The organism is Thiospirochaeta perfilievii (assembly GCF_008329945.1).
GTDB classification, from domain to species: domain Bacteria; phylum Spirochaetota; class Spirochaetia; order DSM-2461; family DSM-2461; genus Thiospirochaeta; species Thiospirochaeta perfilievii.
Window position 1 is genome coordinate 2,594,697 of the sequence record NZ_CP035807.1, and the last position, 57,671, is coordinate 2,652,367.

Below are 57,671 nucleotides of genomic sequence, written 5' to 3' on the forward strand. Positions count from 1 at the left end.
GCCTACAACTTAAAACCTGCCAATCTAAGAGGGGTTAAAAGTCAAGGTATGTTATTAGCCGCTGAGGATAAGGATAAAAATGTTGAGGTTATTTTCTTAGATGATGCTAAACCTGGGGAGAGAGTTGTTCTTGATGGAGAAAACTTTGATGTTTATCCATACCCTAAAAGAATAAAAATAGATACATTTTTTGATATACCTTTAAAGGTTGTAGATAATATTGTAATGGTTGGAGATACAAAGTTAGTTTGTAATGGTAATCCTGTACTTACTAAGGTTGTCAAAAATGGAGATGTAGGTTAATTGTTTACTATAACCAGATATAAAAGAGAGGAGCTTGGGGAACAACAAGCTCTTTTTTCCGGTTCTAACTTTATGCAAACTCTAGAATGGGCTGATCTAAAGGCTTTGTATGGTTTTAAACCTAATATTTTTGTAATAGATAATAATGGTGTAAAAGAGGGCCTTATTGTTCTACTTAGAACAATTTTTAAGGGCTTGTCCCTTGCTTATATACCCCATGGACCATCTAACAAACTCTGTAATGAGTACGGATTACATCGTATATCTAAGGTTTTAAAACACTATATGCCTAAGGGAACTCTTTTTATTAGGTACGACCTTTTATTGGATAAAAACAGTAATAATGAAGAAACACTAAAAGGTCTTTCAAAATCACCAGTTACAATACAGGTCCCAGATACTACTATTCTAGATATAACAAGTGATGAAGATGTTATTCTTTCCGCTATGCATAAAAAGACCCGTTACAATATAAAGCTTGCAGCAAAAAAAGGTGTTGTTATTAGAGAAGTTCCAATTAGTGAACTTGACAGATGGTATAATATGTATGAGGTAACAGCAAAAAGAGACTCTATAGCTATACATTCAAAGGAGTATTATAAGTCTGTTTATGATAAAACAAATATGAAACTTCTATTTGCAGAACACGATGGAGAGCTATTAGCAGGTATCTTTTTATTAATTCAGAATGATATAGCGACGTATCTATATGGGGCATCTTCGAATAGTAAAAGAAACCTGATGCCATCTTATCTTCTACAGTGGGAGGCTATAAAGTTAGCCAAAGAACTGGGTGCTAAATCCTATGATTTTTTTGGTATACCTCCAACAGATGACAAAAATCACCCTATGTTTGGTCTTTACAGGTTTAAAGTAGGTTTCTCAGGACAGATTATTAATAGGGTAGGTTGTTATGACTACTATCTCTCCCCTATAGCTCCTATTTTTACACTAATAGAACGCTTAAGAAGTTTTTATTATAAAAGATTAAGAAAGATATAAAAAAGTCTCTATAGAGACTTTTTTATTCTAATTTAAATGAGTTTACTAATTCTAAAGTCTCTTTATTTGTCTCATCAGTTTTAACAGATAGTTGATTTAAATCCTCCATAGCTTGGGTAACCTGTTCATTGTACTCTTTTATATCCAATGCATTTTTCATAGACTTCCTTGAAGACTCCTCTAATTGCTCTAAAAAGTCTAACATCTCTTGTCCCTGGGTTGTTAATTTAGATGAGAGATCGTTTAGTTTTAATGCTAAATCATTGGTACTTGTTAACTGTTGTAATACCTCATTATTCGCCTTGTCATGCTCTTCCATAGCTTCAGCAATTGAGTAGGTCTCATTTTCCACTACTGTTAGACTTGATTTCATCTTTTCAAATGTTTTACCTGTATCCATTGCAATTGTTACAGAGGTATTTATCTCCTCAAGTACCTTATTTAAATTCTCTGTACTGGTTTTGGTCTGTAAAGCAGTGCTTTCTGCTAGGTTTCTAATCTCAGATGCTACAACACTAAAACCTCGGCCAGCATCACCTGCGTGGGCAGCTTCAATAGCGGCATTCATAGCTAGTAAATTTGTCCTTGCAGCAATACCAGAAATAATTTTATTGATATCCAATAGTGATTTAGAAAGGGTAACAACACTATTTACAGAGTTTATAGTAGCCTGAATTTTGTTTTGTCCCTCCTGGAAATCTAGGGTTAACTCATTTGTTCTCTCTTTTACAATCCCAGTTCTTTTGGTAACCTCTTTAACCGATGCTATCATCTCTTCAACAGCAGCTGAGGATTCGGTTACATTTGACGTCTGTACATCAACCTGTACGGCTACATCAGAACTACTTTGAATTAACTCCCTACCAGTAGATAGAGTAAGATTTACAATTTTATCATTCTCTTTAACTAGGTTTATATTTTCATCTATTTTAGCATCAATTTCGTGAACATTCTCTGTTGATGCAACAATACTTTGGGATAGTTCTTCTTGATGGCGATTTTGTACTGCAAACATCTTTTTAGTCTCAACCATATGTTCAGCAATTATATCTGAGAATCTATTTACTCTATGACTAATTAGACCAAGTTCATCAACAGATGATATTGTTATTCTTGTTGTTAGATCCTTATCATCGGATATCATTTTATTTAGTCTACCATTTATATTGTTAAATAGTGATTCGGTGGATGTGGACCAAAGTACTATTAATGCAGTTATAAATATAAATATTATTATAAGTGGGGGAAGGGTTGCCTTAACAACAAAACCTATAACATTTATTGTCCCAATTGGAAGGTTTGTTAAAGCGATATATAGTATAAAGAATGTTGATAATATGGACATTATTGAGATAAAAACTGGAATTATTATACTTTTAGATTGTTGCCTATTTGATTTTAAACCCGCAGGATAGTCATTTACTCCATTAGTATATAAACAGAGGGAAACTAATTTATCAAATAACACATATATAAATGAAGATGAGACCATCCCAATTGCTATCATTAAACCTGCGTAGGCATCCGCTGTAGTTTTATCTAGACCTCTGCCTTGTAGAGATGTAGAGTTGTAAATAATTATACCAATAGTTAAAAATAAAAAAACTGCTAAAGATCTTAATGGTACAGCTCCAAGTTTATCAATATACTTTTTATATTCATCAATATTGTTTTTAAGTTCTGGAATATTAGTTTTAAATGATTTAATTAATGGATTAAGTATTATATTTGATGCTAGGAATAAAATTACTAAATTAATTAAATTACTATTTATTAAACCATCAAGGATCTCTTTTCTAGGGTGAACAACTCCTACAAAAATAACAGTATTAGCTAGAATAAATATTATTGATGATATTGATACGATTAAGTGTGCTTTTATTTGGACTTTCAACTTTAAACCTCATTTTTTTATATAATCTAAATAATATCATAAACATCTAAAAAAACCAGTTTATTATTGATTATATTATTATAAAAATATAAAATTAATAGTAATTATTACTATATGGAGTCTTTATGACAGAAGAAGAAATTAAGGATAGATACAAAAAAGTATGTATATGCAGATCTGTTTCAAAGGGCACTATAAAACAAGCTATTAAAGATGGTGCTAAAAATGTAGCAGATGTTAGAAGAAGAACCGGAGCAACAAGTGGTGCTTGTAAGGGTAGCAGATGTACTGCTACTATTAACGATATAATTAAAGAGGTTATAGGAAACTAAAAAGGTATGCAATTGCATACCTTTTTTTATACCTATAGATTAACTTTTAATACTTCCTTTGGACCTATTGTATATTTTTTATTATTAATGAATATATCTCTCTCTAATTCAGCATCTATTGTCACATGTTTCTTGTTTACATGAACTGATATTGGGGAGTTTTTATCTATAATTTTAAAATTATATGAGTCCCAGGCATTAGGAATTGTAGGGGATAGGAACATCTCTCCCTCTTTATATCTAAGACCTCCAAATCCATGAACTATAGACATCCATGTCCCTGCCATACTTGTAATGTGGCAACCATCTTCGGTATCGTTATTATAGTTATCCAGGTCTAATCTAGCAGTTCTAAGGTACATTTCATAAGCTTTGTCTGCTAATCCAAGTTTTGATGCAAGGATCCCATGAACACATGGAGATAGGGAACTTTCATGTACTGTAAGTGGTTCATAAAATTTAAAGTTCTTTAAATGCTCTTCTGTAGTAAATTGATCTTCAAAAAAGTACATACCTTGTAATACATCAGCCTGTTTTATACAGGAAGATCTAAGTATTCTATCCCATGACCAATTTTGGTTTATAGGTCTATCCTCTGGTTTTAGATCATCTACATTAACTATATCTTTATCTAAAAAACCATCCTGTTGAAGAAATATTCCATCTTTTTCTGGGAAATACATATTATTTGCAACTTCAGTAAACTTTTTTACTTCATCACTTGTAAAGTTAATCTTGCTAATAATCTCTTGATATCGATTTTTATGATTGTTCTTTACCCACTTTATAGATTCGAGTGTATATTTTAGTGACCACTGGGCTATTTTATTTGTATACCAGTTATTATTAACATTGTTTTCATACTCGTTAGGCCCTGTTACACCAAGCATAACGTACTGTTTTTTCTCATTAGAGTAGTTAACTCTTTGAGCCCAAAAACGAGAAACTGCAATGAGTACTTCTAAACCATACTGTGCAAGATAATCTTTATCCATAGTTTTTTGAATATATGTATATATACCGTAAAGAATAGCTCCATTTCTATGAATCTCTTCAAAGGTTATCTCCCACTCATTATGACACTCTTCTCCGTTCATTGTAACCATTGGGAAAAGAGCTGCTCCACCTGTAAACCCAAGTTTCTCAGCGTTTTCAATAGCCTTATCTAACTGTTTATATCTGTAAATTAGAAGATTTTTTGATATATCCTCAGCAGATGTACTTAAATAAAAGGGAATACAATAGGCTTCTGTATCCCAATAGGTACTTCCACCATACTTCTCTCCAGTAAACCCCTTAGGTCCTATGTTAAGCCTGCTATCAACCCCTGTATAGGTTTGCATCATATTGAATATATTAAATCTAATTGCCTGCTGAGCTGATTCTGAACCCTCGATTTGAACATCAGATGTTTCCCAAATATGTTCCCATCTGTTTTTATGTTCGTTTTCTAGAATTGTATAACCACTCTTCTCAGCTTCTTCTAAGTTTTTATTTGATACCTTAGTTAAGTCAGTTATTTCATGGTCCCTTGAAGTTACGCATGATACATATTTTACAACTTTTAAACTCTGGTTCTGTTTTACTTCACTCTCTACTGTTTGGGATATAAATCCACCTTTCTGATTATTCTCTCTAGGTAGTTCTAAAGGAGAATCATCCATATAAATATGGAAACTCATTCCTGTATTTGTATAAAACTCTGTTTTTTTAGTTTTAAGGTTAACAAATGATCTATCATTTATACTGTTTTCACCCTCATGTACCCAGAAGTATTCGTCGTAGTTCGAATCTTCATTATGTACATTCCCATCAAGATAAGGAGTTACTGTAACTTTTCCATCCCCATTTAATATAGATATTTCATAGCTTATTACACCTAATTCATTTCGTTCCATGCTTACAAAACGTGAGGCATTTACTTTTATCTCTTTTTTATTAGGCATAACAACAATAAATGTTCTATATAAAATTCCACATTTCATATCTAGTTCACGTTTAAACTCTTTTATTTCGCAGTCATTTAAATCTAGAGTATCACCATCAACCTTAATCTCTATACCGAGCCAGTTTGTAGAGTTTAAAACCTTAGCAAAATACTCCGGGTAGCCGTTTTTCCACCAACCAACCCTTGTTTTATCTGGGTAATAGACTCCTGCAAGATAGGTTCCATTCATTTTATCACCTGAGTAATTCTCTTCAAAATTACCCCGTAACCCCATAAAACCATTTCCTAAACTAAATATACTCTCAGAGAACCTATTTTTAGTTTTATCAAAACCCTCTTCTACAATTTTCCATGGTTGTTCTATTAAATATTTTTCCATTTAGGCCTCCAAGACATCTAAAGATAAATTTTCGAAAGTTGATATAACATGGTCAGCATTAGAGAGTACGTCTGCCTCTCCAACACCGATAACCCTCATGGAAGCGTTTTTCCCAGCTTCAACACCTGCTACTGCATCTTCAAATACAACACACTCCTTAGGATCAATCCCAAGGTTTTTAGCCGCTGTTAAAAATACTTCTGGATCTGGTTTTGCCTTACTTACATGGGTACCATCTACTATAGAATCAAAATATGGTGTTAACTCTAGGTGCTTTAATATAAAAACTGCATTTTTACTAGCGGAACCAAGGGAAATTAAGTAACCACTCTTTTTTAATCTAGTTATGAAATCCTTTACCCCTGGGAGTATATCCTCTGGAGTTAGTTCGCTAATAAGTTTCACATATTCATCATTCTTTTTTGCAGCATACTTATCAAAATCTTCCTGAGAAAGGGTTATATTCCCAATTTCCAATAAAATTTCTAATGACCTAACCCTGGAAACACCCTTTAAAAGTTCATTATCCTGTTCTGTAAAAGTAAAACCCAACTCATTTGCTAAGTTACTCCATGCAAGATAGTGATACTTAGCCGTATCAACTATTACTCCATCTAAATCAAAAATTACTGCTTTCATATAAAAGCTCCTGTTTTTTATTTTATATTACTGTGCAACCGCTTGCACATACTACTTATACAATGAAATTGAACTGGCGTCAATTACTAGTTCTAATTATAACATATATTTTCCTATTTATTGCAATGATTTTCAATGTATGACAATATTTACCTATGCGTGTTACTATAAAAGAAGTAGCTAAAGAGGCTAATGTCTCTCTATCTACAGTTTCTAGAGTTTTACATAATAGCTCTAAAATTACAGATGAGACAAAAAAGAGGGTCAATGATGCCATAAAAAAGCTTGGTTATCATCCAAACTATATCGCAAGCTCCTTGGCAGGAAAACCTACAAAAACAATAGGGATTGTTCTACCAAATGACTCTGATGAGCTTTTCAAAAATACGTTCTTTATTAATGCCATGAGGGGTATTAGTATATATGCCCAGAAAAGAGGTTACTTTCTTATGTACTCATTCTCTAAGGATGATGAAGAAGAGGTTAAATTTATTGAGAAGTATATTAGGAGTGGCTGGGTATCAGGAGTGGTTCTACTTAACTCCTTTGAAAATGATAAATGTATTGAATACCTAGAAGAACACAGTTTCCCATTTGTTATTATAGGTACGCCTAATAGACCAAAATCTATTAACTGGGTTGATAATGATAACAGACAGGCTATGAAAGATGTCGTCCTATCCTTAGTAAAAAAAGGTAAAAAGAGTATCGCATTTATTGGTGGGCATAAGAAGATGAAGGTAACAAAGGACCGATATTTAGGTTATCAAGAGGCCCTAGAGGAGAGTGGGCTTAAAATTAAAAAAAATAGTAACTTCTTTTTTGATAGTTTTACAGAAGAAAATGGAAAAAAAGCAATGAGAAATCTCCTCTCTACTAATGATGTAGACGCTGTAGTTACTACAGATGACCTATTTTCATTTGGCGTTCTTGATGTACTAAAAGAGAATAAAAGGTTGGATATTATGGTAACCGGTTTTAATAACACTCCTAGATCTACCTTTATTTCACCTACACTTACAACTGTAGAGATAAATGCTGATGAACTAGGTGAGAAAGCAGCACGTCTTTTAATTGAAAATTTAGAAAATAAGGATCTAGAAAAACAAGGTCTACTTGTTAGTAGTAGTTTAATTGAGAGGGAGTCTACAAAAAATGAATTATAATAGACCAAACCAGATAATAAATATTGTTAAAGAAGGTGCTATTGATAAAGCCTCGAAATCATATAGGCAACTTGTAGTCTTAGCTATTTTAGGTGGATCATATATCGCTTTAGGCTCTATTTTTGCCATTATTGTAGCTGGTGGTATGATTCAAACTTCTATATTAAATCCTGGTCTAGTTAAACTTGTTTTTGGTCTTACATTCCCCCTTGGTTTTGTTCTTGTAACCCTTGCAGGGGCTGAACTTTTTACTTCAACTACAGCAATTATGTCAGTAGGTGTTTATAGTAGAGCTATTAAACTTAATGAACTCCTAAGGGTATGGTTAATATCTTATCTTGGTAATTTTTTAGGGGCTATAATAGTTGTCTATTTTTTTGCCTATAGTACTCATATATTTTCCACAGATTATTATAGAGATTTTATTTTCTCTATTGCAGATAAAAAATTATCCAACAACTTTTATACAACATTTATTAAGGGAGTAGGGGCTAACTGGTTAGTATGCCTTGCAGCTTTTTTAACATACTCTTCTAAGGATGTTATTGGAAAGATTTTTGCTCTTTGGGCCCCAGTTACAGCCTTTGTAGCTATGGGTTTTGAACACTCTATTGCAAACATGTTTTTTATTCCCCTTGCTAAAGTGTTAGGAGCTAATATCAATTTTTTTGATTTTATCATTAAAAATTTACTACCTGTAACCCTAGGAAATATATTTGGAGGAGTAGTCTTTGTTGGATTAGCTTACTCCTTTGTATACTCTGAAAGAAAATAGTTTAGCTTAATGTGTTATCCTTAATACCCCTTATCTTATCATGATTTTTTAAGAATATATCAACTAATACTGGATCAAAATGCTTTCCTCTCTCCTCTTCTATATATTGGACTGCTTTTTCATGGCTCCACTTCTCTCTATACTGTTTTTTTGTTGTTAAAGCATCATAAACATCTGCAATAGCAACAATTCTACCATAGATATGTATCTGCTCTCCCTTTAATCCCCTAGGATAACCTGTTCCATCCCATTTTTCGTGGTGCTGATAAGAGATATTTTTTGCAGTAATCATAACTGGATCCTGGGAATCCTTAAATATTTCATACCCTTTAACTGTGTGCAATTTCATTATTTCATACTCTTCCTCTGTTAATTTGCCAGGTTTTTTTAGGATCTCTTGGGATATGGATATCTGCCCAATATCATGCATGGGTGCAGCCATTTTTATATGATATATCTCTTCTTCTGGTATTTCTAACTCCTCTGCTATAAAACATGAAATATCTGTTACATTAGTTACATGGTTTGTATTGTCCCTGGATATCTCATCAATCAATTGACTAAGAGTTGTTATTATTTTTCTTTGAGACTCGGCTAAATCATTATTTCGAGAAATATTTTCAAAGGCTGCAGCAACATTTAGAGCATAAACTCTAATAAGTTCCTTATCCATAGCTGTTAAAGGTCTCTGCCACTGTAAAAATAGAAGGGTATGTTCCCCTTTTTTGGTTTCAAAATAACCTGTATAGGTATTGTCATTAAATATACTCTCCTGCTTATTTGCAGCATTTAGTAATTTTTTATATACACTCTCTGAAACCACGTTATTTATCCCTTCTCTCTCGTGGCCTGCATAGTTTCCTGTACCAGCTAATATGCTATAGTTAGGAGTCCCTGGCTCTTTAAAAGCACTTAAACTAGAACTATTTATATATAGGGAGTCGTCATCTAAGCTTAGTATTGAGGTTAATTGTTTTAAAATCCCCTTGGCAAATAGACTAAAGGATTGCAATTCAAATAAAAAACTTGAGGCAGATATTATAGTCTCTAGACCTATTTTATTCTGGTTGATAGTTTGAATATATTGATAGGATCTTAAAGATGCTGTTATCGCTGTAAATAGTTTTGATGCTGTTAACTCAGTTTTTGCCTTATAATCATTTATATCATAGTTTACAATAACTTGCTGTTCAGGGGCCTGTCCTGGTTGGCCTGTTCTTAAAATTATTCTACTCTCGTGGTTCTTTAAGTCTTCTCTTATACTTTTTACACATCTTAAACCTGCATCTTCTGTCTCCATAACAACATCTAGTAAGATTATTGCAATATCACTCTCTTTTTTTAAATACTCTATAGCTTCAACACCAGAGTAGACACTAGTTATATCTAAGGGTCTATTTTCAAATGAGTATCCTGTTAGAACCATTTTAGTAAGGGAATGAACATCTGCTTCGTCATCAACAATCAATATTTTCCATGGTTTTATATTACTAGTTTCATCTTTTTTTTCTTCTTCGTCCTTGAAAAAAATAAGTTCGTCATCATTTGTCACTATATCCTCCAGCTTTCTATTCTATTATTAAGGGCAGTCTTATCTTAAATGTAGTCCCCTGTCCTAGTTCACTTTCGCATATAATGCTTCCTTTTAAGGTCTGAGTAACCAGGTTGTATACTATATTCATCCCAAGGCCACTACCACCCTGGCCACGTTTAGTAGTAAAGAAAGGATCGAAAATTCTTTTTTGAATCTCCTTATCTATTCCAATACCAGTATCACTATATATTATCTCTGAATATTCACCATTTTTTAAAATATTTATAGTTATAGATCCCTTCTCCATATTCTCAAAACCGTGTTGAAGAGAGTTCATAACTAGGTTTGTGACTATTTGGGATAGTGCACCAGGGTAGCTATCCATTATAACTTCCTCTAGGGACTCAACGCTAATATTTACATTAGTATGTTTAAACTTAGAGTGAATACTTAGTAAAATCTCATCTATATACTCTTTTAGGTTAAAACTTCTCTTCTCCTCACTTGACTGGTCAACAGCAACTTTTTTAAAGCTCTTAATAAGGTTTGCAGCCCGAAGAAGGTTTGATAGGATCATCCTCGAACTCTCACTAGCTAAGTCAACGTAGGACTCAAACATACTCTTAGACATCTCTCCAGATTTATATTTTTTTGAAAACCTTGCAGTCTCATTTTCAAGATGAGAGGCTGCTGTTACACCTATACCAATAGGTGTATTTATCTCATGAGCTACTCCAGCTACCAAGTCCCCAAGGGATGCCATCTTTTCAGACTGTACAAGCTGATCCTTTGTTTTCCCTAAACGATCTAGGGACTCTTGCAACTCCGATGTCCTCTGTTGAACTAGCTCTTCTAAATGAATCCTATGGGCTTTAAGCTCACGATTGGCATTGGCAAGCTCATCTGTCTTGTAAGTTAAAGCAATTTCAGCCCGTTTTCTCTCTTCATTTTCAATATATAGAGACTGGATCTTCTCCTTTATAGAGTCTCTCATCTTCATAAAACTTCTTGAAAGTGTACCTATCTCATCTCTACTATGAATGTGTATCTCTTTATCAAGATTACCATTACTAATCTCAAATGATAAATCTGTTAATTCAATTATTGGTCTTATTATTTGACGAATTATTATTAGAAGTATTATTGATAATAGTAATGTACCAGCTACTAACGAGAAGAGTATTGTCTTTATAAAATTCGCAATCTTACTATTGATAATATCCTTAGAGTATATGGTCACTATCCTACCAATTTTATCTCCTCCATAATATACGTCAGTACCTACTTCAATAACCTCATCACTACTAATATCTTTATTTTCATAAAAAAGGTCTATCTCTCCACTAGACTCTATAACTCTAATAGATTTTATCTCAGGATCCTTTAAAAATGATAAGATGTTTGTCTCAATTAAACTGGTATCATAATAGAACATTGGCCCTGAGTTTATTTTACTTAATAAGTTATTTGTTTTTTCTATTTTTGAAGAAAGCTCTAAAAGTGAATCTCTTTTCTGTATTCTAATAAAATTATATTGAAATAAGAAGTTAACAGTTATAGTTATAATTATTACAGTCAAAATAATTTTAGCTTGAAGCTTCAAATACAATTACCTCATTTTTATTTTTCTAATATATACTATTGTAAGTAATAATTGCTGTTCTTACCACTTTTTTATTAATAATTTTTTATGTTAGGGATACTCCAATTAGGGGGTATTGTTGCTGTAAACTCCTTTATATCACCATTCATTAATGTAAGGGTTGTTTTCCAGCTATGCAGGGCTTGATTTTCAAGTTTTAATCTACACCACTCCTCTTTAGTTAGTTCATCATTTATAAATTTAAAAAAGTAGTCTTCATTTACTCCATATATTTTATCACCGACAACAGGGTATCCCAGACTGCTAATAGTGGCCCTAATTTGGTGTGTTCTTCCTGTTAAGATTTTGCATTTAAGTAGAGTTAAATTATCAAAAGTCACTAGAGGTTCAAACTCTGTATGGGAGAACTGTCTATTTGGATCACCTTCTCCATCTGGTTGTTTAGCACTTGGGTCATATATAAAATCTCTTTTTTTTCTAATTTTACTGTTTATTGCTGGGACAAGATAACCTCTTCCACTTAATTTATCCTTTACTTCACCATGTACTAATACTAAATATATCTTCTCTATTTTTCTATCCATCATCTGGTTAAAATAGAATTTAGCACTCTCCTTGTTTTTTGCAATTAACATAACTCCTGAAGTCTCCCTATCTAACCTGTTTATTAGGGATATATACTCATATTTCTCCTTTAAAATATACCAAAGAGTATTCTCAAAATATATTCCTCCTGGATGACAGGGGATATCACTTGGTTTATTAATTACTAGTAGATTCTCATCTTCATAAACTGTTATGTAATTCCTGTTTATAGGTGGCTCAATAATAGGTTCTGGATAGTATATAACCTTATCACTGTTCTTAATAATATAATCTGGGGATACGTCTAGCTCATTTATCTTTATCATTCCCCTGTTAATGTACTCAATCCACTTCTCCAATGGGTGATAGGTATATCTTTTTGTTAGCCAATTATCAACTCTTTGACCCTCTTCATTTTTTTGAACAATTATTTCCCTTTTTCTTTTCATCTATTTAGAAATATCTCCTTGTTTAATGTGTTAAAGGGTGTAAATCCCCGTCTTCTAGAGATGGTTAATGAGAGGATTATACTAAAATACTTTGCTGAAAAAATCGCTAACATTATTGCAATCTGATATTTAATTGCAGTAATAGGTAGAGCTCCTGCAAGAATTTGACCTGTCATCATACCTGGAAGTGATACTAGGCCTATGGTAGCCATTGAGGCTAGGGTGGGATTAATAGCCCTTTTGATACTCTTTCTAAGGTAGGGGAGTAGGGCTTGGTTATGACTTGCACCTAAAACAATGGTGTAGTTATATCTTTTTTCATCGTCCTTTATCCCTTCATAAAAGCTATTTAAGGCAATTATATTTCCATTTAAACAGTTTCCTAATAACATTCCTCCCACTGGAATTATAAACTTAGCTTCAAAGAGGTTGTCAACTCCTGCAATTAATAGATTAAATATTATCAAGATTATTAGCTGAGGAAGTGCAACAGATATAAGTATAGGTAAAAATAGAGGTCTTAATTTTAAACTACTTGATTTTATTGAGTGCATTGAAGCTATTATAATCATTACAAGTAGGTATAATAAATTAATAAAAGGGTGATTTAGTGTAAATATAAACTGTAGATAAACTCCTACAAAAATTAGTTGTAATATCATTCTTACTGTTGAAACCATTAGTTCCTTATTTATTTTAAGTTGTATTACAGTATTAATGGCTATTATAGGTAGAAGCAGTAGTAACATTAGCAGAAGTGCGGATATCTCAATCTCAGGATTCATCTATTCCCTCCCAACTCTTTTGTTTCTAATCTACTCCAGCAACTATCATGGGAAACAACAATTGCAGTTATATTTAAGGATAAAATTTTATTAACAACCAACTCTTTCAATTCCTTATCTAGGGCTGATGTTGGCTCATCTAATAACCAGATAGGTCTCTCTAACAGTAGCCCTATAATAAGTCCTATCCTCTGTCTCTCTCCCCCAGAGAGTTCTTTTATATTTTTATCAACTATTGATTCTGATAAGGAGAATTCTATTAGAAGTGTTTTAAGTTTGTCCCTATCTAGGATCTTTTTCCTGTTCTCCTTATATGAAAAAATCTCATTTAGAAGAGTATTAACATCTAGTTCAGGTAGATTAACATCTTGATCTAAATAGAATATATCCCTTCTTATCTGGTTTATATTACTACTTAGCACTTTTCTGTTATTTATAAAAATAAGCCCTGAATCCAATGTTATCAGACCCAGAGCTGTTTTTAAAAGTGTGGTTTTCCCACTTCCTGATTTGTTATTTATTAAAATTTTATCACCAGGATTTACATCAAAGTTTAAGTTATCAAAAACTTTTTTATTATCAAAGCTTAAATTAGCCATTTCCCATCTTATCATACTAATAAGTATAACGATTTTTATTTACTTTAAAACCCTCATTGCTCCTTTATCTGCAGAGGCTGCTAACATTCCATAAACTTTTAAGGCATCAGATACAACTCTATCCCTATCCCTTGGTGTAAATGCTTTTTCTCCAAAGGCTTCTTCTTCAAGTCGTCTCTTTGTTAGCTCCTCATCGGATATTATTAGGTTTATAGATCTATTAGGAATACTTATCTCTATTATGTCTCCATCTCTAACTAGCCCTATATTTCCGCCTGCAGCAGCTTCTGGGGATGCATGACCTATAGAGAGACCTGAGGTTCCTCCACTAAATCTACCATCAGTTAATAGGGCACACTTTGTCCCTAGGTGCTTAGATTTTAGGTATGATGTAGGATATAACATTTCCTGCATTCCAGGGCCTCCCTTAGGTCCTTCATAGGTGATAATTACAATGTCTCCCTCAACAATCTCATCGGCTAAAATTGCATCAACAGCCGCATCCTGGGAGTGATAAACCTTGGCGTTGCCCTTAAAGTTGTAAATGGATTCATCTACACCTGCAGTTTTTACTATACAACCATCTAGTGCTATGTTTCCAAATAATACTGCTAATCCACCCTCGGTATCAAAACAGTTTTCTATATCCCTTGTACAACCATTCTCCCTATCTGTATCAAGTTCTTTAAATTTAACATCTTGGCTTCCCATAACAATGGATCTTACACAACCTGGGGCTGATTTATATATTTCTATAGCATCATCACAAACAGTCTGTCTTTTAATGTCATACTTATTTATAGCTTCCCCTAGGGTTAAACCATCAGCTCTATAAGCTGTTGTATCTAGTAGTCCACCTCTTTCCAGTTCTCCTAAAATACCTAAAATACCTCCAGCTCTATTACAATCTTCTATATGGAAAACTCTACCATCAGGTACTTTGTTAGGGGCTACCTTTGATAGTATAGGTATTTTTCTTGATAATTTATCCATGTCATCCATTGTAAAATCAACTTTTGCAGATGCAGCAATTGCTAATAGGTGAAGTACAGTATTTGTAGAACCTCCCATAGCGATATCTAAGCTCATTGCATTTTTAAAGGCCTCTCTAGTGGCAATTGATCTTGGTAGTACTTTTACATTTCCTTCTATATAATACTCTTTTGTCATCTCTACAATTCGTTTTGCAGCCTTAATAAAGAGTTCCTTTCTATTTTTATGGGTAGCTACTATGGTTCCATTTCCTGGTAGAGAAAGTCCTAAAGCTTCTGTTAAGCAGTTCATGGAGTTTGCTGTAAACATCCCCGAACATGAGCCACAGGTTGGGCAGGCTGAACGCTCTACTTTATCGACTGTTTCATCACTAACACTGTCATCTGCACCCATTACCATTGCATCTACTAGGTCTAGTTTCATCGTATCAACTTTTCCCGCTTCCATTGGTCCACCAGATACAAAAATAGTAGGAATATTTAGCCTCATTGCGGCAATTGCCATTCCAGGTGTTATTTTATCACAGTTGGAGATACAAACTAGTGCATCCACTTTATGGGCATTACACATATACTCTACAGTATCTGCAATTAACTCCCTTGAGGGTAAGGAGTATAACATCCCATCGTGGCCCATGGCTATTCCATCACAAATTGCCATAGTATTAAACTCTGCAGCAAATGCGCCGCTCTCTTCTATTATATTTTTAATATCCTGTCCTACCTGATGTAGGTGTACATGTCCAGGAACAAATTGGGTAAATGAGTTTGCAATAGCAATAACAGGTTTATCCATCTGATTTTCTGTCATACCTGATGCTCTCCAGAGACTTCGTGCTCCTGCCATTCTTCTTCCATTTTTTGTTGTGGAACTTCTGTATTCGAATTTCATATAAAATCTCCTAATAAGTTTATATTATAGTTCCTTTTTTTTATTTCTCAATATGTTTTATAGTGAAATGATAACTATATAGTATTGCGCCAAATGCAATGGCATTTTTTTCAAATATAGTCATTAATTAAACTAATAGGAGGCTAAATGTTTAAAGCTGTAATTTTCGATTTTGATGGAACATTAGTTGATAGTGAGTGGGCGTATGCATTGGCAGATATTGAGTTTGTTAAAGCTATAGGTGGAGATGTATCAAATATTGATCATGCAGAGTTCGTTGGTGGAGGCGTGCGATACTTTGTAGAGTACTATATGAGTAAATATGAAATTACCGATAGGTCAGCAGAGGAATTAATTCAGTTAAATGATAAAATTTTTCTAGACATAGCAGATAATGAGATAACAGTTTTCCCTAAGATGTTATCATTAATAAAAGATCTACATAAGAGAGGTTTTCCTATGGCTATCGCTTCTGGAAGTAGCCAGTGGATTCTAGATACTATATCTGAAAAAACAGGTGTAGATAGATATATTGATAAAATATACTCTTCAGAGTTAGTTGAGTATGATAAACCAGAGCCAGATGTATATCTTCATGCAGCTAAAAAGTTAGGTGTAAAGCCTGAGGAGTGTTTAGTTTTTGAAGACTCTGCAACAGGATTTCGATCTGCAATTAGAGCAGGGATGAAGTGTATTTGGTTTGATTCCCTAGGAAATAAAAATAAGGATTTAGAAGCTAAAGCTTTTAAGTACTACCCGGATGGACAGGAAAGTTTCGATTTTAAGGATATTGTAAATTTATTAAAATAAATTATAAACAAAAAAGGGAAGTTTTAACTTCCCTTTTTTTACCATTGGTAGAAAGTAAACTCTCTTCCCAATAAGAAATTAACATATAGTTAATAGAAACTCTATTTAGAGTAGAACTCAACAACAACCTGCTCATTAGCTATTGTATCGATATCTGTTCTAAATGGAACTCTTTCAATTTTAGCTTTTAATGTATCAGCTTCAAGAGATAACCATGCAGGAACTGGTCTACCGGATTTAGAGATATTCTCTCTAACCATTTTAACCGAGTTGTCATTCTCTTTTATAGAGATAACATCACCCTCTTTAACAATTGCAGAAGGAACATTTAATCTTCTACCATTAAAAACGATGTGACCATGACTTACCATCTGTCTAGCTTGGCTTCTAGTTGTAGCCATACCTAGTCTGAAAATAACATTGTCTAATCTTCTTTCTAATAAGATCATCATGTTATCACCAGTTAAACCTGGCATCGCTTTAGCTTTTAAAAATGAGTTGTAGAATTGCTTTTCAGACATACCGTATGCAAATCTAATTTTTTGTTTCTCATTCTGTTGCTTACCAAAGTCACTAACTTTAGCTCTTGATCTAGCACCTCTTTCCTTTCCAGGACCCTGAGGTTTTTTCTTAAGTAATTTATCGTATTTACTATTACCGTAAATGTTGACGCCTAATCGACGGACAATTTTACCTTTTGCTTTGGAATTTCTTGCCATTACTTTCCTCTCTTATAATTTATTTACACACCAAAGTGCATAGTTCTAGAATAATATATATCTACTAAATTAAAGTCAAGGAAACTTGAGACTTTTAAAGTTATATTATACTATAAGAGTATATTTAAAAAAAATATTGAGGAATAATATGGAAATTATGAATATAAGTGCATTCTTAGAAGAGATGGATAACGATTATGATGATGTTAATATGATTGTTACAGAGTTCTCTGAATCTATTAAGATACAATTACAAAATATGCTTGAGCAGTTAGGGAGAGGTGACTTTACCACTTTAAGTAGGGAAGCACACTCTATAAAAGGTGGTGCAAGAAATGTTATGGCACCTAGATTAGAGAGTGCAGCAGAGAACCTTGAGTTTGCAGCAAAGGATTTTAACCAGAATAATATTAAAAAATCTTTAAATAATTTAAGTGAAGAGTTTCTTGTATTTAATAAGTTTATTACTGAGAATCTCTATATAAATCATTAGATTAACTAATAGATATTACCATAAATAGTGAGAATATAAGAAGAATAATTAAACCCATCCACTCTAATAAATTACTTATAAGGTTAAATCTATTTTTATTAGACCCACTTACTATTTTTTTACCCTTAATAGTAAAAATAGATATTAAGCTTAAAGTCAAACCTATTCCTAAAGACATTGCTAATACTGTAAGAATTCCAACGTTAATAATGCCAATAGTTAGGGATACAAGCATTATTGTAATTGCTCCTGGACAAGGTACTAAACTAGAGAGAATTATTAGGGATAAGGCTACAGGTTTACTCTCCTTATTATCTTTTTGAGGAATCAGCTTTATTATAATTAATACAATAGCTAGTAATAAAACACCTATATAACTTACTTTTTCTATATAGTTTGTAACATTATCTATAAATGATGGTTTTATTTTATTAAATATAAGGTTTAGAAGAAGTATTGATATAACCCCAGAACCTGAGTGTATTAAGGCTGAAGTTAGACTGATACCTATAGCTTTTAAATAGGATATCTTTTTTCTAGAGAGTATATAGGTTGATATAACTATTTTCCTATGTCCAGGACCTAAGGCGTGAACCACCCCATATAAAAGTGATAAAAACAGAATGTAAAATAGAGTTTTTAAAGATTTCATCTTCTGTAGTTCTAATATCTTATTTGATAATTTTAAGTAGATAGAACGTTGAACCTGGGTAACTTTCTCCTTAAATCCTATCTTGTAATCACCAAATGAGTCTAATATAGGTTCACTACTAATAAAAACCTCAGTAGGGTAGGCAACCAACCAGCCTTTTTGGGGTTTACTTGTATCTAATATTTCTGTTCTGTTTGCATTTGGGTCATAATAAAAAGGCTTATTGCTATTTTTTAAAACAGCAGAGTAGATATTTTCACCAAGTATAATGTCATTTCTATCCGGTTCACTAAAAGCAATAAAATATGACGTATCAAAGTGGGAAATAGCTATTCTTTTATCACTACCTAAATCGGGAAGCTCTATAGAGAAATTAAATGTTAATCTACTATCCTTTTCAATTGTGACATTAAAGTCTAAAACATTATCAATTCTATAATTCTTATTATCCTTTGATACGGATATAAAGTAGCTAAAATCCTTTAAACTTTTAAAACCTTCATTATATAGGTTCTCTATCTCACCCTTATTTAATAATCCATCCCCATCATCATCAAAAAAATATAGTTTGTTTTGCGACTCTATAGGGTCAAATGTCCATGAAATATTAGCTCGATCTAATCTCTCTACCCTTATCCCTATATCTATAAAAACATGGGGATGGGAGTAGATATTTATTGATGAAAAAATAATTAAAAGAGTAAGTAGAGTTCTCCTCATTTAGTCTATCTGTTTCCTCCTAATAGGTGTGGGGCTTTCTTCCTTATGATGTAACCCTCTTTTATAGGTTTAGATGTCTTAATAAATGATGTTTTACAGTGATCTGTTTTATCTACTGGATTTTTATTTTTATCAAAAAGTTTAAAGTCACTCTCTTTTAAGTAGAGCATATCTGGACCAATAAACTCGATATCATCACCCTCTGTAATCTGGTTTTTCACATCTAAAAGGTATAAGCCGTCTTCTTGTTCCCTTCCAACAGCTCCTAGAAATACAAACTCCCTAGAGTAGGACTCTTTACTAGATCTTGAAATATCTGCATTGTCGTAATAAAACCCGGTGGAGAACTCTCTATGACTTACCTTAGATATCTCATCCTGATAACCTGCTAGATTAGGAATATCTTGTCCAGAAAGTGAGTCTAATGTTTTTCTATACGCTCTTGTAACTACTGCAGTGTAGTAGATAGACTTCATTCTTCCCTCTATTTTAAGACTGTCAACTCCCGCATCCTTCATATCCTGTAGGTGGTTTATCATATTAATATCCTTTGATGACATTATAGATACACCTCTATCATTCTCATAAATAGGGTAGTACTCTCCTGGTCTTTTCCCCTCTTCTAAAACTTTATAATCCCATCTGCATGAGTGGGAACAACCACCTTGATTAGCAGATCTATCAGTCATCCAACTACTTAAAAAACATCTACCTGAGTAGGCTAAGCACATAGCTCCATGCACAAAGGCTTCAATCTCTAGTTTAGGTAGAGCTGTTTTTATCTCGGATATATCCTTTAATGACATCTCCCTAGCTGGTACAATTCTGGTAAAACCAAGATCATAATATAGTTTTGCAGCTTCAATATTTGTACAGTTTGCCTGGGTACTTAGGTGTAACTCCTTATCAGGAAAGTGCTTTTTCATTAAATTAAGAAGCCCTAAATCACTAATAATAAAACCATCAAAGGGGTACTGTTTAAAATATTCCAGCTCCTCTTCTAATTTTTTTATATCTTCATTCATAAAGTATATGTTTAAAGCACAGTATAGTTTTTTATTGCCCTTAATTCTCTTAATTTCTTCATGCTCATTCTCTTGGAAGTTATCTGCCTTTGCTCTAAGGCTAAAATTACGTATTCCTATATATGCTGCATCCGCTCCATACTCATAAGCGTATTTTAATTTCTCAATATTACCTGCTGGTGCTAGTAGTTCCATTTATCCTCCGGCTTTATAAGGATTAGACTATTACGACCTCAAATTTTAGTCAATTGAAGCTGAATACATTTTTGATAATCTTTCCTATTTAAGCCCTAGTCTATAACGAACATTTTAACTTCAGTTATCAGTTTTTCTGACTCACCACTTAATTCTGATGCTAACTCAGATACCTCTTTGTGTATTGAAGTATTCATAGCTAATTGATTTGATTTCTAACAAGTATTGAACTAACTTTTAATTATGAGAAGAACTACTAAATTATATCTAATAATCTCTTATTTAATTTTTCCCATTATATTTAGCTTTTCATTAGATAATGATATTACTGTGGTTACAAATCATTGGTACCCATATAGTAATGAATCTTCCCCAAGAGAGGGGTTATCAATAGAAATTATAATAGAAGCATTTAAAACCCAAAATTATACAGTAACTGTTATTATTACACCATGGGCTAGAGCAATTAGGGAAGTTTTAAACAGTGAATACGATATACTTGCTAATGTTTGGTTTTCAAAGGAAAGGGCAGAAGAGTTCTTATATAGTGATTACTATTATACTAATACAATTACGTTTATTTCAAACATAGATGACCCCTTTGAATATACCAATTTAGAAAGTTTAAGTGGTAAAACAATTGGGACTATAAGGGATTTTTATTATAATGAATTATTTATGAATAGCGAAAAGTTTATTAGAGAGCCAGCAAATGACTTATTACAGAATATTCTTAAAGTTGTATATGGACGAATAGACTTAACACTATCTGATGAAGTAGTAGCAAAATCGAATATAAGAGATACTCGTATGGACCTTTATAGTAAAATATACTTTAGTAAGAAACCTCTTATTGAAAACAAATTATATATAACCTGTTCCTATAAAAATAGTAGAAATAAGGAGCTTATAGAAGCATTTAATAGGGGGTTAGAAGTTATAATTAAAAATGGTGAATATAAAAGAATCATAAATAAGTATATAAAGTAGTGCATTATTCCTAATTTTAATAATCTTTTAATAAACTGTTAATCAAAATATATTTGCTTATTACCTAATAAATGGTTACATTTTTAATAGTTAATAAGGAGTTAAACATATGGCTATAGTAGAACTTAAAAATGTTCACAAAAAATATCCCCTAGGTAAAACAGAAGTACACGCAGTACAGGGCATCTCATTTGATATAAACAGAGGTGATTTTGTTTCTATTGCAGGTCCCTCAGGATCTGGAAAATCAACAACACTGAATATGATTGGATGTATAGATACAGCAACAGAGGGTGATGTATTGATAAACGGAATAAATACTCGAGGATTGAAGGATCGAGTTATTACAAACCTTAGACACGATACGTTAGGATTTATTTTCCAATCCTTTAACCTTATTCCTGTTTTAAATGTCTACGAAAATATTGAGTTTCCACTTCTGCTAGGTGGTGGTAAAAGACGTAATAGAGGTGAAGAGAGGGAGTGGATTGATCACTTAATTGAAGAAGTTGGTCTAGCTGATAGGATAAAAAATAGGGCAAATGAATTATCTGGAGGCCAGAGACAAAGAGTTGCAATTGCAAGAGCTCTTGTAACAAAACCTGAGATCGTTTTAGCTGATGAACCTACAGCAAACCTTGATTCAAAAACCGGTGAGGATATTCTTAATTTAATGAAAAGAATAAATAGAGAGCAAAATACTACATTTATTTTCTCTACCCACGATGCAACAATTGTAGATATGGCTGACCATATAATTCGTCTAAAAGATGGCCAAGTTATTAAAAATGAAAGAATAAGTAGGTAGTTATGGGAACTATTGAAAAAATTGCATTTAGAAACCTTAAGGAACATAAGGCTAAATCCCTAATTGTAGGAATATTAATAGCCGTAGGTATAATGGTCCTTATTTTAAGTAACTCTATACTTGATTCAGCTGAGGAGGGTAGTAAGAAAGTTTTTATTGAGAACTATACTGGACACCTTCTTGTCGCAAAAAAACTTGAAGAGGGTACAGTTACCGCCTTTGGGTATGAATCTAATAGTATGAGTGGCCCTGGTGGTCAAAATGATAACCCTACAATTCCTAGATATAGCGAGGTTTATGAATATTTATCATCCCTAGATGATGTTACAGCGGTAAATTCAGAGACAGCAGGATTAGGAACTATGATAAAGTTCTCAGAAAGTATGGATGAAGGTGCTTTTAGTATGTTCTGGGGTATAGATCCTGATTCGTATATAAAGATGTTTCCTAATAACATTGAAATACTTGAAGGTGAGTTTTTAAAAAGTAATGAACAGGGTGTTATGCTTAACGAAAAAGTTATTAATGACATCAAAAAAGAGCTGGATAGGGATGTTAAAGTAGGGGATATGATAACTCTACAATCATTCGCTGGTGGAATGAAGATACATGAAGTTCCTCTAAAGGGTATCTATAGGTACAAAAATGGTAGTGCTACTGTAATGCAGATGAACTTAATAGATATTGAGTCCTATCGAATTTTAGCAAAAATGATTGTAGGAACTACAGATGTTATCGATGTGGATGATGAAGATTTAGAACTATTAAGTGATGATTTTGATTTTGATACCATGTTCTCTGATGAAGTTGCTGTTAGTACAAATGATGATTCCTTTGATTTTGACGAAGTTCTAGGGGATTTAAGCCAGAGAGAAGCATTAACAAAACCTAGTACAGGGACATGGACTTTTATTCTTCTAATGCTAGATGACATCTCTAAAGTTGATAGGGTTAAGACGCAGATTGATAACTGGGCAGATGAAAATGATATTCCCCTAGAAGTTAAGACATGGCAAACATCCGCTGGTAGAACTGGAGATACAATTAAGTATGCGAAGATAATAATAAATGTCTTTATTATAATAGTAAGTATCGTGACCATAATTATTATTATGAATACCCTAGTAGTATCAATTATAGAGAGAACTTCGGAGATTGGAACCATGAGGGCAATAGGTGCTAACAAATCTTTTGTTAGAAGAATGTTTATTGCTGAGACCCTTACAATATCCATGGTCTTTGGTGCAATAGGTATTGTTATAGGATTAATTATACTATTTATTCTAAATAAAGTTGGAATCTCATTTAATGGAAACCTTCTCTTAGAAGCTGTTTTTGCCGGAGATAGACTTTATCCTGTTACTAGCTTAAAAACAATATTAAACGGTTTTGTTATAAGCTTTTTTATTGGAATAATCTCAAGTCTATATCCTGTATCAGTTGCTCTTAGAATAGACCCAATTAAAGCGATTCAGAGTTAGGAGGGATTGTGAAATATATTAAAATAGCACTTAGAAATCTAAGTAGAGAAAAAAAGAGATCCTTTCTTTTAGGTGGAGCAATCGCCTTTGGACTCTTAATTATAACTGTTGTTAATTGTGCTTCAGCTGGAGCTGTAAAAGCCATTAGTGAGAATATTACTAAAATTGCTGATGGTCATATTTTTATTCAAGGTGAACAGAGATTAGAAAGTGACAAGGTTGTATCTAATTTAGCAGATAAAGATGGGCTTTTAAGAGTAATCGATGAGTCTGGTATTAACGTTATTAAAATGAATATGAGGTCGGAGGTTAGGGCTGAACTAATTTTTGGTGATGATAGCTCAAGGACTGCAGTCTCTGGTATGAACTGGGACAGAGAAGTGGATGTTAAGAATGGCTTTCGATTTAAAGAGGGCTCAATAGACTCTATAAATAATAAATACAACATCATAATTAATGAAAAACTAGCAGAATCATTAAATGTGGAGCTAGGTGATAGTGTTATTGCTAAGGTGATGACTGTAACTGGTCAGACAAATGTTGGGGATTTTGTTGTAGGAGGGATTTTAGAGGGAACTGATATTCTATCTTCAATGTCTTCCTATGCAAATATGGACTATATAAATGAGCTAATTGGGTTAGAAAAAGATGACTACCAAACAATCTATATTAGACTTGAGTCTATTGATGTAGTAGATGCAGCTGCAGAAAAGCTTTTTACTGCTTTAGGTCAAGAGTATCAAATGAAGGCGAGAAATGACAATTCAGATATTGATCTATTCTCCCTAGCTTTTAAAAATGAGGATGTTGAGTGGGATGGACAGAGGTACTCTTTAACAGCTGTAACTGAGATGGTAGGTATATTAGACCAGTTTGTAGGGGTTGTTAATGCTATTAGCTTTGGTGTTCTACTACTACTATTCTTAATAATTATTGTAGGTGTAGCAAATACTTTTAGAATGATTATGTATGATAGAGTTAAAGAGATCGGTTCCATGAGGGCTATGGGAATGCAAAAGGGTGGAATTAGATCTATCTTCCTATTTGAAGGCTTCTTTTTAGCCCTTGCAGGTGCATTCTCTGGAATAATTCTTGCAGGAATCCTAATGTTTGGTCTCTCATTTATAGACCTGGGAACAGACCATGCAGGAGCGTTCTTTTTAAACAATGGTCATCTATTATTTGTTCCAGTTTTAGGGCCAATACTACTAAATATTTTAACAGTTGGGTTATTAACGGTTTTAGCAGTACTATTCCCAGCTAATAAAGCAGCTAACCTAGATCCAGCTAAGGCAATAGCCGCAATGTATTAGCATTTATGCTAAATAATTAAAGGAGATAATATGAAAAGAATATTTTTAATTTTCAGTTTTGCACTTATAGGAGTTCTTTCTATAACTGCCCAGGATTATACACAGGTTTTGAAAGGTTTGGACAATTTACAGGATTTTGAAGGTGTAGACCTATCAATGGTATGGACTATAGTATCCCAAAAACCTGGAGAGGAAAAAAGTGTAACTAAAATTCAGATTTTTAGGCGTGACTCTGAAGATAATGCACTATATCTATTTTTAAAACCAGAGGTAGATAAGGGACAGGGGTTTTTAATGTCCGGTGATAATGCATGGATGTATGACCCTAGTAGTAGGAAGTTTTCCCACTTCTCATTAAAAGAGAATATTGGTGATTCGGATGCACAAAATCAGGACGTAAAAGCAACTTCCTATGCTGAGGATTATAATATAGTAAAAGCAGAGGAGGGTAAGTTAGGTAAAATTGATACCTACATTATAACATTAGAGGCTAAAACTAATGAGATAACTACTCCTAAAATGAAAATATGGGTAAGAAAGGATAAAAACCTTCTTTTAAAGCAAGAAGATTACTCTCTATCTGATAGATTAGTAAGAACTATAATAATTCCAAAATGGACAACTGTTGGTGGTAAATATATTTCTGCTCAAACCCTCATTCAAGATAATCTAAAGGAGGGGGAAAAGACACAGATAACCGCATCTAGTATCTCAAATGCCCAGATTCCTGATGATGTTTTTACTAAGGCGTATCTAGAAAGAATAAATAATAAGTAGGTGTAGATGATGAAAAAAATATTAACAATTTTATTACTAACTAGTTCTTTTTTTCTATTCTCCCAGGAAGATGATTTTTTCTCTGATGATGTTGATTTTGAAGATATGAACTTTGATGATATGTTTGGAGAAGAGGGTGATGATACATTTTTAGAGGTTGTGGAAGATCAATCCGATGAGGTTGCTGCCCCATCTTCTGAACTTTTAACAACTAATGGTGTTGAATTTGGTGGAACATTTTCATCCTCAATTTCAGCTGGTGTAACATATTCAGATTTTCCAGGAGTTTCAGATATTTTTAAAGATTATGATGATACTTTTACTCCAAGCCTCTCTGCAACTCTATATTTTAATGCAAGACCAACAGAGGATACTAGATTTTTTGGAAAGGTTTCTACAGATATCCCATTTTATAAGTCTGCAAAGGTTTTATTAGCTAATGAGGATTATGTACCCGGTGCAGTTTATGTTGCAGAAGACCCTACAAAAACTAATTATAGAGAGGGAACTCCTGCAACAGTATCTATCCCAGAAATAAAGATAGAGGAGCTTTTTACTGACTTTAACTATAAAAACAGGGTCTTTTTTAGGGTCGGTAAACAGAATGCTAAGTGGGGTGTTGGTTACTTCTTTAGCCCAGCAGACTTCTTAAGTCTTGAGTCCATAGACCCTGAGAACCCAACTGCAGATAGGGAGGGACCTATAGCTATTAAAGTTAGTGCACCCTTTGGTTTAAATAACTTATACACCTATATTACAGTTCCAAACTCAGTTTTTGAAACAGGAGATGCCAGTGTAACTGATTTAATTATTGCACCAATGTTTCAGGTTCTATTAGGGGATACAGAAGTTAGTTCCGGGATCTACTACCAAAAAGATAGCGCCCCAAGAGCTATGTTAAGTGCTACCTATGGTACAAATACAAACTACGGTCAGTTCTCTTTCTTTGGAGAGGCTGTAGGTCTATATGGGTCCGATAAAACCTTTATTAAAGAGGATTACACAACAGTTACCTACGACGATAAACTATTTTTTAACGGTACAGCTGGTTTTATGTGGAGTAAGGAGATAGCTAATAATAATTTTAGTCTAGTTGGACAGTACTACTATAATGGGGAGGGGTATGAAAAAAACTCTAATATTATTAAAAATGTGATGGCCCCTATATCAGGTGTAACACCAGATGTCCCAGTTACATATTCAGGTAGTTATACTACTTTATTAACAGACTTTTTAGCTGGAGATAGTGATCTTACATTTTCTGATGTTGCAAATAGAAGTAGACACTACCTAGGGGCTAGTTTTGGTATATCAAATCTATTTGATAATGAGGATTTATCACTGTCAGCATATACAATGATGAATTTAGCCGATATTTCTGGTTTTGTTAAATCGTCAATTAGTTATACATTTTTTGATGGTTTAAGTGCCTCTCTTGGAACAACTATTAACTTTAGTGATAGGGGAGATGAGTACTTTGGAGACAAATTTGCTATAGATTTAACATTTAATTTAGGCGGAGGAAGTTTCTAATAAAATAAATATTTAAAGCCACCTGAAAGGGTGGTTTTTTTTATTGGAATTATATTTCTATCATTGTATACTAGCTCTATAATGGATTTAAAAATAAACAAACAATTAAAAATAGTAGTTCTTGGGTTATTTTTAATGCTTCTATCTGCATGTTATGGAGAGATGATGCCTTTTTCAGCAACTCTTAAAGTTAAAAATTGTAACAATTCAGGTATCCCAGGTTTAAAAATATCATATAAAAACTCTTCTGATGATAGTGTTTGGGTAGACTTAGGTTTTTCAGATATAAACGGAGAGTATAGGTTTAGTACATTGAATTACAATAATGAGAAGTATCAGTTCCTTATAGAGGATACTGATGCTTGTGAAAATATCGGTTATTATAAAACAAAAAGTGTAAATTTAGAGGATGATCTAGAGAATATTATCTTATTAGAAAAGCCATAGAGAGAACAAAGTAAATTGACCTCCCTAGGTAGATATTCTAACTTAGAGTACCTCTGTTAACACTCTCCTTAAGCCAATTAATCATTAAGTAGACAGCAGGACATATTTTACTGTTTTCCATAGTCTCCCTTAAATAATTTCTTAATCTTGTTTTATCTGTATATGGATAGTCCCGACAAAATTTAGGTTTGTCTTCATAATATATGCAGTAGTTATCCTCGGCTATAAATGGACAAGGAACAGTTTTTGCTATTCGATCATTATCCTCATCTACATCAGTATACTCTTTTTCCCAAACTATAGGTCTACAGTGAAACCTCTTTGCTAGTTTAGTAATATCCTTCTGTTGGTAAATAGGTCTAACAGTTCTACAACAGTTTCCACACTTAAGACAGTCAATCTCTTCAAAGGCTTTATCGTGTAGCATATTAAACTCTCTATCTAAGGATTTAGCTCTGATCTTTTTTAGTACCATAATGAATTTTTTATTATCTTCATAATCTAATTCAGCCTGTTTTAATAATTTAGCGTACTCTTCATCAATCATGATGCCCTCCCTAATAGTGATCCATATTTTAATGTTAGCCTAATATAATGTCAATTCAAACAGGGGGAAATAGGCGAAGTAAAAGCATATAAGAGGTTGTCCCTCCAAATATACTTATTAGAGGATGTTTAAATAGTAGATGTAGGAGTACAACAATCCCAGCTCCAATCCATTTTAAAGTAGACTGATCACTACTTATATTAAGGGGTAGGGATGTTAAAACCAGGGTCAACATTACAGCTCCTGGAATTAGTTTTGCTCCACTTAATAACCACTTAGGTGGCTCTTTTTTACTAAAAATAATAAAAGGAAAAAATCTAGTTATTGATGTAGCAATACCCATTGCTAAGATTGCCAGTATTATTTTCACTCTTTACCTCCAATTAAAAAACAACCTATTGAGCTAAGTAGTATGGCTAGTATTAAAGAGTCCTCTTTAATTCCTAAAATATTTAATAAAATAATGGATACTATTGGAATAAGAAAAGGTCCAACTCTCTTTATAACCTTAATCTGTTCAATGGTTAAAACTATAAAAAGGGCTGTTAATGCAAATTCTAAACCCGGTGCATCAAAAGTTACAACACTACCTAATAGAGCACCTAATGTACTCCCTATAGTCCAATAGCTTTGATTAAAAGCTGTTATCCAAAAATCAAAATGTTCTGGGTTGCTATCCTTAGGTGGTGGAAGGGTCGTTAATAGAGCATAGGTTTCATCTGTTAAACCAAAGATTAGATATTTTTTAAACTTTTTAAAGGGTTTAAAACGTTCTAAAAGAGATAGACCATAAACAATATGTCTTGCGTTAATTAGTAAGACTGCTAATCCAATTTCTAATGGACCCTTACCACTTAATAATAAGCCTATAGACATAAATTGGGCAGCACCTGCATATATTATTATGCACATTAATGGGGCTAGATACCAGGGGAAGCCAGATTTAACTAATAGAAATCCAAAGGCAAAACCTATGGATATATAACCAAAAAAACAGGGGATGATGCTTTTAAAGAAGCTGTTAGAGTAGCCTTATGAATAGTCATAAGGCTAGTATATATAATTTACATTATTGTTAGAAGTTAAACCGTAACTTCTTCTCTAACTAATTTTTCAACACTTCTAAAATCTACTTTACCACTTCCCATTTTAGGTAGGTCTTCAAGAAAAATATACTTTTTAGGTATAGCTATTTGTGGAAGGTTTTGTCCAAGACTCTTAATTAGTTCATCTTTGTCTATCTCTTTTGTTAAAACAGCAACTAAGGATGAACCTTTAATTTCGTCGGGAACATCTACAACACAACAATCAATTGATTTATCAACTATGTTAGATATTACACTCTCTGTATTCACAAGGGAGACCATCTCACCACCAATTTTAACAAATCGTTTTAGTCGACCCCGGTGCCATAAAAAACCATCTTCATCTAAAATCCCTATATCTCCTGTATCATACCAACCATTAACAATAACTTCCTTGGTTTTTATATCGTCCATATAACCCTTCATAACAAGGTCACCCTTTACTAATATCTTTCCTTCAACTCCTGGGGGGAGGGGCTCTCCAGTATCTATATTAGTAATTTTAACCTTGGCATTAGGAACAACAAGTCCAATACTTCCAGGTTTGTTATTGTCTCTATGATTAACTGATACAACAGGGCTAGTCTCTGTGGCACCATAGCCTTCTACTATCTCTATATTATGTTTTTCTTTATATTCATCCCTTAACCACTGGGGAGTTTTATCCGCACCTGCAACTATTAATTCTAGGGAGGCAAAATCTCCAGGTTTTGATGATCGAAGGTAACCAGAAAGGAAAATTGGAGTTGCTGCAATTAGAGTACACCTCTCCTCTCTTATTATTTTAGGGATATTTTTATAATCTAATGGATTTGCATAGGTAACCACAGTCATTCCAAGAGTTAGTGGCATCCAAAAATTGGTCTGTATACCAAAAACATGAAATAGGGGTAAAATAGAGAATATCGTATCCTTCTTTGTCAATTTTAATACATCAATTACATCTTCAACGTTAGACCCAAGGTTTTTATGTGAAAGTTGAACCGCCTTAGGTTCTTTTTCACTTCCACTTGTAAAAAGTATACAGGCTGTATCATCAATACTACTCTTAGGTAAGATAGCTTTAATTATAGCCTTAGGAAGCTTAGATTTAATTGCTGAAAATAACTTATCTAATCCAGTTACCGTTGTAATTAAATCTTCAATACATACCATACCATCAATTAGGGGACAATTCTGTTTTTCAAGGAGAGCCCTGGATGTTATTATAGTCTTAAAGTTACACTTATTCTGGGCCATTAAGCAGTTCTCTCCAGCACCTGTAGAGTAGTTTATCATTACAGGGATCTTTCCACTCATAAGTGTTGCTATTGTTGTTAACATAGCCCCAGCTGAGTTTGGTATCATAATACCAATGTATCTTTCGTCATACTTCTTCAGCTTATTTTGTAGCACTAGGGAACCAATTAGTGCCTTACTATATGTAGCTTTAGTTCCAACCATTTTATCTATAATGGCTAGTTTATTACCGTTTTTCTTTGCTGTATCTATAAATTTATGGTGCAGAATCAAATATTACTCCTTACAGTTGTAACATTTTTACCCTTATTTTTACGTTTTGTCAAATCTGTAAATATAAAAAATGTAATATTTGTTGAATTTATATGATTTGATTCTCTGTAAAGCTAAAATAACTCCTGTGGGAGAAAATAATATGATCCAATATTTTTATACCTAAGATATCCCCTGCACTTATTAATCTTTTAGTCACCTCCTTATCCTCATTACTTGGTTCTAAGTTCCCACTTGGGTGGTTATGGGCAAGAACTAGGGATGCGGCCCTATCTTTTAGTGCATCTGAAAAGACCTCCCTGGGATGGATTAGAGTTTTATTTAATATTCCAATACTAATAACTCTTGTCTTTATTATTTCGTGGGCTCCATTTAGGGTTATTACAATAAAATACTCCTGGGGTCTTGTAACAAAGTGCCTAACAGCAGGAAGAATATCCGTAGGATAGGATATTTTTTGTATTGAGGGAGTAAGACGTCGTCTTGAAAACTCCATAGAAGCTCCAATCATAGAAGCTTTTGCAACACCTATTCCATTAATTTTCTCTAACTCTTCAGTAGATAGCTCACTATTTGATGTATCAATTAACTCTAGAATTTTATTGGATAATTTATCTATAGGGTTACTTTTTGTGCCAGAACCCAGGAGGATAGAGATTAGCTCCTTATCACTTAAATTTTTCATACCATATTTTTTTGCCTTTTCCCTTGGTTGTAACGAAGAAGCTTTATTTTTATATCTATACATAGTTACCTCACCTGTTTATAGGATAAAAGCATAAAAGGAATTCATATATTTGAAGTTATAAATTAATAGTGTATATTAGAAAGATGATACTAATTTTTAAATTAACATTTCTATTTATGTGCGGTACAGTTAGTGGTTGGATTATTGAATTAATATGGAGAAGATATTTTGGCTTAGCACGAAGATGGCTTAACCCGGGTTTTTTAAATGGACCATGGCTCCCAATATATGGATTTGGAACAATATTTTTATACTATTTATCTATAAATATTCTTCCTATATACCTTTTAATTCCTCTCTTCTTTTTTTCCATGACTCTACTAGAGTTTGTTGCCGGTATTTTTTTTATAAATGTATATAAAATAAGGTTGTGGGATTATAGGGGGAATAGACTCAATATAATGGGGATAATCTGTCCATTCTACAGCTTTTTATGGACAATTCTTGGTCTTGTTTTCTATTATTATATTCATCCTATACTCTATAAGTATATATTAATAATTTTAAGTAGATATGAACTTACATTTTTTCTTGGAATATATGTTGGAGTTCTTTTTGTTGATATAGTTATATCATTTAATTTGGCAAATAGAATTAAGAATGTTGTACGAAATAGTGGACAAAAATGGCATGTTGAGTACGAAGGGTTTAAAATTGAGTTAAGGGACCGCTTTGAAAAAGGTGTGAAAAATAGAACACATTTTATGTTACCATTTAATGGAGAGAGCGGCTTGTTACTAAAAAATAGATTATTGGAACATAAAGATAAAATAATTAGACCAATTAAGACATTAAAAAATAGAGTAAAACATTAAACTTGAAGTATAGGATATTTAGCCTTAAAATTGAGATAGGGTAGGGTAGATGCGATTACAAAAAAAAATTCTATATACAGTTCTAATAAGTACAATTTTTTTTACTTTTATAAGAGAAATTGTAAGTTTTTTTGACGCAAAAAATATAGCTGAGAGAGGGCTTGAACAAAAAATTGTTGTTACTGGGAAGCTTATGCAAGGTGTTTTAGCAAATCCCCTATACAATCTAAACTACAATCTATTAGAGGAGAGTCTTTTACACTTTTATGAGGATCCTGACATTATATCAATAAAACTTGTTGAGAGTGGGGGCATCTTAGAGATTAATAAACAAAAAGATACTTCTACTAATCAATATACAATTAAGCAGCATATAAAAATTGTCTACAGAGAAGTCTATTTAGGTGATGTTGAAGTAGTCTATTCAGAGATAAATATAATAGAAAAGTTAAGGGACAAGGTCTTTAAAAGTATTTTATCTATTTCACTTTTAATTGGTATAATAACACTTTTTCTCCTATTCTCCATACAAAAGATAATTAAGCCTGTTAAAGAGTTAACAGATCTCTCTGTTGAAATAAGTAACGGAAATCTTGAGAAAAGCATAGATATTTATAGTAGTGATGAGATAGGCATATTAGCCAAAAGTTTTATTGTTATGAAAGATTCGATTAAAAGTCAGTTAGAACAGATACAAAATGAGGTTGCTCAGAAGGATATTGCTGAAAAAACACTGCAAGAACTTAATAATAACCTAGAGGAAAAGGTTAATGAGAGAACTAGGGAGTTAGAGGAAGCTTTAGAAAACATTAAAAATACCCAAAAAAAATTAATTGAATCTGAAAAAATGGCCTCATTGGGAATCCTAGTGGCAGGTGTAGCCCATGAGATAAATACACCTATAGGGATTGCTGTTACAGCTGCATCCCACTTACAAGATGAAGTTAAAGTATTCTCTTCCAAATATATGGATAATCAAATTACACGTAGTGGTATGGAGGGGTTTTTAAAAGTTTGTGATGAAATCACTGAAATTATTCTATCTAACATGTACAAGGGTAGAACTTTAGTTCGAAGTTTTAAAAACATAGCTGTAGATCAAACTTCAGAGCAGATGAGGGAGTTTGAATTAAAGAGTTATTTAGAAGAGATTTTACTAAGCACCCATTCAAAGTTTAAAAGAACAGGAATTAAAATAAATGTAATATGTGATGAAGGTATAAAACTACACAGTTACCCTGGGGCACTCTCCCAGGTGATTACTAATCTTCTATTAAACTCCCTATATCACGGGTTTGAGAATATTTCCCAGGGAGAGATTATAATTCTTGTAAGTGAAAATGATCAAAATATTATAATAAACTATAGTGATACTGGTAGTGGAATTCCTAAAGAGTTTGTATCCAAGGTTTTTAATCCTTTTTTTACTACAAAGAGAGGAAAGGGTGGAAGTGGCCTAGGACTAAGTATTGTATATAACCTTGTAACAAGTGTACTAAATGGGGATATTGAGTGTAGTAGTATTGAAGGTAGTGGTGTAACATTTATTATAACTATACCTACAGTAGCTAAAAAAATCGAAGATAGTTAAAGGACAGTTATTTATGATTTCAGCAATAGGGAAAAAAATATTTTTTATTAATCCACCAGACTCATTAAAAAATTGTTATCTAGATACAATTTTTAAAAAAGAATTTGAGATTTATCTACTTCACTCTGTAGATAATATGGAGAGATTATTAGAAATATTTAAAGATGTAATAGTATTTATAAATATTGATGAAGTATTAGATCGGAACCAGTGGCTGGATTACATCTCAGCCTTAAAAAAAAATCACAGGCATGTAATAGTAGGGGTTTTTACAAAAAATCCAAGCTCATCACTGCAAAAATCTTATCTAATGGATATTGGAATCCTAGGAGGTTTTATTCACCTACAGGAGGATAACTGGAAAACTATAAATCTTATTCTAAAAGTATTAGAGGCCAATGAGGCAAGGGGACGAAGAAAGACCGTTCGTCTTGACTTTAACAGTAATGATGCTAGATCAAACCTAGGTGTTAAGGTTTACACTCAGTCTGGGCTCCTATTAGTAGGCTTTATCCAAAGTGTTAGTAGTGCAGGAATACTTATCTCATTAAATAAAAAACATATAGGGGAGAGTGATAATGTGGATTACGTAAGGTTTTCTCTTAATGACACGGAACTCTATATTAAGGGCTATTTATTAAAAAGATTTGATAATGGGAACTATTTTATATCATTTGAGGAGATAGGAGAGGAGGATAAGGAGCTGGTACAAAGCTATATTTTTGATTCTCTACAAAAAGGGTTTGAACAACTTCTAAAGAGTTTATAATTATTTTATACTCAGTCTATGAAATATAAATTAGTAGCACTAGACTTAGATGGAACTCTACTTAATGATGATAACTACATCTCTGAATATACAAAGAGTATTTTACTTAAATTAGTAAAGAAGGGTATCTATGTTGTTATTGCAACTGGTAGAAGTTACTCCTCTGTAAAACCTAAAATTCAAGATTTAAAGTTAGGGCATCCTGTAATTTGTTATAATGGGGCAATGATAAGGGATGGTCACAACGATGAAATACTCCTTGAGACAGCTGTTCCTGACACAATATCCAGAGAGATGATAAAAATATCCCGGAGGGAAAATATTCATTTTCAGGGTTTTATAAATGGAGAGTTTCACTATGAAAAGGAGTCAAAATCCTCAAGTTTTTATCAAGAGCTTAGTGGTTTAAATGGTCAAATAATTAATTTTGATAATTTAGATAGTTTAAATTTTACTAAGTGCATGTTTATTGGTCATAGGGACTCCCTTGTAACTTTAGAAAAGAGTTTAAAAACAGATTATAATGATCGTTGTTATATCGCATTTTCAAAACCAACATTTCTGGAAATTATGAATATTAAAGCATCAAAGGCTAAAGCTCTTAAAAAATTAGCTACCGATTTAAATATAGATATAGAAGATATTATTGCATTTGGTGATGGCATGAATGATGAAGATATGCTTGATTTTGTTGGGAAGGGTATAATAATGAAAAATGGTCATGAATCCTTAAAGCTCAAATTTGAGAATACTATTTATACAAATAACCAAGATGGTGTAGCAAAATATTTAGAGGGCTTACTAGATGAATAGAGATAAAACTAAAAACTATATATTAATGCTTTTTGCAATGATTTTTTGGGGAGCATCATTTGTATTTATAAAAATAATTTATAAGTATACTGGTCCTATAACAATGATTTTTTCCCGACTTGTAATAGCTTCCATTCTATTAGGCTTAATATATCTATTTAATAAAAAAAGAGAGGTTATTGATAAAAAGGACTTCCCCATATTTTTCTTAATGGGTTTTTGTGAACCATTTTTATACTTTATTGGGGAGGGCTATGGGATGAAGTACGTCTCTTCTACCCACGCTTCTGTTATTATAGCAACTATACCTATTTTCTCAATGTTAGCAGCACTGGTGATATACAAAGAGAAGGTTACAAAACTCAATATTTTTGGGGTTTTTATATCTTTTATAGGAATTGTTTTAATGATTGGTTCAAAAATCCTTAGAGAAGAGGGATCAATTTTAGGTTTTATGCTTATGTTTTTTGCTGTATTATCCGCAGTTGCAAATAGTCTGTTAATATTTAAGTTAGGAGGAAGGTACTCATCGTTAACTATTATAACTATGCAAAATCTAGTTGGTGCCCTACTTTTTTTACCTTTATTTATTGTCTTAGAAGCTAATACTATTACAATCTCTATTGTAAATCAGGAATTTATACTCTCCATACTGTTCTTAGCAATTTTCCCTTCGGTAATATCATTCCTACTATATATTAGTGTTTTAAAAAAAATTGGAGTTACTAAAACAAGCTCTTTTACTAACCTAATACCAATAATAACAGGGGTTATATCCTTTATATTTTTAGGCTCTAGGTTCTCTTTTAGGGAAGTAATGGGAATTTCAGTAGTAATAATTGGGCTCTTTATGACACAGCGGGTACAAAAGATTCCCTACGAGGGTTAGTTTGATTCTACGAAAATCCATATTATAGTTCATTATAAAATAAAAAAAGCCACCAAATGGTGGCTTTTTAAACTAAATTAAAAATTATCTTTTAATTGAGTAGAAAGCGTTCATTCCAGCATACTCTGCTTGATCGCCTAAAGTCTCTTCAATTCTAATAAGTTGGTTATATTTTGCAACTCTATCAGTTCTAGACATAGAACCAGTTTTAATTTGACCAGTTTGTAAAGCAACTACTAAGTCAGCAATTGTAACATCTTCAGTTTCACCAGATCTATGGGAAATAATTGCTGTATAACCAGCTTTTTTAGCCATTTCAACTGCTTCAAAAGTTTCAGTTAAAGAACCAATTTGGTTAACTTTAATAAGAATTGAGTTAGCAACACCTTTTTCAATACCTGTAGCTAATCTCTTAGTATTAGTTACAAATAAGTCGTCACCAACTAATTGTACTCTATCACCAATTTTATCTGTTAAAGATTTCCAACCTTCCCAGTCGTCTTCATCCATACCGTCTTCTAATGAGATAATTGGGTATTTATCAGCCCATTCAGCCCAGTAAGTTGCCATCTCTTCAGATGATAACTCTCTTCCGTCAGATTTTTTGAAAACATATTTTTTAGTCTCTTTGTTAAAGAACTCAGATGCAGCTGGGTCTAATGCAATAAATACATCTTTTCCTGCTTCATAACCTGCAGCTGTAATAGCTTCAATAATTACTTCTGGAGCCTCTTCATTTGATTTTAAGTTTGGAGCAAATCCACCCTCATCACCAACTGCAGTAGAGTAACCCTTAGCTTTTAATATTTTTGCTAAGTTGTGGAAGATCTCTGCAATCATTCTAATAGCTTCTTTGATTGATGTAGCTCCAACTGGCATTACCATAAACTCTTGGAAGTCTACAGAGTTATCAGCGTGGCTACCACCATTAATAATATTTGCCATTGGTACAGGTAACATACAAGCTTTGTAAGCACCTAAGTATTTGAATAAGTCTAACTCTAAGTGGTCAGCAGCAGCTTTTGCAACAGCCATTGAAACACCTAAAATTGCGTTTGCACCTAATTTAGATTTATTTTCAGTACCATCAAGTTCGATCATTGTTCGGTCAACTTCTACTTGCTCTAAAGCGTCTAAACCGATAACAGCATCTGCTATTGGTCCGTTTACGTTAGCTACAGCTTTTAAAACACCTTTACCTAAAAATCGTGCTTTATCTCCATCTCTTAACTCTACAGCTTCGTATATACCTGTAGATGCTCCTGAAGGAACTGCTGCTCTACCAAAAGAACCATCAGCTAATACTACGTCTACCTCAACAGTAGGGTTTCCTCTTGAATCTAAAATCTCTCTTGCTTCTACATACTCAATAGTACTCATTTATATTCTCCTAAAAATTATATTCAAAAAATTATATTTTCATAATTTTAATTAAATAAATATACTTATATAAAATATGATAAAAATAGGCGTTAAGGTCAAGTAATAAGTGGACAAATAGATAATATATTAACTATTAATAACTATTCTTGACCAGAAGTAGTAAGAAGAATTATAATCAAACTATGAAATACTCCAAGCTATTTGGGAAAAGCTATAAATTCCCAACCTCAAAGAAGAAAGATAAAGCTTGGGCTTTATTAGTACAAGGTGGCTATTTTAGAGCTTTAGGGAAAGGTTTATACTCATTTTTACCCCTTGGAATGAGGGTTTATAATAAATTAAAAAAAGTTATAAGGCTGGAGATGAATACTCTTGATGGGGAAGAGGTATTAGTACCAATTGTAAACCCCTATGATCTGTGGAAAACCAGTGGTAGGTCTGAGCTAATTGACCAAGAGATGCTTCGTTTTGAGGATAGAACAGGAAAAAATTATGTTTTATCCCCAACCCATGAAGAGGCTTTTGTTGAGCTTGTAAGAACTGCATTTAACTCGTATAAGGATTTCCCTTTCTTTTTATACCAGTTCCAAACAAAGTTTAGAGATGAGGAGAGACCAAGAGCGTCTCTATTAAGAAGTAAAGAGTTTATAATGAATGATGGGTACTCTTTTCATAAATCATATACGGATCTAAACAACTTTTTTCCCAGGGTTCATGCGGCATATAATCATATATTCTCACTTTGTAATATAGATGTTATTTCAGCCGAGTCTTCTGTTGGTTTTATGGGGGGATCAAAAGCTTATGAGTTTTTAACACCCTTTGAACAGGGGAAGGATATTGTAATATCATGTCCTAAATGTGCTTATAGTGCAAAGAAAAAGCTAGCTGTAGGTGTTAAAGAGTACTATCAGGAAGATATTGTTTTTATGACAAAGTTAGCAACTCCAGGCACTGTTACTATGGATAAATTAGCTCAGTTTTTTGATCTTCCAAAACATAAACTAGGTAAGTGTATGGTCTTTAAAAAGGAAAAGGGGTTGATAATGGCTGTTGTTAGAGCCGATTACGATGTTTCTCTACACAAATTATCAGAAATTCTTGGAGAAAATATAACAAAAAAGCAACTAGAGAAGATATTGAAGCTATAGGCCTTGTTCCTGACTATTTCTCTCCTGTTAATTTACCAGATAACATTGATATAGATATTATAATGGATGATTCAGTGGCAAATACTCCAAATATTGTTTTGGGTGGTAATGAGAGTGGACACTCATATATAAATGCTAACTTTGGTATCGATTTTGGATGTGAAAATGTTCATGATATAACAGAGGTTAAGGCCCACGATCTATGTTTCCAATGTGGTAGCCCCTTACAAGAGATTAGATGTCTTGAAGTTGGTAATATTTTTAAACTAGATGACTACTATACTAAGCGGATGAATTTAACATTTCAGGATGAAGATGGTATTAAAAGACATCCATATATGGGGTCCTATGGTATAGGTATGGGGCGTCTTATCCAGGCTGTTGTTGATAAGAATAGGGATGAGAAGGGTATTGTATGGCCCTGGTTTTTAGCTCCATTTAAGGTCTATTTAATCTCTATTGGTAAGTCAAAAATAGTAAACGATCTAACCCAAGAGGTTAGGGATCTATTAGGAAAAGTTGTTCTTTTTGATGATAGGGACGAGTCAGTTGGAGTTAAGTTTAGGGATGCTGAGTTACTTGGTATACCACTACGAATTGTTGTATCAAAAGATATATTGAAGATGGTAAAGTTGAATTTTGCACAAGAAAAAATCGTGATAAGTGGTTAGTTGATCAGGATAAAATTTTAGATGAATATAATAAAATAAAAGAGAAAGAGAGTAATATTTAATGGATGTATTTATCCTAGACAGTTCTAAACTAAATGAAATTATGTACAATATGGAGAATCAAAATAAAGAGTCTTCAATTGTTATATCAACAGGGGAGATTTTATATACAGATGATCTAAAAAATAGTGATCTATACCCCCTGCCTAAGTGGGGTCCTGTTGAGGGTTTTAGAATAATGAATGAGTTTGTATCGGATCTTAAAAATCCTATAGTTAAACAGGAGTTAAAATCTGTTTTAAATCAAGGGCATGGGGTATTTAGAAAGTTTAAAAATGTATTGAAGGATAGTCCAGAAATTGAAAGAATATGGTACTCCTTTAAAAAGGATGCAATAAAGAGTAAGGTTTTAAACTGGTACAACCAAATTAGGGAGTATGCTGGACTTGATCTATTTTCAGAGGATGATTTTGAAGAAGAACAAGATCTCCTTGACTTTGACTTTATAATTGAGAAGGGAAATATTGATGAGTTTGACTTTGTCTCTAAGTGCGATAAAAAAGGTTTTTATGAACTCTATTCCAACTACCCTGAAGATGTTATCCAGGATATGTATAACAGAAAACGTGATGATATGTTAAATAGCTCAATGTTTGATAGCGATTTTCTCTTTATTGCAAAAAATCCAGCAGGGGAGAGTGTTGGTATTGTTTGGGCTGCAAGTTATATACTAGGAGATTCCTATCAAGGAATGGATCTACTCCAACTATATGTTACTCCTGAGTATAGGGGGCTAGGTATTGGTAAACTACTTTTAAATAAAATATTAGATGAGTATAAATCAGGTGAGTTTAAGGATTTAATAGTAAATTGCCAGGGTAAGAAGTCCTGGCTAATTACCTACTTAGAACTGGAAGGGTATAATTTGGCCTCCCAGGAACTAAGTTTTAGGATCTAATTAAGTAGAGACTCTTTCTCTTTTAATCTACTAGGTTCAACTCTATCATGTAGATCAAAAAGATGTTGCATAACCTTGGTTACTACAAACTGCTTTTGATCCTCACCCTCAGGTAAGTTTTCCAAGACCTCTTTTACATAGCTTCTACCCTTAATTGGTTTCTCTGCAGTTAAAAATATCAAATCCCTAACTGGAGAGTCCATGTCCATTTTGTCACTTTCATGGGGTGGTAGGATATTTCCATTTTTACCAACAAAACAGATATAATCAAAGGTTTTTATATAGGAGTACATCTCTCGAACACCCTTTCTAGATTCAGGAGCCCAAGGACGAACTCTAGTTCCCGCAGGGAATACTAAAATAACTTTCCCACTATTTTTACACTTTGTTAGAGCCTTCATAGCCGCTAGGTTTATAGGACCACTAATCTTTCTTAGTTCAGCCTGTTTCTCAGAATCCTTTTCACTCTCTATGGATTTACTAGGGTATATTATAATTTTATTATACGCGTTACTAAATGCTGAAACCCTTGGATCCGTTTCAGTTAATTTCATCCCAGCTATTGGGTACATATCCTCAGGATCTGCATCTAACTGTTCATCAATCATTTTATAAAGAAGGGGGTAGTCAAAGTTACTATAGTGTTCCATTAATATTAAACAAGATTTCCCCTCTTTTGAGAGTTTAAACAGTTCTTCAATGTTCTCTTTCCCTTGAATTCTACTCCCTTCTAAAAGTAGTTGATCCATTATTCCTGATATTATTTTCCTATTCTTTTCATTTCCTGTTTGCAAAACATTATCAGGTCTAAATCCATTATCTCCTGTATCGTTTTTTACAAGTATTTCGACAATATCGCCGTTTTGATCCATAATTGACATATATATTCTATCCTATCTGATTCGCTGTAAAAATCTATTTAATTCTTTATTATATAACAAGTTATATAAAACTTAGCAATAATATTGTAATATGAAACTACGATAAAATCAATATAAACTGTTTACAGTATTGTTATATTCGAATGAGCTGGAAGAGCTGGAAGTGGAATATTTAAACAGAAAGAGTTAAGATTGAATGGATGAAAATTGACGTAATATATATCTTGGTATATATTTAAGTTAAGGAGAAAAACATGCAAACAGCGAAATTATTTGCCAATGGAAGAAGTCAAGCAGTAAGACTCCCTAAAGAATATCAGTTTCAGGGAGAAGATGTATTTATACAAAAACATGGGGATGCAGTTATTTTAATGCCACATGATAAGGCATGGGAAACTTTCATACATGGTTTAAACTCTTTTACTGATGATTTTATGGAAGATGGAAGAGAGCAGGGGCAGAATCAGGATAGAGAAGATTTTTAATGTACTTACTTGATACCAATATTTGTATTTATGCTATTAAAAATAAACCTAAGAGTGTTTTAAAAAAGATATCAGAAAATTTTAACAATGGGATTTATATCTCATCTCTAACTATAGCAGAGTTAGAGTTCGGTGTTTCTAATAGTCAAAATCCTGAGAATAATAGAATTTCACTCCTTGAGTTTTTAGCAATATTTACTGTTTTACCATTTAATGAAAAAGATGCCATTCCTTATGGAAAAATCAAAACATACTTAAGAAAATCTGGAAATATTATTGGTCCTATTGATATGCTTTTATCTGCTCAGGCTATTTCAAATGACTTGATTTTTATTACAAATAATACAAAGGAATTTATCCGAGTCCCTGATATTAAGCTTGAAGACTGGTCTCTTGTGTAATCATTTTAGTTGCTACGACTAATTAGAAGACGATAGATATTCTTTTTCCCTGTTATTTATTATTTTTCTTTAAATAATCGCTTAATTCTAAGATGTTTTTTAACTGATCAAAGTTCATTCTTGTTTTTTTGCTTGTCTCGTTTATAAGTAGTACATTGCCACCCATATCATGAAATGGTATTAGATAATCTTCTACATCATCTACAAATAGTATTTGATTTATAGGTAGATTTATCTCCTTTAGAATTTTCTCATATACCTCAATATATGGCTTACCTTTTAGGTTATTCATCTTTATATCTATTATTGGATTAAATAGATCTTTTATATTATAGAAATGTAAAATTCTATCAACATTCTCAATAGGACCATTCGATAGGATAGACATTGGTATATCGATATCTCTTAAAATATTGTGAATTTCCTCCTTATTAGGAAGGTAACTCTCTACATCTATAGGATGAACAAAATCTAGGTAGTGGTCAGTATCTGTTAATCCATGCTCTAACTGAAGCCACCTTAGGGTTGTACCATAGTTTTTTACAGATGTTTTTCTTAATTCATCTGCTACTTCAAAGGGCAAATTTATATGTTTAGCTGCATACTGGCTAATTCTTCTATCCATTTCATCCCCAAAGCCACAGGATTCTGGGTATATTGTCTTATCAACATCAAATATTATATGTTTTATCATTTTTCCTCTTATTCTATTGTAAAAAGAGATACCTTTTCTCCAATTCGACTTATACCTGTAAATGGATTTTCACTATCTAAAACTCTTTGCCCATTATATATAAAATAGTATCCGTATCTACCACTTGATATCTTTAAAGTTATTGAGTATTGCCCTGGTGTTATCTCTTTTAATTTGTATAAAAAGGGGTTCCAATTATTAAAATCCCCAGTAACATATACTTTTATACCCTCTTGAGCTCTTAATGTGAAAGTTACACTTTTATCACTAATAATTGGAGAAATATGCTCCTTTATATTTTTCTCCGGTATTTCAAAGGATGATAACTGGATGTAGTTCTTATCTGTTCGAATAACCTTACTTTTTTTGTCTACAATCCATATCCCATCCTCAATAAACTTGTAGTTTATAACCCTCTCTTTAGGGTACTTATATAGATAGAAATAGACTCCATTCTCATTTTTATACAGGTTGTAAATTTTACTAAAATCCTCGTTCTCAAAGGATATTCCCACATGACGAACCTTACTCTTAGAGGGCAAATAGCTAAATACAAGGGTATCCCCTACAATAAAAGGCTCTTCACTCTCCACCATTTCAGTTATTCTTATGTGCAAACTTAGGGAATTTATTATAAGTCCCTCCTGTTCTGCAGAAAATAAACTACTTATTGAGATTAAAATTATAGTTGTTAATAAAATATATTTAAGATTTTTCATAATTCTGTTATTATGATTTTCGGACTTATTATAAAAAGTATTAAGATTTTCTTTTGTTTTTTTAATAATTGGTCGAAAATGTAAATGAATTATGCCTAGTATTAATAATATAGATAAATTTGTACAACTTTTAAACTCATTAGGGGATGAACCTAGAATCCTTGAGCAACGTGGTCAAAAGATTGAACCCGCCTCAGTTCCAGATAGGTCTGCCCAGGAAGAAAATCCTTTTTTAGTTAACATTGAAGAGGATGATGATGGAGAAATGCCTGATCTATCAGGGGATTTAGAATCCTTTGATGATGATGATGATTTTTTATTAGATGATGATTCTGAAATTGATGCAGTCCCAGACTTAGAAGAGAACGAAGACTTTACCTTTGATGAGCTAGATAATTTTGAAGAGATTACAAATATTGATGATATTGATCCTCTTAATGAAATAGATAATATAGATGAAATAGATAATATAGATGAAATAGATGAAATAGATAATATAGATGAAATCGATAACCTAGATGAAATCGATAACCTAGATGAAATCGATAACCTAGATGAAATCGATAACCTAGATGAAATAGATACCCTAGATGAAATAGATACCCTAGATGAAATCGATAACCTAGATGAAATCGATAACCTAGATGAAATCGATACCCTAGATGAAATAGATAATATAGATGAAATAGATAATATAGATGAAATCGATAACCTAGATGAAATAGATAACCTAGATGAAATAGATAACCTAGATGAAATAGATAACCTAGATGAAATAGATAATATAGATGACATTGATGACCTAGAGGATATCGGCGATATAGATGACATTGAAGAGCTTAGTGAATTAACAGACGAAGACCTAGATACATCTCCAGACTCCCTAGCAGATGAAAATGAAATAAAAGATATTGATATCGATGATATCGGCTTTGATGATGACCCAAATATTGATGATTTTGAAGATGGAGATTCAGTTTTTGATCTACCATCGATTGAAGATGAAGTATTAGAAGACGATTTTGGATCCTTAGAAGATGATGATACAGATGAGTTTTCCCTAGGAGATTTTGGAGATAGTTTTAATTTTGATAAGGGTTCTGCTCCAACATCCCTCTCATTAGAAGAGTTTACTGAGAGTCCGGAAGAAGAAGAAAAGGTTGACGAGGAAGTTAAATATAGCGAAGAAGAGTTTAATAGTTTAAAGAAAACATTAGGTTCTTTACCCCTTAACCTAAAATTAGTCATAGAAGAAGAGATCGCTGAAAATGGTCTTTTTGGTGCAAAGCTCAATGGCTTAGTTGATCTTTTAATAGACGATGCTCCTTTAAAGGATATTGTAAAGTATGTAAATAAGAGACTAGGACACAATATAAAGGTCTCTTCATCATTTACAAAATTAACAGCCTTAGATTTTGAGAAGAAGAAGGAAAAATTCTCATATATCTTTATTAATATCGTCTTCCCTAAGCTAAAGTGGATCTTCCCCCTAACTATAGCTCTATCTCTAATTTATATTGCTGGATATTTCTGGGGGTATAAGATAATTAAAAGTGAGTCTATATATAAGGAAGGTCACGAACTTATATTAATTGATAAATATGAAGAAGCCTACGATAAATTCTTAGAAGCTTTTGATACCCATAGAAAAAAGAAGTGGTACTACATATATGCAGATACATATTATGATAGAAAGGCGTATAACTATGCAGAGGATATATATATTCAGATGATGAATGAAGATTCTAAGGATCTTCACGCAATTTTATCCTATGCAAAAATGAAGGGTTTTGACCAGGGGGATTACTCTAAAGCAACCTATTTTTTAGTTAACAATGTTGATCATGGAATTAGAGAGTATGAGATTATGACAACTCTAGGGGACCTATATATGGCCTGGGCGAAAATAGATCCACAGCACTATGAAGATGCTAGGCTATGGTATGCAGAGACTATGTTAGATTATGGTCCAAAGCCTGATATACTTTTTAAATATCTTAACTACTTTATTCAGACAGATAAACTACAGGAAGTAAAAAATTATAGGCGGATGTTTGAAATTAGTAAGGATGTTAAGGTAGATGGGGATACCTATGCTAGAATGGCTGGATACTTTATGGATAAGGGGATTGTAGAAAACGTTAGAGAGACTCTATTTAGGGGAATTGGAGATAATCCAAGGAATCCTAATCTTCATTACCAACTCTCAAGATACTTTCAAACTATTGGTAACGATAGGGAAGTAGAGAAGGCGGCAAGAAATGCAATTTTTTATTATGAGTTTGGTGGGAACTTAACAGCCGAGGAGTTAACATCCCTTGTAGATTCTAAAAGAATCCTTGGGGAGCTATATTCAAAGGAGAAGAGATACCTTGTAGCTGAGAAAAACTTTAAAGAGGCTGTCTCATTATATGAGAACTTAAGGGATAGAAACTTTATTTTAAAAGATGAAAAGTATGGACAGATTTACTCAGATTATGGTGATATCTTCTACTATGCAGGTAATAGTTATTCAACTGCATATAATCTGTTTAATAAGGCGGAGGAGAATGAGTACCATACTTCAGAACTCTCCTATAAAAAAGGTTTTATTAATTACCAAGATAACAATATGAAGGATGCTTTATTAGAATTCCATAACTCAGAGGATGTTCGGGAGAATAATCAGGCTGTAATGTTTGCAAAGGCAAATACACTCTCCCATAGGGGAAGTTATAATGCTGCTTTAACATATTATAATATGCTTTTAAGATATCTCCAAAAAATTGAAGAGGAGGAGGAGACTCTCTATCCAGCAGAGAATGAGTCTCATTTGGCAATTATTGAAAACTATATACGGCTTTATAACAATATTGGTGTTACTCTATACAAATTAAAAGGGGAGAAATCACTACCTGAAGTAGGTATGTCATTTACAAAATCAACTGAGTATTATGACTATTTAACAAGGGACCCTGAACTTCTAATTCGATCAGGCTTAAGGGATTTAGCTTTTTACAATACCAAGGCGATCTTATATCCAGATAAAGATATTGAATTACAGTTATATAATCCTATATCTAAGGATTTCTCAGACCTTAACCTTGGTATAGTATCAACTTTAGAATGATTTCATCCAACCAAACTTATCTTCTAAAACTCCATACTGTATACCTTTTAAGGTTTTCTGAAGTTTAAGAGTTAACTCTCCAATATTACCATCACCAAAAACAGTCTCTTTACCTTTATATGTAAATGATTCTAGATACGTAACACCAGCTGCAGTTCCTGTAACAAATGTCTCCGTTGCATCGGATAATACTTCATCTATGGATATCTTTCTCTCTTCTACATTTATACCCATATCTTTGGCTAACTCAATTACAGATTTTCTAGTAATACCTGGTAGTATAGTATCTCCTAACTCAGGTGTTACAAGGGTTCCATTTTTAAGTACAAAAAAGATGTTACAACTAGAACCCTCTTCAATATATTTCTGTTCTGCGGCATCTAGGAAAATTGCTTCCATAAAACCGTCTTTTTCAGCTCTTTTTTTAACAAGGGTAGGGATTACATAGTTAGAATCACATTTTATCCAACCTGTTCCGCCCTTTGTAGCCCTTACTTTATCGGTTACTAGGGCTCTACTTCTCATACCCTCTTTAAAATATCCACTTACATTAGTTGATACACAAACTACCCATGGAGCTACTGATATTCCTAAACCGATACCTGGTTCCGCATAGGAGAAGGGTCTTATATAGACAGCATCTGCAGTTAAAAAGTTATTATCTTCCCATTCACTTTTATATGTAGGAAGAAAGCCTAGTTCACTATTCCTTTTAACACCTTCAATAATTGCAAGCTCTAACATTTTTGGATCTATTGCTGGCATTAATAATCCGGCCATAGAGTTGGACATTCTTTTTGCATTCTCATCTGGTCTAAAAACTTTTAAAGAACCATCTTTTTGTGGGTAAGCTTTTGCTCCCTCAAAACATCCCATTCCATACTGTGTTGTAAAATTTACCAGGGGTAGTTCTGGGATATTATTTCTCTTAGTAAGGAGTTCTTCTCTCTCTATAGCAGAAAGTTTGCTTTCTTCCTGGGATGTTAAATGTTCCTGTTCAATAAATTTCTCTGTCCAGCTGTCATCTTTAAATTTTGCTGTATAAACCCATGGGTGCATACTTAATGTAAATGCCATAGTAACTCCTTAAATTTATATTAAATCTTAATTAATACTAATAAATCCTATATTTATTGGTAAATTTAGTCAAATAATAGGCAAAAAAAAGTAACATTTTCCCTTTAAGTTGACGTTATATAAGAAAGTGTAATTATTAGGCTTGTGTTAAATGCACTTAAAACTTAAATGTGAAAAAAAAATCATTAAGTTTTTTGTTGACAGCTGTCAAGCCCAATGGTAACATTGCGAATAAGTTAAAAATAAGAAGGGTTAAACATAACAGTTTGTTATGTCCTTCATACAATTAACTGGAGGAAAATAAAAATGAAAAAAGCTATTGCTCTTTTAGCTACTTTAGTAGTATTAACAAGCACAACTTTTGCTCAGCTTGCACCAACTATTACTGGTTATGCTGAAACTAAATGGGGAACAAACTTAGATTCTGAACAATCAGGTTTTGAGTTAGATTCATCTGTAACTGTAACTGTACCATTATTTGGTTCTGAAACTGTTGCTACTGAAGGTGAAGGTGCTTACGGTTTAGCAGAAATCACTGGTTCATCTTTAACTTTTACTTTAGGTTTAGGTGACATGGATGATGATGATAACTTCTTAACTGATGACTTAAACGATGCTGATTCTGTACTTAAAGGTACTGACGCTGACATCTCTGCTAAATTAGATTTTGGTAATGGTGTTTATGCAACTATAGGTTCTGCTTCTGATATTACTGCTAATAAAGTAGCATCTGATGATGATACTTATGATTTAGCACCAGATTTTGGTGGCGAAGATGGTATTTCATTAGGTTATGCTAAAGATGCTGTTGCATTTGAATTAACTGTTAAAAACGAAGATAATGGTTATGTAGTAGATAACTCAACTGATGAAGTTGATGAAACAACTACTGATGCTACTGACATTAAGAAAGAATATGGTAATGAAGATGGTAGTGATGCTATACCTGATGCAAGTTCTAACAGTACAACAGATGCTTATTATATGGGTGCTACAGCTTCATACACTGCTGATATGTTTGCTTTGTCTTTAGCTTTAGGAACTACTGCAACTGCAGGTGATGTTGCTGATGCTGACAAAAAGACTGGTGTAGCTGTAGAAGCAAAAGTTATGCCTACAGAGACATTAACTATTACTGTACCATTCGACTATTTTATGAAAGATGCTGGTACTGCAATGGAATTAAGACCTACTGTTGATGCTACATTTGGTGCATTAACTGCTGGATTAAACTTACACTACATAACATTAGCTAAAGACTTACTTGCTGCAGCTGAAGATTATACTAACATGACTTTAGGTGCAACTTTAGGTTATACTTTAGATGCTGGTGCATTAGCTGTAACATTAGGTTCTAACTTAGGTGATATGGATTCTGAAGATATGAGTCTTGATTTTGCTGCAACATGGACTGCAGATGTTTATACTGCTACTGTTGATTTAGGTAATACTATGGATATGGACAATATTGGAATCGATTTTGGATTTACTGGTGTTGAAGGTGTTACTGTAGCTGTTGAAACTGCATTATCATTAGAAGATAAAGCTCCAGCTGATGACGATTACAATGAATCATTTACATTTGATAAAATCAATGTAGATTTTGATTCAGCAATCACTGGTTTAGAAAACACTGTAATTACTGTTAACTACTCTGAATTCAACACAGGTGATGCTAAAGGTACTTTCTACGTAGGTGCTAAAATCTCTCTATAATTCTTAGTTGAATTAAAGTTTGATTATATAAACACCCCTTTTGGGGTGTTTTTTTATTTATAATTGAATTCTTATTGAGGTTACACATTGTAATAAGATTTCTACTTTTGATTTTTAAAGGTATTGTAGATAACAATAATCATATATAATTATAGATAATTTAATGAAAATAAATATTTTGATAAGGGATAAAGTATGGAAGCATTACGTTATATAGAAAGAATTGATTCTGATGTGATTACAATAAAAAATCTTAAAAGGTTTAAAGGACGTAATGTCGAAATTATAATTCTACCCTATGAATCTCAAATTTCAGATTACGATGAAGAGTGGGGAAATGAGTCAGAAGAGAGAATTGAAGCCTTTAATAATGGAAAATTTAACGCATTTGATGGAGAATCTGCTATTGCTGAATTGAAGAATAAATATTCCATAAAATGAAATATCAGATATTATCACCTGCAAAACAGGAACTTATTAATAGCATTGAATACTATAATACCAAAGTTGAAAATCTTGGTTACAAATTCCTACTTAGCTTTGAGGATACTGTAAGCAGAATCCTTTTAAATCCTGACGCATGGCAACCTCTCTCCAAAAATACAAGGAGATGTCCATTGAAGAGTTTTCCTTATGGCGTAATATATCAAATAGATGGTTCTTGTATTTACATTATTTCAATAATGAACCTCAAAAGAAAACCTGATTACTGGTATAAATTAATTAATGATAATAATTTCAACTCTCTATGAATAAATAAGAACACCATAAATGATGAAATGTTGTAATGACTTCTCAACTAAAACTGATAACGCTTGTGACTAGTTAAGTTGTTAAATCAATCTATAATTCTTAACGGAATTAAAGTTTGATTATATAAACACCCCTTTTGTGGTTTTTTTATTTATAATTGAATTCTTATACATTTCTCATCTATTTAAATAGTAAAAGTTAATAGGAGAATGTATGAATAGTTTGAATTCGATGTTATTAGAAGGTAACTTAGTAAAAGATCCAGTTGAGAAAAGAACTCCCCAGGATACCCTTGTGTGTAATTTTACAATAGCTGTAAATAGAAGTTATAAAAAAGAAGACGACTATGTAAAGGAAGTTTCTTACTTTGATATAGAAGTCTGGGCAGGGCTTGCAGAGAGTTGTCTAAAGCATCTGTGTAAGGGTAGAGGAGTTAGGGTTGTTGGTAGACTAAAACAGGACAGGTGGATAGATGAGAGTGATAACCCAAGGTCTAGAATAAAGGTTATTGCTGAGCATGTAGAGTTTAAACCAATGGTTAATGTTGCTTTAGCCAAGGATGAAGTTAAAGAAGAGAGTGACATTGAAGTCGCTGTTTAGCGTTTAATAATTATAACCCCTTTTATATCGTTTATTTATGTATAAGAGGGGTTCAAAGAAATCACTTAATACTAAGAATTATACACTCTGTTGCTATGCTGTTGTAGAAATATATACATATTTAGATTTTAAATATGAATAACGATATTTTTTACGATTATCACTCGTAAAATTATTGATATTTGATAATTTTATGGTTATTGTTAGAATAATGAGGTGCTTATGATTAAGAGATCAAGATATACAGATAAACTGGTGCAGTATAAAGATAATGATTTTGTTAAAGTTGTAACTGGTGTTAGAAGATCAGGGAAATCATCTCTACTTGTTCTGTTTAAAGAATATCTTATAGCCCAAGGGGTAGAAGAGAGCCATATTATTGAAATAAATTATGAAAAATATCTAAATGATGATTTAAAAGATGAAAAATCCATACATAACTACATAAAAGTTAAAGTAAAAGATAGTAGTAGAATTTATTTACTTATAGATGAAGTACAAGAGATTTCTAATTGGGCGAAAGTAATTAATAGTTTAAGAGTAAGTTTTAATGCTGATATATATGTTACGGGCTCAAACTCTAGAATGTTTTCTGGGGAGCATCTTACATATCTATCAGGAAGGTATATTGAGATTAAAGTTCTACCTTTATCATTTAAAGAGTTTTTAGAATTTCGATCATATAGTGAAGAAAATGCCCAGAAGCATTTTAACGAATATCTTCTAGTAGGATCTTTTCCTGCTGTTAGTTTAGCTAATGGGCAGGAACTGGTTGAGGCAATATTATCAGGATTGTTTGATTCAATATTTACTAGAGATATAATTCTTAGGGGCAAGATTAGAGATGAAGGCGCCTTTTATAAAGTAGCTAAGTTTGTTTTTGAGAATATTGGGAATAATACTTCTGCCAATGCAATTAAAAATACAATGATATCTCAAGGGCATAAAATCACATCAGATACAGTAGATAATTATCTACAGTTAATGTGCGATGCCCATATGTTATATCAGTGTGAAAGATACGATATTAGAGGAAAAGAACGTCTTAAAACAAATGGTAAATATTATGTGGTTGATACAGGTCTTAGAAACAGGCTCATAGGATATCGCAGTGGCAATTTAGGGCATGTTATTGAAAATATTGTTTATCTTCAGTTACTTCGGTTAGGTTATGAAGTAACTGTTGGAAAAAACACATCCTCCGAGGTAGATTTTATCGCTGTTAAAGGAGATAAAAGGTTATATTTTCAGGTTAGTTTAACTTGTTTAGAAGAAAAAACATATGCAAGAGAGATGAATGCACTTCTAAAAATAAATGATCAATATCCAAAGTATTTGATTACAATGGATAGTATTGATTTATCAAAAGATGGCATCATACATATAAATCTATATGATTTTCTTCTAGAAAATATCAACTTTGAAGTTAAATAGCATAATTGAATAATAATTATAAGTCTTTTTTCATATAGTTAGTAAAGTGTAACTCTCTAATATTAGGTATGTCATAAAATCCCCTACTAGTGTGGAAGTTTAGGGTATTTTTAAATCTTAGACTCTCTATGTATAACTCTCTAATTCCCATATCCCTTAAAGCTTCTTCTCTTAAATCACAAATCTTTTTACCAATTCCCTGTCCTTTAAAATCAGGATCAACATTAAGATATTTAGCCTCATACAAATTCTCTTTTCTAACAATCATTCCAAAACCAATAACTTTATCCTCCTGGCAAACTATTACACTTAGACCATTTCTCATAAAGTTATATATATTGTCTGCAGTTTTATTAGATATAAGGCCATTTATCTCTTTATCGCTATACTCTCCACTATTACTACTTATATAGTTTTTTCTTATAAGTTCCTCTATTTTTACAGAGGTCTTTCTATTTATTGTAACTGTTTCTGTAAGTAGGTTATTCAGAATCTTTATTTTCATGTATAACTTCCTTATGTTTAATTTGGCCTGGGAATTTACCAAGTCTAATTTTAATAAAGTGATATATCTCCTTTGCTACATTAACATTGCAAGTCTGCTCAAGACCTTCAAACCCAGGGGAGGAGTTAACTTCACAAATTCTAAAATGATCCCCATCAAATAGTAGATCGACACCTGCTATATCAAGTCCTAAAAGCCTTGATGCCTCAGTTGCTAACCACTCAATCTCTGGAGTAATTGGGTGGGATTTTACACTACCACCTGCGGAGTAATTTGCTTTAAAATCCTCATTTGCAGAAGTTCTTTCCATACATGCAATAGCTCTACCTCCAAGGGTGAATACCCTTAAATCCCTACCATAACTATCTTGCATAAACTCCTGAATTATTACGTTAACCTTTGAGTTTGTAACTTCTATTAATTGCATAAGATCTTCAAAGTTTTTTCTCTTTTCTGATAAAAAGACACCCTTTCCCTGGGAACCGGATAGAGTTTTAATAACAACAGGAAATCCAATTGTTTTCTCTACTAGGTCAGAGTCTACAGGGAATTTTACCAACATTGTTTTAGGTACTGGTATATTATTTTCTGCAAGTATCTGTTGGGTAAATAACTTATCCTTAACCATGTCTATATGGGTGGATGTATTAAAACACCTAACTCCTAGACGCTCAAGGTGCCTAATAACGGCTAATGCAAAGTAGGTTGTACCTGCTCCCATTCTTGGAAGAACAAAGTCAGGAAGGGCCGTAGGTTTCCCATCAACTAGGATACTTTTTCTATCCTCCCTTGTTACAACTAAATCAATCTGTTCTGGTTCTAATACCCGAATCTCAATATTCTCTTCTTTTGCAGCCTGTACCAATTTATTAATTTCGTACATCTCAGGTTTTATCTCTGTATCGTTAACCCTATATAAAATCCAACCAAGCATTTTAAATTCTCCATAATTGTCAAAAAGACTGATGAATAATCTACCTAAAATTTATTTCTGTCAATATGTTAAAAGCAATTCCGATAATAATAATATGTTTGGATTATTTAATCGTGGTTTATCAAAGGAAGAGATTGCAAAAACTCTAAAAAAAATACGAAAAGAGTACAATAATTACATTGTATCTTACATGAAGTCATCAAGGGCCAAGGATGAGTTCGAAAGTAGATATCTCTTTGCTGTGAAATATAAAGAGAGTATGCCTCTGTTTTTTAAGAATGAAATAGACATTCTAACAAAACTTATCGAGTTAGAAGAGGAGAAAAGAGCACAAAAAAAACGGGATTTAGAGGAAGCCCAAAAAAGACGAGATAGAAGGAAAAATGGTGATTTTGCTGATAAGATTTTAAAGGAGTTTGAAGAACGAATTAAACTATACCCAGAAGTAAACATTACCAGCGAAGCTAGTATAGAGGTAAAAAAACTCTTTGGTGCATTAAAGGTTTTTGAGGATAGGTACTGGAATAGCTTTAGTCGATATATTAAGCTAGCCTCTCCAATGGGCAGGATAGTTGACCACCTGGAGAATGATTTGTGGTTGTTAATTGGAACAGCCAATAAAAACTCTCCAGTTTTAGATAAATATATATTTTTATTAGAGAGAAAAGAGTTAGACTTAAAGGCAATATCTATAGCGGAGCAGGCGTGTATGAAGCAGGTAGCATTTCTACTTAATGATCTTTTAGAGTTATATAGAAGAAGTATAATAGAGGTTGTTCCTCCAAGTAGTGCAGTTGATGGTTATAATTATATTAGTCAAATAGTATTTAACTTTAGATTAGCAGAACTTAAAAAGGGTTAATACTCTAATAAAGAGTTTACAAAACCAAAGGATGATTGCCTGCTCTCTACAGTTATCCAATCTTCTCTACTGTTTTGGTCATTAAATCCCACCCGATTTAATGACCTTGTAGTAGTAGAGTCTCCAATATAGATTACATCATCGGGGAATAAATATTCACTCTCCCCAATCCACATATCAATATCTGAAACCTCATCGATTCTATCTAGGGTCTTTTTTAAACCAAAGTTTCTATTGTTTTTTGTATCATCATTTCGGTTTTTAGAATATATAACAACATCCAAGGGTTTACCAAATGGAGAGTCGTAAATGGATATCACACCGTTTGTTGAGGATAGTTTAAAGTTATCAATTCTTATATCTCTAACCCCTTGTATAAACTTTTTATCATGTTCAATATTTATATTATCTATCTCAATACATGGGGTAGGATAGTTATCACTTACTGTTCTAATAACAATGTACTCTCCAGCTGTAACCTCTATATCGGGAAATATAAATATAGAGTCATAGCTACTACTTGTTCCATTAAAAAGTGTTACTCCAGAAAGGTTACCACCCTCTTTAATATAGAGTTCCACCTTATTTGGATTAGTTTTAGATCCTTTTGTTATAAACTCGTTAATAATAAGGTTAGGCAGCCTGGGATTAAACCCATAAAACTTAGATATAAAGGATAGGGTATTTCTATTTTTATCCTCTATTCTAAACTCACTCAAATACTCCTTTCCTGGTATTAGATCAGAAGAGAACTCAATTGAGATTTTAGAACCTTGAGAATTAATACTCTTTATTAGTAATCCCTCCCTAGATATATATGATTCGGATATAAATGTAATATCCTCATTACTTATTATTTCAAGCTTATTAACAGTAACAGTATCAACATTATTTAAAAAAGGTGGTGTTATATCAAGTTGTTGATTTATAACTGTTTCAAAATTATCACAACCTACCAATACAACTGTTACTAAAAAAAATATAAAATTTCGCATATTAAACCTCTATATCTTTAATAGGCAAAATATTTCCGCAAATTCTCCTGTTTTTTTTGTTTTTCTTTCCGATATTAATTATATGAGAAAATATTTGATCCCAATTTATATAGTGCTATTAACAATTCCTCTACTCGCCCAAGAGTTCGATTTAACCCTTCTACCTGAAGATACATACATAGAGAGCAGGGAAGGGGAGGATGGACTACATCTTTTTGTTAATAAAAAAGGAGATATTAACTCTATACTCTTAACCGAGTCTACAGAGGACCCTACAAAGGAGAGAAGTGTTTTTGCTCTAAGGGATTTTGATGAGAATATTACTGTTAAGGATGAAGATAGGTTATTAAACGGTATACTACTAGATAAGAGTTATAACTTTTTAATCGACTCAACACCAGAGGAGAATGAAGTCTTTGGTTTAGCTTTTCATATATATATACCTAAAGGAGTCTCCTACGGTTACCCATGGTCTAGAGAGGGACAGATAGATATGGGTGAGGGTAGCTGGTTAAATATTAGAACCTTCCCAAAAAAGTTTGGTAACTATGAAGGTGGTTTTAAAGATAATCCTTTTATTATTCGTCTCTATGAAGAAGCTATCGAGGAACCTATTGTTGAAGCACCAGAGGATGAGTCTATTTTCGAAGAGATTGCAAGGGAGACAGCTGGCGACTACTCTGAGGAGTATGACGGAGATGGGGCTGTTACTAAAATAGGGGAGATATTAGACCGATATAAGGGCTTAGATGTTGATCTTGCACTAGTTATCGACTCTACAGTTAGTATGAAGGATGATGTAGAGTTTATAAGGTTAAAGCTAATCCCCTTAGTTAAGGATAAGATAGCTGGTTTTAAATCTGTAAGAATAGGTGTAATGCTCTATAGAGATTATAAAGAGGCGTACTTAACAAGAAAATTTGATTTTGTTGATAATTTTGATAAGGCACAGATGATTCTAGACTCCATTAAGGTTCAAGGTGGTAGAGATATACCTGAAGCGGTCTTTGAAGCTCTATACGCTGCACAGACAACTATGGATTGGCAAAATAGTGAAAAGGTCATAGTTCAAGTAGGAGATGCTCCTCCCCATCCTGAACCTAGGGGAGATATAACTAGCGAAATGGTTTATGAAGAGTCTCGAAGTAAAAATATATCCATATATCCAATTTTATTAAAAGATGAAAAAAGGGATAGTGTTACAAAATAAAAAAAAGCATCTTTAAAGATGCTTTTATTTAAACAGCTTCCTGGTTACTAATAACCTCATCTCTTACAGGGAGGTTTTTCTTTAAATCTTTTAGGAACTCTTTTAGATCACCCATTGGTTCATAATACTCACAAGATTCTGGAGTTCTTCTAGCTATGGTAAAATATTTATATAACTTTTCCTCACCTAACTTTTTTTTCCATAAACCAGCAGTACATCTAACTCTCAAAACATGTCCTTGATCGGTTTCTGCAGGTACTAATTTACATCGCATACAGTTAGCACAGTAAATTTTTTCATTCTCACTCATTTTTTTAACTCCCAATTACTTTTTAATTCATTACATTTTTATCGTATTATTAAAATATTACCATGGCAAAAGACCACCGTCAACATTTACTTGTTAAAAATATCGACGGTGGTCCTATATAAAATTAGTTAAACTAGGAAATTTTCCATATTTCTTTGGCGTATTGGTTAATAGTTCTATCTGATGAGAACTTACCAGACTTGGCTATATTTAT

59 protein-coding genes (2 of these 59 cut by a window edge) are annotated in these 57,671 nt (G+C 32.7%); 32 read left to right on the forward strand and 27 right to left on the reverse strand.

Features of this window, described 5'->3' with window-relative positions:
• Positions 1-303 carry the final stretch of a methionine--tRNA ligase gene (metG, locus tag EW093_RS11940; RefSeq protein WP_149568630.1) on the forward strand. Its footprint begins 1,857 nt before the window's first position, so 303 of the gene's 2,160 nt are visible here — the last part of the coding sequence; the start codon falls outside the window, past its left edge; its stop codon occupies positions 301-303.
• Positions 304-1,305, forward strand: a complete 1,002-nt coding sequence (locus tag EW093_RS11945; RefSeq protein WP_149568631.1) for a lipid II:glycine glycyltransferase FemX — start codon at positions 304-306, stop codon at positions 1,303-1,305.
• Positions 1,306-1,327: 22 nt separating this feature from the next.
• Here EW093_RS11945 and EW093_RS11950 read toward each other — a convergent pair whose 3' ends face one another.
• On the reverse strand, positions 1,328-3,199 hold the full coding sequence (locus EW093_RS11950) for a methyl-accepting chemotaxis protein (RefSeq protein ID WP_149568632.1): 1,872 nt from the start codon (positions 3,197-3,199) through the stop codon (positions 1,328-1,330).
• A gap of 125 nt (positions 3,200-3,324) precedes the next feature.
• Between EW093_RS11950 and EW093_RS11955 the strand changes: the two genes are divergently transcribed.
• Positions 3,325-3,531: a (2Fe-2S)-binding protein gene (locus EW093_RS11955; protein WP_149568633.1), complete on the forward strand. Its 207-nt coding sequence runs from the start codon at positions 3,325-3,327 to the stop codon at positions 3,529-3,531.
• 32 nt (positions 3,532-3,563) lie between these two features.
• Here EW093_RS11955 and EW093_RS11960 read toward each other — a convergent pair whose 3' ends face one another.
• Together EW093_RS11960 and pgmB are read right to left on the reverse strand one after the other, a co-directional pair.
• Entirely contained in the window at positions 3,564-5,858 is a 2,295-nt protein-coding gene (locus tag EW093_RS11960; RefSeq protein ID WP_149568634.1) for a family 65 glycosyl hydrolase domain-containing protein, read from the reverse strand.
• Positions 5,859-6,497 carry a beta-phosphoglucomutase gene (pgmB, locus tag EW093_RS11965; RefSeq protein WP_149568635.1) on the reverse strand — a complete coding sequence of 213 codons (639 nt, stop codon included), beginning with the start codon at positions 6,495-6,497 and terminating at the stop codon, positions 5,859-5,861.
• Positions 6,498-6,652: 155 nt separating this feature from the next.
• Here pgmB and EW093_RS11970 point away from each other — a divergent pair, with 155 nt between their 5' ends.
• A complete protein-coding gene (locus EW093_RS11970) occupies positions 6,653-7,663 on the forward strand; it encodes a LacI family DNA-binding transcriptional regulator (RefSeq protein ID WP_149568636.1) in 1,011 nt (336 codons plus the stop codon).
• Entirely contained in the window at positions 7,653-8,438 is a 786-nt protein-coding gene (locus EW093_RS11975) for a formate/nitrite transporter family protein (RefSeq protein ID WP_149568637.1), read from the forward strand. Before EW093_RS11970 ends, EW093_RS11975 begins: the two co-directional genes overlap by 11 nt.
• Before the next feature lies 1 nt (position 8,439).
• Here the strand turns inward: EW093_RS11975 and EW093_RS11980 are convergent, their stop codons facing one another.
• The 6 genes from EW093_RS11980 to ilvD form a co-directional block, all read right to left on the reverse strand.
• Complete coding sequence (locus tag EW093_RS11980) at positions 8,440-9,990, reverse strand: response regulator (protein WP_149568638.1); 1,551 nt, start codon at positions 9,988-9,990, stop codon at positions 8,440-8,442.
• A 16-nt stretch (positions 9,991-10,006) separates the two neighbouring features.
• On the reverse strand, positions 10,007-11,575 hold the full coding sequence (locus EW093_RS11985; RefSeq protein ID WP_149568639.1) for a sensor histidine kinase: 1,569 nt from the start codon (positions 11,573-11,575) through the stop codon (positions 10,007-10,009).
• 74 nt (positions 11,576-11,649) lie between these two features.
• Positions 11,650-12,609, reverse strand: coding sequence for an RluA family pseudouridine synthase (locus EW093_RS11990; protein WP_149568640.1), 960 nt, complete (start codon positions 12,607-12,609; stop codon positions 11,650-11,652).
• Positions 12,606-13,394, reverse strand: a complete 789-nt coding sequence (locus EW093_RS11995) for an ABC transporter permease (RefSeq protein WP_149568641.1) — start codon at positions 13,392-13,394, stop codon at positions 12,606-12,608. Before EW093_RS11995 ends, EW093_RS11990 begins: the two co-directional genes overlap by 4 nt.
• On the reverse strand, positions 13,391-14,008 hold the full coding sequence (locus EW093_RS12000) for an ABC transporter ATP-binding protein (RefSeq protein WP_149568642.1): 618 nt from the start codon (positions 14,006-14,008) through the stop codon (positions 13,391-13,393). The genes EW093_RS11995 and EW093_RS12000 overlap by 4 nt, the downstream gene beginning before the upstream one ends.
• Before the next feature lie 24 nt (positions 14,009-14,032).
• Positions 14,033-15,877: a dihydroxy-acid dehydratase gene (gene ilvD / locus EW093_RS12005; RefSeq protein ID WP_149568643.1), complete on the reverse strand. Its 1,845-nt coding sequence runs from the start codon at positions 15,875-15,877 to the stop codon at positions 14,033-14,035.
• Positions 15,878-16,024: 147 nt separating this feature from the next.
• Here ilvD and EW093_RS12010 point away from each other — a divergent pair, with 147 nt between their 5' ends.
• Entirely contained in the window at positions 16,025-16,687 is a 663-nt protein-coding gene (locus EW093_RS12010; RefSeq protein ID WP_149568644.1) for an HAD family hydrolase, read from the forward strand.
• Positions 16,688-16,788: 101 nt separating this feature from the next.
• Here EW093_RS12010 and rpsD read toward each other — a convergent pair whose 3' ends face one another.
• Positions 16,789-17,406: a 30S ribosomal protein S4 gene (gene rpsD / locus EW093_RS12015; protein WP_149568645.1), complete on the reverse strand. Its 618-nt coding sequence runs from the start codon at positions 17,404-17,406 to the stop codon at positions 16,789-16,791.
• 157 nt (positions 17,407-17,563) lie between these two features.
• Here rpsD and EW093_RS12020 point away from each other — a divergent pair, with 157 nt between their 5' ends.
• Positions 17,564-17,899, forward strand: coding sequence for an Hpt domain-containing protein (locus EW093_RS12020; RefSeq protein WP_187759698.1), 336 nt, complete (start codon positions 17,564-17,566; stop codon positions 17,897-17,899).
• 1 nt (position 17,900) lies between these two features.
• On the opposite strand, the gene EW093_RS12025 is transcribed toward EW093_RS12020, so the two are convergent.
• Positions 17,901-19,271, reverse strand: coding sequence for a HoxN/HupN/NixA family nickel/cobalt transporter (locus EW093_RS12025; protein WP_149568647.1), 1,371 nt, complete (start codon positions 19,269-19,271; stop codon positions 17,901-17,903).
• Between the two features lie 5 nt (positions 19,272-19,276).
• Complete coding sequence (locus EW093_RS12030) at positions 19,277-20,491, reverse strand: peptidase U32 family protein (RefSeq protein WP_149568648.1); 1,215 nt, start codon at positions 20,489-20,491, stop codon at positions 19,277-19,279.
• Between the two features lie 243 nt (positions 20,492-20,734).
• On the opposite strand from EW093_RS12030, the gene EW093_RS12035 reads away from it, so the two are divergent.
• The 7 genes from EW093_RS12035 to EW093_RS12065 all read left to right on the forward strand — a co-directional run bounded on the left by EW093_RS12035 (position 20,735) and on the right by EW093_RS12065 (position 27,840).
• On the forward strand, positions 20,735-21,481 hold the full coding sequence (locus tag EW093_RS12035; RefSeq protein WP_149568649.1) for a substrate-binding periplasmic protein: 747 nt from the start codon (positions 20,735-20,737) through the stop codon (positions 21,479-21,481).
• Between the two features lie 109 nt (positions 21,482-21,590).
• Positions 21,591-22,289: an ABC transporter ATP-binding protein gene (locus tag EW093_RS12040; RefSeq protein WP_149568650.1), complete on the forward strand. Its 699-nt coding sequence runs from the start codon at positions 21,591-21,593 to the stop codon at positions 22,287-22,289.
• Between the two features lie 2 nt (positions 22,290-22,291).
• Positions 22,292-23,770, forward strand: a complete 1,479-nt coding sequence (locus EW093_RS12045) for an ABC transporter permease (RefSeq protein ID WP_149568651.1) — start codon at positions 22,292-22,294, stop codon at positions 23,768-23,770.
• Between the two features lie 8 nt (positions 23,771-23,778).
• Positions 23,779-25,083, forward strand: a complete 1,305-nt coding sequence (locus EW093_RS12050) for an ABC transporter permease (protein ID WP_149568652.1) — start codon at positions 23,779-23,781, stop codon at positions 25,081-25,083.
• A gap of 30 nt (positions 25,084-25,113) precedes the next feature.
• Positions 25,114-25,860: an outer membrane lipoprotein-sorting protein gene (locus tag EW093_RS12055; RefSeq protein ID WP_149568653.1), complete on the forward strand. Its 747-nt coding sequence runs from the start codon at positions 25,114-25,116 to the stop codon at positions 25,858-25,860.
• 9 nt (positions 25,861-25,869) lie between these two features.
• Positions 25,870-27,393: a hypothetical protein gene (locus EW093_RS12060; protein WP_187759699.1), complete on the forward strand. Its 1,524-nt coding sequence runs from the start codon at positions 25,870-25,872 to the stop codon at positions 27,391-27,393.
• Positions 27,394-27,474: 81 nt separating this feature from the next.
• Entirely contained in the window at positions 27,475-27,840 is a 366-nt protein-coding gene (locus EW093_RS12065) for a hypothetical protein (RefSeq protein ID WP_149568655.1), read from the forward strand.
• 37 nt (positions 27,841-27,877) lie between these two features.
• On the opposite strand, the gene EW093_RS12070 is transcribed toward EW093_RS12065, so the two are convergent.
• From EW093_RS12070 to radC, 5 genes are all read right to left on the reverse strand, one after another.
• Positions 27,878-28,387 (reverse strand): YkgJ family cysteine cluster protein, encoded by a 510-nt coding sequence (locus EW093_RS12070; protein ID WP_149568656.1) that lies wholly within the window; start codon positions 28,385-28,387, stop codon positions 27,878-27,880.
• Positions 28,388-28,442: 55 nt separating this feature from the next.
• Entirely contained in the window at positions 28,443-28,757 is a 315-nt protein-coding gene (locus EW093_RS12075) for a branched-chain amino acid transporter permease (protein ID WP_149568657.1), read from the reverse strand.
• Complete coding sequence (locus EW093_RS12080) at positions 28,754-29,392, reverse strand: AzlC family ABC transporter permease (protein ID WP_342781936.1); 639 nt, start codon at positions 29,390-29,392, stop codon at positions 28,754-28,756. Before EW093_RS12080 ends, EW093_RS12075 begins: the two co-directional genes overlap by 4 nt.
• Before the next feature lie 77 nt (positions 29,393-29,469).
• Positions 29,470-30,984: an AMP-binding protein gene (locus EW093_RS12085; RefSeq protein WP_149568658.1), complete on the reverse strand. Its 1,515-nt coding sequence runs from the start codon at positions 30,982-30,984 to the stop codon at positions 29,470-29,472.
• An 88-nt stretch (positions 30,985-31,072) separates the two neighbouring features.
• Positions 31,073-31,732 (reverse strand): RadC family protein, encoded by a 660-nt coding sequence (radC, locus tag EW093_RS12090; RefSeq protein WP_149568659.1) that lies wholly within the window; start codon positions 31,730-31,732, stop codon positions 31,073-31,075.
• Between the two features lie 83 nt (positions 31,733-31,815).
• On the opposite strand from radC, the gene EW093_RS12095 reads away from it, so the two are divergent.
• Genes EW093_RS12095 through EW093_RS12115 form a run of 5 tightly spaced genes read left to right on the forward strand, consistent with a single transcriptional unit; the run spans position 31,816 to position 36,609 of the window.
• A complete protein-coding gene (locus tag EW093_RS12095; protein ID WP_149568660.1) occupies positions 31,816-32,547 on the forward strand; it encodes a putative ABC transporter permease in 732 nt (243 codons plus the stop codon).
• Positions 32,548-32,596: 49 nt separating this feature from the next.
• Positions 32,597-34,138 (forward strand): sensor histidine kinase, encoded by a 1,542-nt coding sequence (locus EW093_RS12100; RefSeq protein WP_149568661.1) that lies wholly within the window; start codon positions 32,597-32,599, stop codon positions 34,136-34,138.
• Positions 34,139-34,151: 13 nt separating this feature from the next.
• Positions 34,152-34,907, forward strand: a complete 756-nt coding sequence (locus tag EW093_RS12105) for a hypothetical protein (protein ID WP_149568662.1) — start codon at positions 34,152-34,154, stop codon at positions 34,905-34,907.
• Between the two features lie 18 nt (positions 34,908-34,925).
• Positions 34,926-35,720 carry a Cof-type HAD-IIB family hydrolase gene (locus EW093_RS12110; protein ID WP_149568663.1) on the forward strand — a complete coding sequence of 265 codons (795 nt, stop codon included), beginning with the start codon at positions 34,926-34,928 and terminating at the stop codon, positions 35,718-35,720.
• The gene (locus tag EW093_RS12115; RefSeq protein ID WP_149568664.1) at positions 35,713-36,609 is read left to right on the forward strand and encodes a DMT family transporter; all 897 of its coding nucleotides are present in this window, start codon (positions 35,713-35,715) and stop codon (positions 36,607-36,609) included. Before EW093_RS12110 ends, EW093_RS12115 begins: the two co-directional genes overlap by 8 nt.
• An 84-nt stretch (positions 36,610-36,693) precedes the next feature.
• Here the strand turns inward: EW093_RS12115 and eno are convergent, their stop codons facing one another.
• On the reverse strand, positions 36,694-37,989 hold the full coding sequence (eno, locus tag EW093_RS12120) for a phosphopyruvate hydratase (RefSeq protein WP_149568665.1): 1,296 nt from the start codon (positions 37,987-37,989) through the stop codon (positions 36,694-36,696).
• Between the two features lie 185 nt (positions 37,990-38,174).
• Here eno and EW093_RS12125 point away from each other — a divergent pair, with 185 nt between their 5' ends.
• The 3 genes from EW093_RS12125 to EW093_RS12135 all read left to right on the forward strand — a co-directional run bounded on the left by EW093_RS12125 (position 38,175) and on the right by EW093_RS12135 (position 40,772).
• Complete coding sequence (locus EW093_RS12125) at positions 38,175-39,143, forward strand: aminoacyl--tRNA ligase-related protein (protein WP_149568666.1); 969 nt, start codon at positions 38,175-38,177, stop codon at positions 39,141-39,143.
• Between the two features lie 62 nt (positions 39,144-39,205).
• Positions 39,206-39,814, forward strand: a complete 609-nt coding sequence (locus EW093_RS17850) for an aminoacyl--tRNA ligase-related protein (protein ID WP_149568667.1) — start codon at positions 39,206-39,208, stop codon at positions 39,812-39,814.
• Between the two features lie 61 nt (positions 39,815-39,875).
• Positions 39,876-40,772 carry a GNAT family N-acetyltransferase gene (locus EW093_RS12135; protein WP_149568668.1) on the forward strand — a complete coding sequence of 299 codons (897 nt, stop codon included), beginning with the start codon at positions 39,876-39,878 and terminating at the stop codon, positions 40,770-40,772.
• Here EW093_RS12135 and EW093_RS12140 read toward each other — a convergent pair.
• Positions 40,769-41,653, reverse strand: coding sequence for a 1-acyl-sn-glycerol-3-phosphate acyltransferase (locus EW093_RS12140; RefSeq protein ID WP_149568669.1), 885 nt, complete (start codon positions 41,651-41,653; stop codon positions 40,769-40,771). The two genes, EW093_RS12135 and EW093_RS12140, sit on opposite strands and share 4 nt — an antisense overlap.
• Before the next feature lie 254 nt (positions 41,654-41,907).
• Between EW093_RS12140 and vapB the strand changes: the two genes are divergently transcribed.
• Positions 41,908-42,138: a type II toxin-antitoxin system antitoxin VapB gene (vapB, locus tag EW093_RS12145; RefSeq protein ID WP_149568670.1), complete on the forward strand. Its 231-nt coding sequence runs from the start codon at positions 41,908-41,910 to the stop codon at positions 42,136-42,138.
• Entirely contained in the window at positions 42,138-42,539 is a 402-nt protein-coding gene (vapC, locus tag EW093_RS12150; protein ID WP_149568671.1) for a type II toxin-antitoxin system tRNA(fMet)-specific endonuclease VapC, read from the forward strand. The genes vapB and vapC overlap by 1 nt, the downstream gene beginning before the upstream one ends.
• A 52-nt stretch (positions 42,540-42,591) precedes the next feature.
• Here the strand turns inward: vapC and EW093_RS12155 are convergent, their stop codons facing one another.
• Positions 42,592-43,233, reverse strand: coding sequence for an HAD family hydrolase (locus EW093_RS12155; RefSeq protein WP_149568672.1), 642 nt, complete (start codon positions 43,231-43,233; stop codon positions 42,592-42,594).
• Between the two features lie 8 nt (positions 43,234-43,241).
• Positions 43,242-43,952 carry a hypothetical protein gene (locus tag EW093_RS12160; protein WP_149568673.1) on the reverse strand — a complete coding sequence of 237 codons (711 nt, stop codon included), beginning with the start codon at positions 43,950-43,952 and terminating at the stop codon, positions 43,242-43,244.
• A 91-nt stretch (positions 43,953-44,043) separates the two neighbouring features.
• On the opposite strand from EW093_RS12160, the gene flcA reads away from it, so the two are divergent.
• Positions 44,044-47,061: a periplasmic flagellar collar protein FlcA gene (gene flcA, locus EW093_RS12165; protein WP_149568674.1), complete on the forward strand. Its 3,018-nt coding sequence runs from the start codon at positions 44,044-44,046 to the stop codon at positions 47,059-47,061.
• On the opposite strand, the gene EW093_RS12170 is transcribed toward flcA, so the two are convergent.
• Positions 47,053-48,138: an aminotransferase class IV gene (locus EW093_RS12170; RefSeq protein ID WP_149568675.1), complete on the reverse strand. Its 1,086-nt coding sequence runs from the start codon at positions 48,136-48,138 to the stop codon at positions 47,053-47,055. The two genes, flcA and EW093_RS12170, sit on opposite strands and share 9 nt — an antisense overlap.
• Positions 48,139-48,444: 306 nt before the next feature.
• Between EW093_RS12170 and EW093_RS12175 the strand changes: the two genes are divergently transcribed.
• The 5 genes from EW093_RS12175 to EW093_RS12195 all read left to right on the forward strand — a co-directional run bounded on the left by EW093_RS12175 (position 48,445) and on the right by EW093_RS12195 (position 52,641).
• Positions 48,445-49,854 carry a hypothetical protein gene (locus EW093_RS12175; protein ID WP_149568676.1) on the forward strand — a complete coding sequence of 470 codons (1,410 nt, stop codon included), beginning with the start codon at positions 48,445-48,447 and terminating at the stop codon, positions 49,852-49,854.
• A gap of 195 nt (positions 49,855-50,049) precedes the next feature.
• Entirely contained in the window at positions 50,050-50,295 is a 246-nt protein-coding gene (locus tag EW093_RS12180) for a hypothetical protein (protein ID WP_149568677.1), read from the forward strand.
• Positions 50,292-50,606 (forward strand): type II toxin-antitoxin system RelE/ParE family toxin, encoded by a 315-nt coding sequence (locus tag EW093_RS12185; RefSeq protein WP_149568678.1) that lies wholly within the window; start codon positions 50,292-50,294, stop codon positions 50,604-50,606. Before EW093_RS12180 ends, EW093_RS12185 begins: the two co-directional genes overlap by 4 nt.
• A gap of 214 nt (positions 50,607-50,820) precedes the next feature.
• Positions 50,821-51,207 (forward strand): single-stranded DNA-binding protein, encoded by a 387-nt coding sequence (locus EW093_RS12190; protein ID WP_149568679.1) that lies wholly within the window; start codon positions 50,821-50,823, stop codon positions 51,205-51,207.
• 222 nt (positions 51,208-51,429) lie between these two features.
• Positions 51,430-52,641: an ATP-binding protein gene (locus EW093_RS12195; protein ID WP_149568680.1), complete on the forward strand. Its 1,212-nt coding sequence runs from the start codon at positions 51,430-51,432 to the stop codon at positions 52,639-52,641.
• Between the two features lie 16 nt (positions 52,642-52,657).
• On the opposite strand, the gene EW093_RS12200 is transcribed toward EW093_RS12195, so the two are convergent.
• Both EW093_RS12200 and EW093_RS12205 read right to left on the reverse strand, forming a co-directional pair.
• Positions 52,658-53,146 carry a GNAT family N-acetyltransferase gene (locus tag EW093_RS12200; protein WP_149568681.1) on the reverse strand — a complete coding sequence of 163 codons (489 nt, stop codon included), beginning with the start codon at positions 53,144-53,146 and terminating at the stop codon, positions 52,658-52,660.
• Complete coding sequence (locus tag EW093_RS12205; RefSeq protein WP_149568682.1) at positions 53,124-54,080, reverse strand: ATP-grasp domain-containing protein; 957 nt, start codon at positions 54,078-54,080, stop codon at positions 53,124-53,126. The genes EW093_RS12200 and EW093_RS12205 overlap by 23 nt, the downstream gene beginning before the upstream one ends.
• Before the next feature lie 94 nt (positions 54,081-54,174).
• Here EW093_RS12205 and EW093_RS12210 point away from each other — a divergent pair, with 94 nt between their 5' ends.
• A complete protein-coding gene (locus tag EW093_RS12210; RefSeq protein ID WP_149568683.1) occupies positions 54,175-54,942 on the forward strand; it encodes a hypothetical protein in 768 nt (255 codons plus the stop codon).
• On the opposite strand, the gene EW093_RS12215 is transcribed toward EW093_RS12210, so the two are convergent.
• Positions 54,939-55,937: a lipoprotein TP_1001-related protein gene (locus tag EW093_RS12215; RefSeq protein WP_149568684.1), complete on the reverse strand. Its 999-nt coding sequence runs from the start codon at positions 55,935-55,937 to the stop codon at positions 54,939-54,941. The genes EW093_RS12210 and EW093_RS12215 overlap by 4 nt on opposite strands.
• An 82-nt stretch (positions 55,938-56,019) precedes the next feature.
• Between EW093_RS12215 and EW093_RS12220 the strand changes: the two genes are divergently transcribed.
• Positions 56,020-57,147, forward strand: a complete 1,128-nt coding sequence (locus tag EW093_RS12220; RefSeq protein ID WP_149568685.1) for a vWA domain-containing protein — start codon at positions 56,020-56,022, stop codon at positions 57,145-57,147.
• 28 nt (positions 57,148-57,175) lie between these two features.
• Here EW093_RS12220 and EW093_RS12225 read toward each other — a convergent pair whose 3' ends face one another.
• A complete protein-coding gene (locus EW093_RS12225) occupies positions 57,176-57,457 on the reverse strand; it encodes a hypothetical protein (RefSeq protein WP_149568686.1) in 282 nt (93 codons plus the stop codon).
• A gap of 133 nt (positions 57,458-57,590) precedes the next feature.
• Positions 57,591-57,671 carry the 3' portion of a glycogen/starch/alpha-glucan phosphorylase gene (locus tag EW093_RS12230; RefSeq protein ID WP_149568687.1) on the reverse strand. The gene runs 2,355 nt beyond the window's last position, so only the last 81 of its 2,436 coding nucleotides appear in the window; the start codon falls outside the window, past its right edge; it ends in the stop codon at positions 57,591-57,593.

Excerpts from the sequence above, each read along its gene's own strand:
- EW093_RS12160 (WP_149568673.1), bottom strand. The coding sequence starts at position 43,952 with ATGAAAAATCTTAAATATATTTTATTAACAACTATAATTTTAATCTCA.
- vapC (WP_149568671.1), top strand. The coding sequence starts at position 42,138 with ATGTACTTACTTGATACCAATATTTGTATTTATGCTATTAAAAATAAA.
- EW093_RS12180 (WP_149568677.1), top strand. The coding sequence starts at position 50,050 with ATGGAAGCATTACGTTATATAGAAAGAATTGATTCTGATGTGATTACA.
- EW093_RS11970 (WP_149568636.1), top strand. The coding sequence starts at position 6,653 with ATGCGTGTTACTATAAAAGAAGTAGCTAAAGAGGCTAATGTCTCTCTA.
- eno (WP_149568665.1), bottom strand. The coding sequence starts at position 37,989 with ATGAGTACTATTGAGTATGTAGAAGCAAGAGAGATTTTAGATTCAAGA.
- EW093_RS12115 (WP_149568664.1), top strand. The coding sequence starts at position 35,713 with ATGAATAGAGATAAAACTAAAAACTATATATTAATGCTTTTTGCAATG.
- EW093_RS12155 (WP_149568672.1), bottom strand. The coding sequence starts at position 43,233 with ATGATAAAACATATAATATTTGATGTTGATAAGACAATATACCCAGAA.
- EW093_RS12205 (WP_149568682.1), bottom strand. The coding sequence starts at position 54,080 with ATGCTTGGTTGGATTTTATATAGGGTTAACGATACAGAGATAAAACCT.
- EW093_RS12065 (WP_149568655.1), top strand. The coding sequence starts at position 27,475 with ATGGATTTAAAAATAAACAAACAATTAAAAATAGTAGTTCTTGGGTTA.
- EW093_RS12100 (WP_149568661.1), top strand. The coding sequence starts at position 32,597 with ATGCGATTACAAAAAAAAATTCTATATACAGTTCTAATAAGTACAATT.
- EW093_RS11960 (WP_149568634.1), bottom strand. The coding sequence starts at position 5,858 with ATGGAAAAATATTTAATAGAACAACCATGGAAAATTGTAGAAGAGGGT.
- EW093_RS12225 (WP_149568686.1), bottom strand. The coding sequence starts at position 57,457 with ATGAGTGAGAATGAAAAAATTTACTGTGCTAACTGTATGCGATGTAAA.
- EW093_RS12030 (WP_149568648.1), bottom strand. The coding sequence starts at position 20,491 with ATGGAACTACTAGCACCAGCAGGTAATATTGAGAAATTAAAATACGCT.
- vapB (WP_149568670.1), top strand. The coding sequence starts at position 41,908 with ATGCAAACAGCGAAATTATTTGCCAATGGAAGAAGTCAAGCAGTAAGA.
- flcA (WP_149568674.1), top strand. The coding sequence starts at position 44,044 with ATGCCTAGTATTAATAATATAGATAAATTTGTACAACTTTTAAACTCA.
- rpsD (WP_149568645.1), bottom strand. The coding sequence starts at position 17,406 with ATGGCAAGAAATTCCAAAGCAAAAGGTAAAATTGTCCGTCGATTAGGC.
- radC (WP_149568659.1), bottom strand. The coding sequence starts at position 31,732 with ATGTATAGATATAAAAATAAAGCTTCTTCGTTACAACCAAGGGAAAAG.
- EW093_RS12055 (WP_149568653.1), top strand. The coding sequence starts at position 25,114 with ATGAAAAGAATATTTTTAATTTTCAGTTTTGCACTTATAGGAGTTCTT.
- EW093_RS12095 (WP_149568660.1), top strand. The coding sequence starts at position 31,816 with ATGATACTAATTTTTAAATTAACATTTCTATTTATGTGCGGTACAGTT.
- EW093_RS11995 (WP_149568641.1), bottom strand. The coding sequence starts at position 13,394 with ATGAATCCTGAGATTGAGATATCCGCACTTCTGCTAATGTTACTACTG.
- ilvD (WP_149568643.1), bottom strand. The coding sequence starts at position 15,877 with ATGAAATTCGAATACAGAAGTTCCACAACAAAAAATGGAAGAAGAATG.
- EW093_RS12215 (WP_149568684.1), bottom strand. The coding sequence starts at position 55,937 with ATGCGAAATTTTATATTTTTTTTAGTAACAGTTGTATTGGTAGGTTGT.
- EW093_RS12040 (WP_149568650.1), top strand. The coding sequence starts at position 21,591 with ATGGCTATAGTAGAACTTAAAAATGTTCACAAAAAATATCCCCTAGGT.
- EW093_RS12025 (WP_149568647.1), bottom strand. The coding sequence starts at position 19,271 with ATGAGGAGAACTCTACTTACTCTTTTAATTATTTTTTCATCAATAAAT.
- EW093_RS12020 (WP_187759698.1), top strand. The coding sequence starts at position 17,564 with ATGAATATAAGTGCATTCTTAGAAGAGATGGATAACGATTATGATGAT.
- EW093_RS12035 (WP_149568649.1), top strand. The coding sequence starts at position 20,735 with ATGAGAAGAACTACTAAATTATATCTAATAATCTCTTATTTAATTTTT.
- EW093_RS11955 (WP_149568633.1), top strand. The coding sequence starts at position 3,325 with ATGACAGAAGAAGAAATTAAGGATAGATACAAAAAAGTATGTATATGC.
- EW093_RS12105 (WP_149568662.1), top strand. The coding sequence starts at position 34,152 with ATGATTTCAGCAATAGGGAAAAAAATATTTTTTATTAATCCACCAGAC.
- EW093_RS12060 (WP_187759699.1), top strand. The coding sequence starts at position 25,870 with ATGAAAAAAATATTAACAATTTTATTACTAACTAGTTCTTTTTTTCTA.
- EW093_RS12110 (WP_149568663.1), top strand. The coding sequence starts at position 34,926 with ATGAAATATAAATTAGTAGCACTAGACTTAGATGGAACTCTACTTAAT.
- EW093_RS12045 (WP_149568651.1), top strand. The coding sequence starts at position 22,292 with ATGGGAACTATTGAAAAAATTGCATTTAGAAACCTTAAGGAACATAAG.
- EW093_RS12195 (WP_149568680.1), top strand. The coding sequence starts at position 51,430 with ATGATTAAGAGATCAAGATATACAGATAAACTGGTGCAGTATAAAGAT.
- EW093_RS12170 (WP_149568675.1), bottom strand. The coding sequence starts at position 48,138 with ATGGCATTTACATTAAGTATGCACCCATGGGTTTATACAGCAAAATTT.
- EW093_RS12185 (WP_149568678.1), top strand. The coding sequence starts at position 50,292 with ATGAAATATCAGATATTATCACCTGCAAAACAGGAACTTATTAATAGC.
- EW093_RS12070 (WP_149568656.1), bottom strand. The coding sequence starts at position 28,387 with ATGATTGATGAAGAGTACGCTAAATTATTAAAACAGGCTGAATTAGAT.
- EW093_RS12000 (WP_149568642.1), bottom strand. The coding sequence starts at position 14,008 with ATGATAAGATGGGAAATGGCTAATTTAAGCTTTGATAATAAAAAAGTT.
- EW093_RS12140 (WP_149568669.1), bottom strand. The coding sequence starts at position 41,653 with ATGTCAATTATGGATCAAAACGGCGATATTGTCGAAATACTTGTAAAA.
- EW093_RS12190 (WP_149568679.1), top strand. The coding sequence starts at position 50,821 with ATGAATAGTTTGAATTCGATGTTATTAGAAGGTAACTTAGTAAAAGAT.
- EW093_RS12220 (WP_149568685.1), top strand. The coding sequence starts at position 56,020 with ATGAGAAAATATTTGATCCCAATTTATATAGTGCTATTAACAATTCCT.
- EW093_RS12135 (WP_149568668.1), top strand. The coding sequence starts at position 39,876 with ATGGATGTATTTATCCTAGACAGTTCTAAACTAAATGAAATTATGTAC.
- EW093_RS17850 (WP_149568667.1), top strand. The coding sequence starts at position 39,206 with ATGGATGATTCAGTGGCAAATACTCCAAATATTGTTTTGGGTGGTAAT.
- EW093_RS12210 (WP_149568683.1), top strand. The coding sequence starts at position 54,175 with ATGTTTGGATTATTTAATCGTGGTTTATCAAAGGAAGAGATTGCAAAA.
- pgmB (WP_149568635.1), bottom strand. The coding sequence starts at position 6,497 with ATGAAAGCAGTAATTTTTGATTTAGATGGAGTAATAGTTGATACGGCT.
- EW093_RS12125 (WP_149568666.1), top strand. The coding sequence starts at position 38,175 with ATGAAATACTCCAAGCTATTTGGGAAAAGCTATAAATTCCCAACCTCA.
- EW093_RS12010 (WP_149568644.1), top strand. The coding sequence starts at position 16,025 with ATGTTTAAAGCTGTAATTTTCGATTTTGATGGAACATTAGTTGATAGT.
- EW093_RS11990 (WP_149568640.1), bottom strand. The coding sequence starts at position 12,609 with ATGAAAAGAAAAAGGGAAATAATTGTTCAAAAAAATGAAGAGGGTCAA.
- EW093_RS11975 (WP_149568637.1), top strand. The coding sequence starts at position 7,653 with ATGAATTATAATAGACCAAACCAGATAATAAATATTGTTAAAGAAGGT.
- EW093_RS12175 (WP_149568676.1), top strand. The coding sequence starts at position 48,445 with ATGAAAAAAGCTATTGCTCTTTTAGCTACTTTAGTAGTATTAACAAGC.
- EW093_RS12200 (WP_149568681.1), bottom strand. The coding sequence starts at position 53,146 with ATGAAAATAAAGATTCTGAATAACCTACTTACAGAAACAGTTACAATA.